This window comes from Streptomyces sp. NPDC002490, from assembly GCF_040296045.1.
Taxonomy (GTDB): Bacteria; Actinomycetota; Actinomycetes; order Streptomycetales; family Streptomycetaceae; genus Streptomyces.
On the sequence record NZ_JBEOWM010000001.1, the window covers coordinates 225,420 to 270,585 of the forward strand.

At 74.2% G+C, this 45,166-nt stretch carries 39 protein-coding genes and 1 pseudogene (1 of these 40 running past the window's edge); 26 read left to right on the forward strand and 14 right to left on the reverse strand.

From position 1 onward, the window contains the following. From ABT092_RS01050 to ABT092_RS01095, 10 genes are all read left to right on the forward strand, one after another. A protein-coding gene (locus tag ABT092_RS01050) for a Rossmann-like and DUF2520 domain-containing protein (protein ID WP_351238328.1) crosses the window boundary here: on the forward strand, nucleotides 1-99 show its 3' portion. The gene continues 822 nt to the left of window position 1, outside the view; only the last 99 of its 921 coding nucleotides appear in the window; its start codon lies beyond the left edge, outside the window; it ends in the stop codon at nucleotides 97-99. Continuing rightward, nucleotides 96-1,151 (forward strand): pantoate--beta-alanine ligase, encoded by a 1,056-nt coding sequence (gene panC, locus ABT092_RS01055; protein ID WP_351238330.1) that lies wholly within the window; start codon nucleotides 96-98, stop codon nucleotides 1,149-1,151. The genes ABT092_RS01050 and panC overlap by 4 nt, the downstream gene beginning before the upstream one ends. After that, entirely contained in the window at nucleotides 1,148-3,022 is a 1,875-nt protein-coding gene (locus tag ABT092_RS01060; protein ID WP_502968365.1) for an L-aspartate oxidase, read from the forward strand. Before panC ends, ABT092_RS01060 begins: the two co-directional genes overlap by 4 nt. A gap of 3 nt (nucleotides 3,023-3,025) precedes the next feature. Beyond that, entirely contained in the window at nucleotides 3,026-4,039 is a 1,014-nt protein-coding gene (gene nadC, locus ABT092_RS01065) for a carboxylating nicotinate-nucleotide diphosphorylase (RefSeq protein ID WP_351238332.1), read from the forward strand. A 34-nt stretch (nucleotides 4,040-4,073) separates the two neighbouring features. Next, nucleotides 4,074-4,871 (forward strand): type III pantothenate kinase, encoded by a 798-nt coding sequence (locus tag ABT092_RS01070; protein WP_351238334.1) that lies wholly within the window; start codon nucleotides 4,074-4,076, stop codon nucleotides 4,869-4,871. Nucleotides 4,872-4,961: 90 nt separating this feature from the next. Continuing rightward, nucleotides 4,962-5,657 carry a hypothetical protein gene (locus ABT092_RS01075; protein WP_351238336.1) on the forward strand — a complete coding sequence of 232 codons (696 nt, stop codon included), beginning with the start codon at nucleotides 4,962-4,964 and terminating at the stop codon, nucleotides 5,655-5,657. A gap of 19 nt (nucleotides 5,658-5,676) precedes the next feature. Beyond that, nucleotides 5,677-5,877: a hypothetical protein gene (locus ABT092_RS01080; protein ID WP_351238338.1), complete on the forward strand. Its 201-nt coding sequence runs from the start codon at nucleotides 5,677-5,679 to the stop codon at nucleotides 5,875-5,877. Nucleotides 5,878-6,004: 127 nt separating this feature from the next. Further along, complete coding sequence (locus tag ABT092_RS01085; RefSeq protein ID WP_451363254.1) at nucleotides 6,005-6,598, forward strand: BlaI/MecI/CopY family transcriptional regulator; 594 nt, start codon at nucleotides 6,005-6,007, stop codon at nucleotides 6,596-6,598. A 9-nt stretch (nucleotides 6,599-6,607) separates the two neighbouring features. Continuing rightward, nucleotides 6,608-7,207: an amino-acid N-acetyltransferase gene (locus ABT092_RS01090; protein WP_351238340.1), complete on the forward strand. Its 600-nt coding sequence runs from the start codon at nucleotides 6,608-6,610 to the stop codon at nucleotides 7,205-7,207. A 229-nt stretch (nucleotides 7,208-7,436) separates the two neighbouring features. Next, nucleotides 7,437-7,775, forward strand: coding sequence for a histone-like nucleoid-structuring protein Lsr2 (locus ABT092_RS01095; protein ID WP_351238342.1), 339 nt, complete (start codon nucleotides 7,437-7,439; stop codon nucleotides 7,773-7,775). Here the strand turns inward: ABT092_RS01095 and ABT092_RS01100 are convergent. Next, nucleotides 7,748-8,446, reverse strand: a complete 699-nt coding sequence (locus ABT092_RS01100) for an SCO3374 family protein (RefSeq protein ID WP_502968366.1) — start codon at nucleotides 8,444-8,446, stop codon at nucleotides 7,748-7,750. The genes ABT092_RS01095 and ABT092_RS01100 overlap by 28 nt on opposite strands. 441 nt (nucleotides 8,447-8,887) lie before the next feature. On the opposite strand from ABT092_RS01100, the gene ABT092_RS01105 reads away from it, so the two are divergent. After that, nucleotides 8,888-11,416: an ATP-dependent Clp protease ATP-binding subunit gene (locus ABT092_RS01105; RefSeq protein ID WP_351238346.1), complete on the forward strand. Its 2,529-nt coding sequence runs from the start codon at nucleotides 8,888-8,890 to the stop codon at nucleotides 11,414-11,416. 65 nt (nucleotides 11,417-11,481) lie between these two features. On the opposite strand, the gene ABT092_RS01110 is transcribed toward ABT092_RS01105, so the two are convergent. Further along, on the reverse strand, nucleotides 11,482-14,367 hold the full coding sequence (locus ABT092_RS01110; RefSeq protein ID WP_351238348.1) for an NACHT domain-containing protein: 2,886 nt from the start codon (nucleotides 14,365-14,367) through the stop codon (nucleotides 11,482-11,484). Nucleotides 14,368-15,050: 683 nt separating this feature from the next. On the opposite strand from ABT092_RS01110, the gene ABT092_RS01115 reads away from it, so the two are divergent. Then, a complete protein-coding gene (locus ABT092_RS01115; protein ID WP_445402053.1) occupies nucleotides 15,051-15,773 on the forward strand; it encodes a M23 family metallopeptidase in 723 nt (240 codons plus the stop codon). Between the two features lie 77 nt (nucleotides 15,774-15,850). Here the strand turns inward: ABT092_RS01115 and cseC are convergent, their stop codons facing one another. The 5 genes from cseC to ABT092_RS01140 form a co-directional block, all read right to left on the reverse strand. Beyond that, entirely contained in the window at nucleotides 15,851-17,182 is a 1,332-nt protein-coding gene (gene cseC, locus ABT092_RS01120) for a two-component system sensor histidine kinase CseC (protein WP_351238431.1), read from the reverse strand. Next, entirely contained in the window at nucleotides 17,179-17,880 is a 702-nt protein-coding gene (gene cseB / locus ABT092_RS01125; protein ID WP_351238350.1) for a two-component system response regulator CseB, read from the reverse strand. Before cseB ends, cseC begins: the two co-directional genes overlap by 4 nt. 20 nt (nucleotides 17,881-17,900) lie before the next feature. Further along, on the reverse strand, nucleotides 17,901-18,542 hold the full coding sequence (locus ABT092_RS01130) for a hypothetical protein (RefSeq protein ID WP_351238352.1): 642 nt from the start codon (nucleotides 18,540-18,542) through the stop codon (nucleotides 17,901-17,903). A gap of 143 nt (nucleotides 18,543-18,685) precedes the next feature. After that, nucleotides 18,686-19,225, reverse strand: coding sequence for a SigE family RNA polymerase sigma factor (locus ABT092_RS01135; RefSeq protein ID WP_351238354.1), 540 nt, complete (start codon nucleotides 19,223-19,225; stop codon nucleotides 18,686-18,688). 366 nt (nucleotides 19,226-19,591) lie between these two features. Continuing rightward, nucleotides 19,592-20,539: an iron-sulfur binding domain-containing protein gene (locus tag ABT092_RS01140; protein ID WP_351238356.1), complete on the reverse strand. Its 948-nt coding sequence runs from the start codon at nucleotides 20,537-20,539 to the stop codon at nucleotides 19,592-19,594. 225 nt (nucleotides 20,540-20,764) lie between these two features. Between ABT092_RS01140 and ABT092_RS01145 the strand changes: the two genes are divergently transcribed. Continuing rightward, nucleotides 20,765-22,549 (forward strand): sensor histidine kinase, encoded by a 1,785-nt coding sequence (locus ABT092_RS01145; protein WP_351238358.1) that lies wholly within the window; start codon nucleotides 20,765-20,767, stop codon nucleotides 22,547-22,549. Further along, the gene (locus ABT092_RS01150; RefSeq protein WP_351238360.1) at nucleotides 22,546-23,211 is read left to right on the forward strand and encodes a response regulator; all 666 of its coding nucleotides are present in this window, start codon (nucleotides 22,546-22,548) and stop codon (nucleotides 23,209-23,211) included. The genes ABT092_RS01145 and ABT092_RS01150 overlap by 4 nt, the downstream gene beginning before the upstream one ends. Nucleotides 23,212-23,218: 7 nt before the next feature. On the opposite strand, the gene ABT092_RS01155 is transcribed toward ABT092_RS01150, so the two are convergent. Continuing rightward, complete coding sequence (locus ABT092_RS01155) at nucleotides 23,219-23,800, reverse strand: phosphatase PAP2 family protein (protein ID WP_351238362.1); 582 nt, start codon at nucleotides 23,798-23,800, stop codon at nucleotides 23,219-23,221. Nucleotides 23,801-23,986: 186 nt separating this feature from the next. On the opposite strand from ABT092_RS01155, the gene ABT092_RS01160 reads away from it, so the two are divergent. Beyond that, nucleotides 23,987-24,856, forward strand: a complete 870-nt coding sequence (locus ABT092_RS01160; protein WP_351238364.1) for a hypothetical protein — start codon at nucleotides 23,987-23,989, stop codon at nucleotides 24,854-24,856. Nucleotides 24,857-25,032: 176 nt separating this feature from the next. Here the strand turns inward: ABT092_RS01160 and disA are convergent, their stop codons facing one another. Further along, nucleotides 25,033-26,157: a DNA integrity scanning diadenylate cyclase DisA gene (disA, locus tag ABT092_RS01165; RefSeq protein WP_351238366.1), complete on the reverse strand. Its 1,125-nt coding sequence runs from the start codon at nucleotides 26,155-26,157 to the stop codon at nucleotides 25,033-25,035. A 68-nt stretch (nucleotides 26,158-26,225) separates the two neighbouring features. Next, complete coding sequence (radA, locus tag ABT092_RS01170; RefSeq protein WP_351238368.1) at nucleotides 26,226-27,635, reverse strand: DNA repair protein RadA; 1,410 nt, start codon at nucleotides 27,633-27,635, stop codon at nucleotides 26,226-26,228. Between the two features lie 156 nt (nucleotides 27,636-27,791). Between radA and ABT092_RS01175 the strand changes: the two genes are divergently transcribed. Continuing rightward, nucleotides 27,792-29,666 (forward strand): hypothetical protein, encoded by a 1,875-nt coding sequence (locus tag ABT092_RS01175; protein WP_351238370.1) that lies wholly within the window; start codon nucleotides 27,792-27,794, stop codon nucleotides 29,664-29,666. A 65-nt stretch (nucleotides 29,667-29,731) separates the two neighbouring features. Here ABT092_RS01175 and ABT092_RS01180 read toward each other — a convergent pair whose 3' ends face one another. After that, nucleotides 29,732-30,664 carry a DUF3109 family protein gene (locus tag ABT092_RS01180; RefSeq protein WP_351238372.1) on the reverse strand — a complete coding sequence of 311 codons (933 nt, stop codon included), beginning with the start codon at nucleotides 30,662-30,664 and terminating at the stop codon, nucleotides 29,732-29,734. Nucleotides 30,665-30,737: 73 nt separating this feature from the next. Between ABT092_RS01180 and ABT092_RS01185 the strand changes: the two genes are divergently transcribed. From ABT092_RS01185 to ABT092_RS01205, 5 genes are all read left to right on the forward strand, one after another. After that, nucleotides 30,738-31,703, forward strand: coding sequence for a Ppx/GppA family phosphatase (locus ABT092_RS01185; protein WP_351238374.1), 966 nt, complete (start codon nucleotides 30,738-30,740; stop codon nucleotides 31,701-31,703). A 223-nt stretch (nucleotides 31,704-31,926) separates the two neighbouring features. Then, nucleotides 31,927-32,763, forward strand: a complete 837-nt coding sequence (locus tag ABT092_RS01190) for a sugar phosphate isomerase/epimerase family protein (RefSeq protein WP_351238376.1) — start codon at nucleotides 31,927-31,929, stop codon at nucleotides 32,761-32,763. Beyond that, nucleotides 32,760-33,395: a TetR/AcrR family transcriptional regulator gene (locus tag ABT092_RS01195; RefSeq protein WP_351238378.1), complete on the forward strand. Its 636-nt coding sequence runs from the start codon at nucleotides 32,760-32,762 to the stop codon at nucleotides 33,393-33,395. The genes ABT092_RS01190 and ABT092_RS01195 overlap by 4 nt, the downstream gene beginning before the upstream one ends. Before the next feature lie 285 nt (nucleotides 33,396-33,680). Then, nucleotides 33,681-35,531: a dihydroxy-acid dehydratase gene (gene ilvD, locus ABT092_RS01200; RefSeq protein ID WP_351238380.1), complete on the forward strand. Its 1,851-nt coding sequence runs from the start codon at nucleotides 33,681-33,683 to the stop codon at nucleotides 35,529-35,531. A gap of 239 nt (nucleotides 35,532-35,770) precedes the next feature. Further along, a complete protein-coding gene (locus tag ABT092_RS01205; protein ID WP_351238382.1) occupies nucleotides 35,771-36,088 on the forward strand; it encodes an SH3 domain-containing protein in 318 nt (105 codons plus the stop codon). Between the two features lie 76 nt (nucleotides 36,089-36,164). Here the strand turns inward: ABT092_RS01205 and ABT092_RS01210 are convergent, their stop codons facing one another. Further along, nucleotides 36,165-38,453 (reverse strand): serine/threonine-protein kinase, encoded by a 2,289-nt coding sequence (locus ABT092_RS01210; protein WP_351238433.1) that lies wholly within the window; start codon nucleotides 38,451-38,453, stop codon nucleotides 36,165-36,167. A gap of 220 nt (nucleotides 38,454-38,673) precedes the next feature. On the opposite strand from ABT092_RS01210, the gene ABT092_RS01215 reads away from it, so the two are divergent. From ABT092_RS01215 to proC, 4 genes are all read left to right on the forward strand, one after another. Then, on the forward strand, nucleotides 38,674-39,183 hold the full coding sequence (locus ABT092_RS01215) for a hypothetical protein (RefSeq protein ID WP_351238384.1): 510 nt from the start codon (nucleotides 38,674-38,676) through the stop codon (nucleotides 39,181-39,183). A gap of 65 nt (nucleotides 39,184-39,248) precedes the next feature. Next, the gene (locus ABT092_RS01220) at nucleotides 39,249-40,031 is read left to right on the forward strand and encodes an ABC transporter ATP-binding protein (RefSeq protein WP_351238386.1); all 783 of its coding nucleotides are present in this window, start codon (nucleotides 39,249-39,251) and stop codon (nucleotides 40,029-40,031) included. Further along, entirely contained in the window at nucleotides 40,028-40,765 is a 738-nt protein-coding gene (locus tag ABT092_RS01225; RefSeq protein WP_351238388.1) for an ABC transporter permease, read from the forward strand. Before ABT092_RS01220 ends, ABT092_RS01225 begins: the two co-directional genes overlap by 4 nt. A 95-nt stretch (nucleotides 40,766-40,860) precedes the next feature. Then, entirely contained in the window at nucleotides 40,861-41,670 is an 810-nt protein-coding gene (gene proC / locus ABT092_RS01230) for a pyrroline-5-carboxylate reductase (protein ID WP_351238390.1), read from the forward strand. 51 nt (nucleotides 41,671-41,721) lie between these two features. Here the strand turns inward: proC and ABT092_RS01235 are convergent, their stop codons facing one another. After that, complete coding sequence (locus ABT092_RS01235) at nucleotides 41,722-42,318, reverse strand: cysteine hydrolase family protein (RefSeq protein WP_351238392.1); 597 nt, start codon at nucleotides 42,316-42,318, stop codon at nucleotides 41,722-41,724. Between the two features lie 73 nt (nucleotides 42,319-42,391). Between ABT092_RS01235 and ABT092_RS01240 the strand changes: the two genes are divergently transcribed. Further along, the gene (locus ABT092_RS01240; protein WP_351238394.1) at nucleotides 42,392-43,396 is read left to right on the forward strand and encodes a GlxA family transcriptional regulator; all 1,005 of its coding nucleotides are present in this window, start codon (nucleotides 42,392-42,394) and stop codon (nucleotides 43,394-43,396) included. Here ABT092_RS01240 and trpS read toward each other — a convergent pair. Beyond that, nucleotides 43,347-44,353, reverse strand: a pseudogene (trpS, locus tag ABT092_RS01245) (tryptophan--tRNA ligase). The gene ABT092_RS01240 and the pseudogene trpS sit on opposite strands and share 50 nt — an antisense overlap. Between the last annotated feature and the right edge of the window lie 813 nt (nucleotides 44,354-45,166).

Consider the following 45,166-nt stretch of genomic DNA (forward strand, 5'->3'; position numbering starts at 1 on the left):
ACCGCCGACCGGGCCCTGGACCACGGGCTGCTCCGTCCCGAACTCGCCGAAGACCTGCTCGACGTCCTCGCGGGCGACACGGAGGGCACCACCCCATGACCGCGCACGGCACCACCCCCGCGGGCGTCCGGCTGCTGCACACCGCCGACGCCCTGCGCACCGCCGGCCCCGGCACCACCCGCCGCGCCGTCGTGATGACCATGGGCGCCCTGCACGAGGGCCACGCCACCCTGGTCCGCGCCGCCCGCGAACGGGTCGGCGCCGGCGGCGAGGTGGTCGTCACCGTCTTCGTGAACCCGCTCCAGTTCGGCGCCGGCGAGGACCTCGACCGCTACCCGCGCACCCTGGACGCCGACGTCGAACTCGCCGCCGCGGCCGGCGCCGACACGGTGTTCGCGCCCGGCGCCGACGAGGTGTACCCGGGCGGCGAACCCCAGGTGCGCGTCACCGCCGGCCCGATGGGCGACCGCCTGGAGGGCGCCACCCGGCCCGGCCACTTCGACGGGATGCTCACCGTCGTCGCCAAACTCCTCCACCTCACCCGCCCCGACCTGGCGTTCTTCGGGCAGAAGGACGCCCAGCAACTCGCCCTGGTGCGGCGCATGGCGCGGGACCTCGACTTCGGCGTGGAGGTCGTGGCGGTGCCCACCGTCCGCGAGCCGGACGGCCTCGCCCTCTCCAGCCGCAACCGCTACCTCTCCGCCGTCGAACGCCGCACCGCGCTCGCCCTGTCCCGGGCCCTGTTCGCCGGCCGCGACCGGCACGCCGCCCAACAGGCGCTGCACGCCCGCGCCGCCCTCGCCCCCGGCAACGACACCCGGGCCAGGGCCCTGGACGCGCTCGGCGAGTCCCGGGCCGCGGCCGACGCGCACGCCGTCGCCCACGCGGCGCCCGGCGGCCCGGCCGCCGTCCGGGCCGCCGCCCGCGCCGTGCTCGACGCCGCCGCCCGGCTCACCCCGCCCCTCGACCTCGACTACCTCGCCCTGGTGGACCCGTCCGACTTCACCGAGGTCCCCGACGGCCACACCGGCGAGGCCGTCCTCGCGGTGGCCGCCCGGGTCGGCACCACCCGCCTCATCGACAACCTGCCCCTCACCTTCGGGACCCCCGCGGCCCCCGGTGACCCCCACCACCCGGGAGCCGTCTCGTGACCCGCGCAGCACCGTCCCCGCACACCGGCATCCGCCTGCACGCGCCCGCCCCCGGCTGGGCGCTCGGCGCGGACGTGGTCGTCGTCGGCTCCGGCGTGGCCGGGCTCACCGCCGCCCTGCGCTGCGCCGCCGCCGGCCTGGAGACCGTGGTGGTCACCAAGGCGCGCCTGGACGACGGCTCCACCCGCTGGGCCCAGGGCGGCATCGCCGCCGCCCTCGGCGAGGGCGACACCCCCGGACAACACCTCGACGACACCCTCGTCGCCGGCGCCGGGCTCTGCGCCGAGGACGCGGTGCGGCTGCTGGTCACCGAGGGCCCGGACGCGGTCCGCCGGCTCATCGACAGCGGCGCCCGCTTCGACGAGTCCGCCACCGGCGGGCTGGCCCTGACCCGCGAGGGCGGCCACCACCGCAGCCGGATCGCGCACGCCGGCGGCGACGCCACCGGCGCCGAGATATCCCGCGCCCTGGTCGACGCGGTGCGCGCCCGGGGCATACCCACCGTCGAGAACGCCCTCGTCCTCGACCTGCTCACCGACGACGAGGGGCGCGCCGCCGGCGTCACCCTGCACGTGATGGGGGAGGGCCAGCACGACGGCGTGGGCGCCGTGCACGCCCCGCACGTGGTGCTCGCCACCGGCGGCATGGGCCAGGTGTACGCCGCCACCACCAACCCGGCGGTCTCCACCGGGGACGGGGTCGCCCTGGCGCTGCGCGCCGGCGCCGAGGTCAGCGACCTGGAGTTCGTCCAGTTCCACCCCACCGTGCTCTTCCTCGGCCCGGACGCCGAGGGGCAGCAGCCGCTGGTCTCCGAGGCGGTCCGCGGCGAGGGCGCCCACCTGGTCGACGCCGAGGGGGTGCGGTTCATGGTCGGCCAGCACGAACTCGCCGAACTCGCGCCCCGGGACGTCGTCGCCAAGGGCATCACCCGCCGCATGCGCGAGCGGGGCGCCCTGCACATGTACGTGGACGCCCGGCACTTCGGCGCCGAGATGTGGGAACGCCGTTTCCCCACGATCCTCGCCGCCTGCCGCGCCCACGGCCTGGACCCGGTGACCGAGCCGCTGCCGGTGTCGCCCGCCGCGCACTACGCCTCGGGCGGGGTGCGCACCGACGCGGACGGCCGCACCACCGTGCCCGGCCTGTACGCCTGCGGGGAGGTCGCCTGCACCGGCGTGCACGGCGCCAACCGACTGGCCTCCAACTCGCTGCTGGAAGGGCTCGTCTACGCGGAGCGGATCGCCGCCGCCGTGGTGCGCGCCGGGAGCGGGACCCGCCGCCCGCCGCAGCCGGTGGCCCGGCCCGCGGCCCCCGCGCACCCGCTGCTGGCCCCGGAGGACCGTTTCCGCGTCCAGCGGATCATGACCGAGGGCGCCGGGGTGCTCCGCTCCGCCGACTCCCTGGAGCGCGCCGCCCGGCAACTCCAGGACCTGCACGCGGCCGCCCGGGACGCCCTGGCCGAGCACGGCAAGACCGCCGAACCCGGGGTGGACAGCTGGGAGACCACCAACCTGCTGTGCGTGGCCCGGGCCCTGGTCGCCGCCGCCCTGCGCCGCGAGGAGACCCGCGGCTGCCACTGGCGCGAGGACCACCCCGCGGCCGACGACGCGCACGGCCGCCGGCACCTGGTGGTGCGGCTCGCCCCCGACCGTTCGCTGACCGTCACCCCCACCGACGGACCCGGCTTCCCGCCCACCGTCGCCGAGCCCCCCGCACCCGCCGCAGGTCCCGGGCCCGGGGCGGTGCGCACCGCCCCGAACGCGTACGCTGGCGCCGCGCCCGCACCGGCAGACGGCTCCCCGCGGGCGCCCCGCGCCGCCGGCGCCGCCGACCCCGCAGCACCCTCGACAGCCGATCCCCAGGAGCCCTGAGCCGTGACCGACACGCCGCCTCCCCCCGTCCCCCTGCTCGCCGACGACCCCGCCGCGGGGTGCGGCGAGGGCTGCGGCTGCGGCGGGGGAGATCCGCACGCGGTCGAGTGCGGTCTCGATCCGGCGCTCGCCGAGCTGCTGGCCGCCGCCGGCCTCGACCCCGTCGAGGTCGAGGACGTCGCGCAGTGGGCCCTCGCGGAGGACCTGGCCGGCGGGGTGGACGTCACCACCGTGGCCACCATCCCCGAGGACGCCGTCGCCACCGCCGACTTCACCGCCCGCGAAGCGGGCACCGTGGCCGGGCTGCGGATCGCCGAAGCGGTGCTCTCCCTGGTGTGCACCGAGGCGTTCGAGGTCGAGCGGCACGTCGAGGACGGCGACCGGGTGGCCGCCGGCCGGCCCCTGCTCAGCGTCACCGCCCGCACCCGGGACCTGCTGACCGGCGAGCGCAGCGCCCTGAACCTGCTGTGCCGGCTCTCCGGCATCGCCACCGCCACCCGCGCCTGGGCGGACGCCCTGGAGGGCACCGGGGCGAAGGTCCGCGACACCCGCAAGACCACCCCCGGGCTGCGGTCGTTGGAGAAGTTCGCGGTCCGCTGCGGCGGCGGCCTCAACCACCGGATGTCCCTCTCCGACGCGGCGCTGGTCAAGGACAACCACGTACTGGCCGCGGGCGGGGTCGCCGAGGCGTTCGCCCGGGTCCGCGAGGCGTTCCCGGACGTGCCGGTGGAGGTCGAGGTGGACACCCTGCACCAGCTGCGCGAGGTGGTCGAGGCGGGCGCCGACCTGATCCTGCTGGACAACTTCACGCCCGTGGAGACCGCCGAGGCCGTCGCCCTGGTCGCGGGCCGGGCGCGGCTGGAGTCCTCCGGCCGGCTCACCCTCGCCAACGCCCGCGCCTACGCGGAGACCGGCGTGGACTACCTCGCCGTGGGCGCGCTCACCCACTCCGCGCCGATCCTCGACATCGGCCTGGACCTACGGGACGCCGCGCCCGGCCCCGACGCCGCCCCCTGACCCCGCGCGGACGCCGCCGGAACGGAGTAGACGCATGCTGCTGACGATCGACGTGGGCAACACCCACACCGTGCTCGGGCTGTTCGACGGGGAGGAGATCGTCGAGCACTGGCGCATCTCCACCGACGCCCGGCGCACCGCCGACGAACTCGCCGTGCTGCTCCAGGGCCTGATGGGCATGCACCCGCTGCTGGGGATGGAGTTGGGCGAGGGCATCGACGGCATCGCCATCTGCTCCACGGTGCCCTCGGTGCTGCACGAGCTGCGCGAGGTCACCCGCCGCTACTACGGCGACGTGCCGGCGGTGCTGGTGGAGCCGGGCATCAAGACCGGGGTGCCGATCCTGATGGACAACCCCAAGGAGGTCGGCGCCGACCGCATCATCAACGCGGTGGCCGCCGTCGACCTGTACGGGGGCCCCGCGATCGTGGTGGACTTCGGCACGGCGACGACCTTCGACGCGGTCTCCGCGCGCGGCGAGTACGCGGGCGGGGTGATCGCCCCGGGCATCGAGATCTCCGTGGAGGCGCTGGGCGTGCGCGGGGCGCAGTTGCGCAAGATCGAGTTGGCCCGGCCGCGCAGCGTGATCGGCAAGAACACCGTGGAGGCCATGCAGTCGGGCATCCTCTACGGCTTCGCCGGGCAGGTCGACGGGGTGGTCACCCGGATGGCGCGGGAGCTGGCCGCCGACCCGGACGAGGTGACGGTGATCGCGACCGGCGGCCTGGCCCCGATGGTGCTGGGCGAGGCGACCGTCATCGACGAGCACGAGCCCTGGCTGACCCTGATCGGGTTGCGCCTGGTCTACGAGCGCAACGTCGCCCGGATGTGAGGGCCGGGCCGTCGACGGCCCGGCCCCACGGGCCACGCCACAGGGACGGCATTCGGTGGGTTTTGTCCGATTAGCGCGTATCGTCACCCCATGCCCACGCCCAACGGAACTTGCGGCGGCATGGCGTTCGGCGCCGAGGAGCTGCGTGTGCTCCGCCGTGCTCTCGCCCTCGTCGTCCACCCCCGTCCCCTCACCGCCGCGGACGTCCGGGACTGCCTCCGGCTCGCCGAATCGGTGGACGAGGCACTGCACGAGGGCGCCCGGCGGCGCGCCTTCCTCGTCGCCGACCTGGACCGCTACCGCAGCGCCCTGCCCGGGACCGCCCGTGGCTACCTGGCCCTCCTGGAGGAGGCGCTGGCGGCCGGGCACCGGCCCGGCCCCGACGACCTCGCCGCGCTGCGCGCCCTGCGCGGCAATCCGACCGCCGCGGCGCTCCTGGACCGCTGCCGGCCCCCCGTCGACCGGGTGGTGCGGGCCCGTCCCGCCGAGCGCGTCCCGGTGCCCGCCGGGTCCGGCGCCCGCGCCGTGGCGGCGTCGCCCCGGCTCCGTCTGACGGCGCTGCCCGGCGGCCTGGTCGCCCCGCGCTCGGGGGGCGAACAGCCGCCCCCCGAGCGCCCCGAACCCGCGCCCCGGGAGCGCCCCGCCGCCCCGCACCGTCCCGTGCCGACCCCCGCCGAGGTGTTCCCGCCCCGCCGGCGGCCCGCCCCGCCCGCCGAGCCCCGGCAGCCGGACGCGCCGGCCCCCGCCCCGCCGGCGGACCCGCCCCAGCAACGGGCGGCCGGATAGCGCTGGATACCCTGGCCCCATGGACTACGTCTCCGCGCTGCTGCCCCCCACGGTGATGGCCGTGTTCTTCACCGCGATCATCGTGACGATCGTGAAGACCCAGGGGGGCGACAAGAAGGCCAAGGAGGACGCCGCGGTCGACTACGCCCTCCGGCAGGCCGAGCAGGCCCGTCAGACCCAGACCCAGAGCCAGTCCCAGCCGCGCGACGCCGGCGCCTGACGCCGCCGCCCGTCCCCCGTGACCCTCCGGGCCGCGGGGGGCGGATGCGCGCCGCCCCTCGGGAAAGCGCCGTTCCGTAGAGCGGTTCGCCACTCTTGGGGCGATTTCTCCATATATGGTGAGATTTGTGCCTCGCCCCTTGGGAGAACTCGAAGACGCGGTCATGACGCGGGTCTGGCAGTGGAACCGCCCGGTGACCGTTCGGGAAGTCCTGGAAGACCTCCAGCAGGAACGCTCGATCGCCTATACGACGGTGATGACCGTTCTGGACAATCTCCATCAGAAGGGCTGGGTGCGCCGCGAAGCGGAAGGCCGGGCCTATCGCTACGAAGCCGTCTCCACCCGCGCCGCGTACGCCGCCGCCCTGATGAACGACGCGTGGTCGCAAAGCGACAACCCGGCCGCCGCCCTCGTCGCCTTCTTCGGCATGATGTCGCCCGAACAACGCGAAGCGCTCAACGACGCCGTGCGCATGGTGCAGGGCCCCGAGAACGCACCACCGCGAAACGAACCCCCGCCCGACACGGGGAACCCGCCGAACGCCGCGCGACCGTCGGATGACGCGAACGGTATCGGGGGCGGGGACGATCCGGGCCGCCCGGCGGCCACCCCGAACGGTCCACCTGCGGGGAATGCCCCGACGAACACCGGGATGTCGCGGGTTCCGGAGGCGAGTCCGCGCAACGAGCCCTCCGAGCACAAGGCGGAGGACGGACGATAGCGTCCGTTCATGCCAGCAGAGCAACCCCACCGGGTACCCGAAGAGCCGGTCGCACCGGCGAATGTTCCGGAAACCGAGTCCTCCGCGCCGGCCGGCCCCACCAGGAAAGCGGTCACCGTCCGCAGGGCCCGCACCAGTGACGTTCCCCAGGTCCGCGCGCTCCTCGACGTCTACGTCAACAAGGGCATCCTGCTGGACAAAGCCACGGTCACGCTTTACGAGGACATCCAGGAGTTCTGGGTCGCGGAACGCGACGACAACGCACAGGTCGTCGCATGCGGAGCACTGCACGTGATGTGGGAAGACCTGGCGGAAGTCCGTACGCTCGCCGTGAACCCCGCCCTCAAGGGCGCCGGCGTCGGCCATCAACTCCTGGAGAAGCTGCTCCAGACCGCGCGTTGGCTCGGTGTTCGACGTGTTTTCTGCCTCACCTTCGAAGTCGACTTCTTCGCGAAGCACGGCTTCGTCGAGATCGGGGAGACTCCCGTGGACTCCGATGTGTACGGCGAGCTGCTGCGTTCCTATGACGAGGGCGTCGCCGAGTTCCTCGGACTCGAACGAGTGAAACCGAACACCCTGGGCAACAGCCGGATGCTTCTGCATCTGTGATCGGCTTGGCCGGCGCATTCCGTTCCCCCGGTGTCCTGGTGCCCTATGTCCGAAACGCGCATGTTTCCGGGCGGTCCGGGGCGGGGTGACGGCAACCAAGGGTTTGTGTTTTGCGGGGAAAGACGGTTTGCTTTCCAACGTACTGCTGTACTGCATATAACAAGGGGCGGCGAAACGGCGGCGGGTGCCGTGGGGCCGACCCGTACGTTATCGATGAAAGGAAAATGCGGTGGCACAGAAGGTTCAGGTCCTTCTTGTCGACGACCTCGACGGTGTCGAGGCCGACGAGACCGTGACGTTCGCGCTGGACGGCAAGACCTACGAGATCGACCTCACGACCGACAACGCCGACAAGCTGCGCGGTCTGCTGGAGCCGTACGTGAAGGGCGGGCGCCGCACCGGCGGCCGTTCCACCGGTGGTCGGGGCAAGGCCCGCGCCACCGCTTCCGGCAGCAGCCAGGACACGGCCCAGATCCGCGCCTGGGCGAAGGAGAACGGCCACAAGGTCAACGACCGGGGCCGCGTCCCGGCCGACGTCCGTCAGGCGTACGAAGACGCCCACCGCTGATCGCGCGCCCGACCCAACCGGACCCGCAGGCACTCCGTGGCCAGCCGGTCCACCAGTCGCACGAGGTCGGGGGCGCCCCCACCGTCCCCGGGCGCACTCCCTCGTGCGCACCGCGCCGCGAGGGGGCGCGGTGCGGGAAGTCCCGTCTCCGCCCCCCGCCCCGGCTCCGGGGGCCGCACCCAGACCGCGGCCCCGGCCGGGTCCGCTCCCGGGCCCGCCCCGTCCGTGCCGACCGGTGACGGGGCCGGCACCGGCGGCCACGGCGCCTCGATCGCGCCGCCCGAGCCGATGACCGCCAGCCCCAGGTCCCCGGCCAGCCCGCCCCACTCCAGCCAGGCCAGCAGTCCCGGCACCTCCTCGGCGGCGCCGGCGGCCACCAGGAACCGGACCCGGTCGCCGCACCGGGTCACCGGACCGGTGCGCTCCGGCCCCGCCAGCACCGCCCGCCCGACGGCGGCCGGCACCTCCAGCACGTCGAAGCGCACCCCGGCCACCAGGAGCACCCCCGTCGTGCCGCCGGCCCCGCGGGCGCCGGGACGGCCCGCGGGAACCGCGGGCCAGCCGAGGACGTTCTCGTACCAATGGCGCACCCCGCCGTCCCCACCGCGTCCGGTGCTCGGACGACCGGGCGGACCGAGGGGACGACGGGGGCGCGGAACGGCGGGGGTCATGACGGAAAGAACACCACGAGCCGGAGAGCGGTTACGCACGGTCGCCGCGGACCGCCCGGAGGGCCCCAGGGCCCGGGCGGGGGATGCACGCCCCCCGCGGCGGCGCGCGCTTGTTCGCCCGTAGCGGAGGCGAGGGGGGTGTCCCGCATGGATCGTCCCAACGCGCGGGTAAGACATCCCTAGTGGGGTGGGGCGACACGCAAGGGCCCGGGAGGCGCACGTTCGCCATCGGCGTAGTGATGGCAAGGGAAACTGCCTGGCCTGCGGGAACATCGTCTCGCACCATCGGGTTGGAGCAGATGTCGGCGTTCGCGGTCAGGAGGCCACGCACGGGTGTCGGCAGTTGGAATGAGCGGTCCCCGCTTGCGGGACTAAGCTGCGGAAGGACAGGGAGGGGACCGACCCCTTTCACTGCCTGACCGCTCTGAGGAGCGATTAACGATGTTCGAGAGGTTCACCGACCGCGCGCGGCGGGTTGTCGTCCTGGCTCAGGAAGAAGCCCGGATGCTCAACCACAACTACATCGGCACTGAGCACATCCTCCTGGGCCTGATCCACGAGGGTGAGGGTGTCGCCGCTAAGGCCCTGGAGAGCCTCGGGATTTCTCTTGAGGCGGTCCGCCAGCAGGTGGAGGAGATCATCGGCCAGGGCCAGCAGGCCCCGTCCGGTCACATCCCGTTCACCCCCCGTGCCAAGAAGGTCCTGGAGCTGTCGCTCCGCGAGGCCCTCCAGCTGGGCCACAACTACATCGGCACCGAGCACATCCTGCTCGGACTGATCCGTGAGGGCGAGGGCGTCGCCGCCCAGGTCCTGGTCAAGCTGGGTGCCGACCTGAACCGGGTGCGGCAGCAGGTCATCCAGCTGCTGTCCGGCTACCAGAACAAGGAGACGGCCACCGCCGGCGGCCCCGCCGAGGGCACCCCGTCCACCTCCCTGGTCCTGGACCAGTTCGGCCGCAACCTGACGCAGGCCGCCCGCGAGTCCAAGCTCGACCCGGTCATCGGGCGCGAGAAGGAGATCGAGCGGGTCATGCAGGTGCTGTCCCGCCGCACCAAGAACAACCCGGTCCTCATCGGCGAGCCCGGCGTCGGCAAGACCGCCGTCGTCGAGGGCCTCGCCCAGGCCATCGTCAAGGGCGAGGTGCCCGAGACCCTCAAGGACAAGCACCTCTACACCCTCGACCTGGGTGCGCTGGTCGCCGGCTCCCGCTACCGCGGTGACTTCGAGGAGCGCCTGAAGAAGGTCCTCAAGGAGATCCGCACCCGCGGCGACATCATCCTCTTCATCGACGAGCTGCACACCCTCGTCGGTGCGGGCGCCGCCGAAGGCGCCATCGACGCGGCCAGCATCCTCAAGCCGATGCTCGCCCGCGGCGAACTCCAGACCATCGGCGCCACCACGCTGGACGAGTACCGCAAGCACCTGGAGAAGGACGCCGCGCTGGAGCGCCGCTTCCAGCCCATCCAGGTCGCCGAGCCCTCGCTCCCGCACACCATCGAGATCCTCAAGGGCCTGCGCGACCGCTACGAGGCGCACCACCGCGTCTCCATCACGGACGAGGCCCTCGTCCAGGCCGCGACGCTGGCCGACCGGTACATCTCGGACCGCTTCCTCCCGGACAAGGCGATCGACCTGATCGACGAGGCCGGCTCCCGGATGCGCATCCGCCGGATGACCGCGCCGCCGGACCTCCGCGAGTTCGACGAGAAGATCGCCGGCGTCCGCCGCGACAAGGAGTCCGCGATCGACTCGCAGGACTTCGAGAAGGCCGCCTCCCTGCGCGACAAGGAGAAGCAGCTCCTCGCCGCCAAGGCCAAGCGGGAGAAGGAGTGGAAGGCCGGCGACATGGACGTCGTCGCCGAGGTCGACGGCGAGCTGATCGCCGAGGTCCTCGCGACCGCCACCGGCATCCCGGTCTTCAAGCTGACCGAGGAGGAGTCCAGCCGTCTGCTGCGGATGGAGGACGAGCTCCACAAGCGCGTCATCGGCCAGAAGGACGCCGTCAAGGCGCTGTCGAAGGCGATCCGCCGCACCCGCGCCGGTCTGAAGGACCCCAAGCGTCCTGGTGGATCGTTCATCTTCGCCGGCCCCTCCGGCGTCGGCAAGACCGAGCTGTCCAAGGCCCTCGCCGAGTTCCTCTTCGGCGACGAGGACGCGCTGATCTCCCTCGACATGTCGGAGTTCAGCGAGAAGCACACGGTGTCGCGGCTCTTCGGTTCGCCCCCCGGATACGTGGGCTACGAGGAGGGCGGCCAGCTGACCGAGAAGGTCCGCCGCAAGCCGTTCTCCGTCGTCCTCTTCGACGAGGTCGAGAAGGCCCACCCGGACATCTTCAACAGCCTGCTCCAGATCCTGGAGGACGGTCGCCTGACCGACTCCCAGGGCCGGGTCGTGGACTTCAAGAACACGGTCATCATCATGACCACCAACCTCGGCACCCGGGACATCTCCAAGGGCTTCAACCTGGGCTTCGCCGCCCAGGGCGACACCAAGACCAACTACGAGCGCATGAAGAACAAGGTCTCGGACGAGCTCAAGCAGCACTTCCGCCCCGAGTTCCTCAACCGCGTCGACGACGTGGTGGTCTTCCCGCAGCTCAGCCAGGACGACATCCTCCAGATCGTCGACCTGATGATCGGCAAGGTGGACGAGCGCCTCAAGGACCGGGACATGGGCATCGAGCTCTCCGCGTCCGCCAAGGAGCTGCTCTCCAAGAAGGGTTACGACCCGGTGCTGGGCGCGCGTCCGCTGCGTCGCACGATCCAGCGCGAGATCGAGGACACGCTCTCCGAGAAGATCCTCTTCGGCGAGCTGCGCCCCGGCCACATCGTGGTCGTCGACACGGAGGGCGAGGGCGACGACATCACCTTCACCTTCCGCGGCGAGGAGAAGACCGCGCTGCCGGACGCCCCGCCGATCGAGCCCGCCACCGGCGGCGGCGCGGGTCCCAACCTCAGCAAGGAGGCGTGAGCGCGCCCCGCTCACACCGTCAAGGGGTCGCCCCCGAGCCGTCCGGCTCGGGGGCGACCCCTTTGTCAGTACTCCACCACTTCCACCGAGTCCGGTAGTGCGTCGCGGCCGTGCAGGACCACCTCGTCCCTGTTGCGGAAGTCGATCTCCAGCCGGGCGAGCCGGGGGAAGTGCACCGGGAGCGCCGACACGTCGACGGAACCGTACGCCTGGCCGTACAGGGTCAGCTCGGTGAGCTCCGGGAGGACGCAGTCCTCGGGCAGGGCGCCGAATTCCAACAGCGTGACCAGGAGTGCCGTCAGCTGCGGTGTCGCGGCGAGCCGATCCCAGTCCGCCGGGGACACCTCGATGCCGAAGGACGACAGGTGCAGCTCCTCCCGACCGCTCAACGCGTCGATGACGTCCCAGGGGATGGCTCCGTCAGCCTGGGTGACGTCCAGGGCCATGCACGTCGGCCGGTGGCGGTCCACGTACGCGGCGACGGCGCGCGGTCCGATGTCCGCGGTCCGCAGCTGAATCCAGGGGCGTCCACCGAGCTCCCCCAGTACGACGAGTTCCGCCTCGCTCTGCGCGGTGAAGAACAGTCCCTCCGGGTCGAGTCGGGCGACGACCTCCTCGGCGTACCGGTGGGTGTCGAAGCGGTGCCAGGACCAGACGAGTTGGGAGCGGAGGTCGAGGGAGGCGGCGTCGGCGTGGCCGGCGAGGTAGGCGATGGCGGCCTCCGAGTCCACGTGGGAGGCGGTGATGATCGCCATCCGTGCGACCTCCTCGTCCGTCTCCCCCGGCGCGGGCAGCAGGTCGAGGACGAGCGGGCCGACCGCGGCGAGTTCCCGGGCCGACACCGAGTCGGGCGGCGGGATCAGGGCGTTGACCCGCTCGGCGATCCGGTCCCGGACCGCGGGGTCGAGCTCGGTGGCCTGCTCCAGGCAGGCGGCGGCCAGCAGGTGGACGCGGGTGCGTTCGCGTCCGGGCGGGGCCGCGTCGCCGGTGGCGAGGAGTCCGTCGAGGATCTCGGCGCGCTCGCGGGGGCGGGCGTGGGCGACGGCCATCCGGATCACGTCCTCCCACTGGTCGTCGGCGGCGTGACCGATCAGCAGGCCGACGTCCCACTCCTCGACGGCCCGTCGGGCGCCCAGGTAGTCCTGGAAGGTGCGGTGCACGAAGGTCACCGCGCCGGGGGAGGGCTCCAGCAACAGCCCGCTGCGGAGCAGCAGGTGGTCGAAGACGGCGCGGGCGTCGCCGAGGGCCGCGGCCTCGGGCACCGCGGGCAGGGCCTCGCCGACGATGGCCTCGGCCCGTTCCCGCACCAGCTCGGTGCGGCCGTTGCGGATGAGCCAGTAGGCGAGGCGCTGGAGCAGTTGGGTCTGGGGCTCCTGCCGTAGCTCCTGGCCCGCGGTGGTCAGGACGTCCCGCTCACGGTCCCGGCGGGACAGCAGCATGGCGAGGGCGGCCTCGTACAACTCCTTGCGGCCGTGCGGGAGGTAGCCGCGGCGGTCCCGGTGCAGGGCGCAGATCAGGGCACACATCAGGGGGTTGGTGGCGAGCCGGCCGAGGTCGGGCTTGCCGGCGACGGCGGTGAGCAACTGCCGTTCGTAGCCGTCGAGGAGGGCGCGGGCGGCGTCGTCGGCGTCGTGGCGGCCCGCCGCGTGCCAGCGCCGGACGAAGGCGGCGACGTCGGCGGGGTTCATGGGGGAGAGGGTGAGTTCGGCGAAGTCGTCGGCGGCGAGCCAGTTCGCCCGGACGGCGGAGGGGCGGGAGGTCACCAGCCAGCGGTTGTCGGGGTAGGCGGTGAGCAGGTCGCCGAGCCAGGCGCGGGTGCGTGCGCGTTCCGCCTCGGGCACCTCGTCGATGCCGTCCACCAGGATCAGCCCGCGGCCGGCGGTGAGTACGTGGTCGGCCCACCCTTCGGGCTGGGCGCCGGAGAGGGGGGAGCCGGCAGCGGTGAGGAAGAGTTCGGGGCCGGGCAGCCGTTCGCCGTGCCGGGTGAGGGTGCGCAGCGGCAGCACGAACGGCACCAGGTCGTGGAGGTGGCCGAGCGGCCCGTCCGGCGCGACCCGGGTGGCGGAGACGGCGAGCCACTGCACCAGCGTGGTCTTGCCGGAGCCGGCGACGCCCCGCAGCAGCACCCGGGAGCGGGTGGCGAGCACTTGGTCCGCGGGGAGCGGGCCGCGGAAGTGCCGGGTGGGGTCGGGGTCCGGTCCGGTCCGGGGCGGCGGGTCGGTCTGCTCGGTGGAGGTGAGGCTGAGGTAGGCCACGTCCAGCGGCCAGGTGCCGGGGGTGGAGGTCAGGTCGATGCCGTAGATGGTGAGCTTGCCGTGCTTGGCGGCGACGTGGTCGCGGTAGCGGCGCTCGAAGGACGCGTGGCGGGCGTCGGGGCGGGGCGCCCGGGTGATCAGCGCGTCCAGTTTGGCGATGATCTCGGCCTGGTCCCGGCTCTGGGTGACCAGGGTGCGGGCCACGAAGGTGGAGCGCTGGGTGAAGAACTGGAGGACGTGCAGGCAGGCCCACTCCAGGGCGGAGGCGAGGAAGAGGGCGGCGTCGGCGGACAGGTGGTGGTCCGGGGCCAGACCGTGTCCTGCCTCGGTGGCCCCGGTGTAGAGGGCGCGGGCCAGTTCGCGGTGGCCGAGCCGCACCGCCTGGACGTCGTCCATGTCGAGGTCGCCGAGGGCGAGCAGGGTGCGGGCGAGGGCGTCGGCCACGGCGGCTTCCTCGTCGGCGGGGAAGGGCCGTTCGCCGGGGGAGTCGACGGCCTCCCGCACCAGGCGGGTGGCGAGCTTGCCCACCTGGGCGTCGGAGAGGGTGCGTCGCTCGCCGCGGAAGGAGACCCAGGCGGAGAGCCGCACCGGGCGTTCGACCAGCCCGGCGCCCGGGGGCGGGGCCGCGAACAGCTTCTTGAGCAGCGGCGCGATCGCGGTGGACGCGAGCCGTGTGCCGAGTACCGACGGGTCCACTCCCGAACTCCCCCTGTGCCGCGCCGGGGCCGGCCGTCCCCGGATCGCTGTGCCGTGGGTCACCTTCCGAGGCCCGAACGGCCGTCGGTGGACCCCCGATCGGCGTTCCCGAAGGTGTCCGGAACGCCCCGACGAGGGTAGCCCGGGTCACATTCCGGGGGTGGTGGATCTTGCTCTCCGGTGACATGGGGCACAGGCGTTCTGCCCGGTACTAGGGGAAATAGTGGAGGGCGTCCGCGGCCGGTCCGCCGGCTCGCCCCCCGCTCGGCCGGCGTGCGCGGGGGCCTCGCCCGGCGGTCGCGTTCCGTGCCCGTGCGGTGACCCAGAGCTGTCTGGGGCGGGGTGCGGCGGGGCGGGAAACCGGTGGGCGGTCGCTTCAAACCCGCCGTTGCGGGCTTTTTCCTCTCCGGGGCGGCTCCGGCGGCGGGGGGTGGGAGGGCGCGTCAAGACCCTTCGGATGTGACGTTTGTGTACGAGTTTGCCTAGTAGTAGGGGGGTTTGAGTCGGTACTGGGTGGTGGGTTACCAATGTGGAGCACCCGGCAGCTACGCCGATGTACTCCGGGTCAGTCGTCGCCCGTCCAGCCGACGCACCCCACGGTCCGTACGCCTCGCTCCCGAGCGCGTCACAGCGGCCCGCGCGGCATCTCGGACGCGGCTCCCCCCAACCCGGAGGTTTCCCGTATGTCTCAGCGCGCCATGTCCCTCAAGTCCGGTTCGTCCCTGCTGCGTGCCCGGACGGTCGCCGTCGTCGCCGGTCTCGGAGTCTCGGCCGCTCTGGGTGCCGGGGTCGCGGCGGCTGCGACCCCCGGCCAGGCCGTCACCGCCGTGCCCAGCACCGTCGCCGAGTCCGTGAAGGTGCAGGCCGCCGCGCAGGCCGCCCAGGCCAAGGCCGCCACCGAGGCCAAGGCCGCGGCTGCCGCCAAGGCGAAGGCCGCCGCCAAGGCGAAGGCGGTCACCGCCAAGCCGGTCGCCGCGCAGAAGTCCACCGGCTGGGTCAAGCCGCTCAGCTCCTACGCGCTCTCCGCGAGCTACGCGCAGGCCGGCGGCATGTGGGCCAGCAAGCACTCCGGCCAGGACTTCGCCGTCCCGACCGGCACCCCGGTCAAGTCGGTCAGCGCCGGCACCGTCGTCAAGGCCGGCCCCAACGGCGGCGGCGACGGCCCCGCCTACGGCAACGCCGTGGTGATCAAGCACGCGGGCGGCAAGTACTCGCAGTACGCGCACTTGTCGAAGGTCAACGTGTCGGTCGGCCAGAAGGTCAACGCCGGCCAGGTGGTCGCGCTGTCCGGCAACACCGGCAACTCCAGCGGCCCGCACCTGCACTTCGAGATCCGCACCACCCCGAACTACGGTTCCGCGATCAACCCGGCCGTGTTCCTCAAGGGCGTCGGCGTCTCCTTCTGACCCGAGCGCCCCGCGCCACCGAGCCCCCGGTCACCGCAGCCCGCGGTCACCGGGGGCTCGGCCGTGCCCGCCCGGCCTCACTCGCCGGGCAACGGCAGCATCGGGAAGCTCCCCGAGCTGGTGGGCGCGTGCTCCGGCAGCCACAGCACCGCCACCGCCCCCTCCACGGGCCCGTCCGGCGAGCCCGGCGGGCGGACGTTGCGGAAGGTCAGCCGGGCACCCAGCACCTGGGCCTGCCCCGCCGCGATGGTCAGCCCGAGGCCGTGTCCGTGCCCCGCGCGATCGCTGCTGCCGGTGCGGAACCGGCTCGGCCCCTCGGCCAGCAGTTCCTCGGGGAAGCCCGGCCCGTGGTCGCGCACCCGCAGCACCCGGCCCTCCACGGTGACCTCCACCGGGGTGCGGCCGTGCTTGGCCGCGTTCGCCAGGAGGTTGCCGAGTATGCGCTCCAGCCGCCGCGGGTCGGTGGTCACCGCCGCCTCGTGGACGACGTCCACCCGGACCTCGCTGTTGCGGGCCGCGACGCGCCGGGACACGAACTCGCCCAGCACGATGTCGTGCAGTTCGGCGCGCTCGGCGGCACTGTCCAGGCGCGCCACCTCCAGCACGTCCTCCACCAGGGTGCGCATCGCCTGCGCCCGGTCCCGGACCAGTTCGCTGGGGCGCCCCGGCGGCAGCAGCTCGGCGGCGGTGAGCAGTCCGGTGACGGGGGTGCGCAGTTCGTGCGCGATGTCCGCGGTCACCCGGCGCTCGGCCTCCAGCCGCTGGCGCAGGGCGTCGGCCATCGCGTCCACCGACCACGCCAGGTCGTCCGTCTCGTCCCGGACCACCCCGCCGATCGCCTCGACCACCCGGACCTCGCTGTTGCCCTGGGCCACCTGGCCCGCCGCCACCGCGGCCTTGCGCAGCCGGCGGGAGAACCGCCCCCCGATCAGCACGCCGAGCGCGCACCCGCCGGACACCACCGCCAGCGAACCGACGAGCAGCGCCCGGTCCAGATCGCCCATGATCGCGGTGCTGCGGTCCTGGAGCGGGGTGTGCATGGACAGCACCCCGCCGTCCTCCAGCGGTACGGCCGCCCAGATGTCGGGCACGCCGTCCGTCTCGGTGACGTAGGTGCCCCGACGCCCTTCGAGCGCCTTGGTCCGCAGCTCGCCCGGCAGGTCCTCGTCGTCGACCGCGGCCCCGAACTGGAGCCGGTCGGTGGCCTCGTAGATCCGCTGCGCGAACTGCACCCGCTCGTCCTGGAGGTCGCGGGCGTTGTCCAACATGGAGACCCGGGCCGCGTTGTGCACGACCAGGCTCAACGCGAGCGCCACGAAGACCCCGACCAGGGTGATCGCCGCGCTCAGCTTCCAGCGCAGCCCGGTGCGGAGGTTCAGGCCGCGCAGCTTTCTCCGCACGGTGCTCAGGCCCGCAGCTTGTAGCCGAAACCGCGCACGGTCTCGATCCGGTCCTGGCCGATCTTGGCCCGCAACCGCTGCACATGGACGTCGACGACCCGGGTGTCACCGCCCCAGCCGTAGTCCCAGACGCGTTCGAGCAGCTTGTCCCTGGACAGCACGGTGCCCGGGGCCGCCGAGAACTCCAGCAGCAGCCGCATCTCGGTCGGGGTCAGCGCCACCGGCCGCCCCCCGCGCAACACATCCATCCCGACCGTGTCGATCTCCAGGTCGCCGAAGGTCAGCACCCCGCCGCCGGCCTGCTGCGCGCCCTCCTGCGCCCCGGCGCCGCCGGCGTGCCCGAAGCGGCGCAGCACCGCCCGGATGCGGGCCACCAGGACCGCCCCGTCGAAGGGTTTGGTGACGTAGTCGTCGGCGCCCGCCTCCAGACCGAGGACGACGTCGATGGAGTCGGCGCGCGCCGACAGCATGATGACCGGGACGGTGGACTCGTCCCGGATGCGCCGGCACAGGCTCACCCCGTCCAGCCCCGGCACCATCACGTCGAGCAGGGCGATGTCGGGGCGGCGCGCCCGGAACGAGTCGAGCCCCGACAGCCCGTCGGGCATCGCGGTCACCACGAAGCCGTTGCGCTCCAGTGCGAGCTGGGTGGCCTCGCGGATGACGTCGTCGTCCTCGACGAAGAGGACGTGGGTCTGCTCTGCCATCCGATCGGTATCCGTCGCTTTCAGTTCCGGGGCGGAGAGGCGGACTCGGTGCCCACCGCCTTGCTGTAGTCGTTGTGGACGCGTCCCTGCTCCACGAAGTCACCGGACTTCCACCGGTACGTGATCACGTCCTCCCCCGAGGGGGCCGCCACCGGATCCTCGTCGGAGTACACCTGCTGGGTGACGACGAGTTCCCTGCGGTCGATCTCCGCGTACACCGGGAAGCCGTCGGACCGGAAGGCGTTCGTGTAGTCATCGCCCTCGGGACGGTACACGTACGTACCGATGCTCACGGCGTCCCCGCACGTCAGGACGTTGACGACGACGTCGTCGCGCCCGCCGTCGGTGAGGTTGCCGTAGATGGCGTCCACCGGGTAGCTGTCCTTGTCCGAGGTGCAGAGCCGCAGCATCTCCTTCACGCCCGCGTCGACGTCGGGGTCGTCCATCAGCAGCCGGACGGCGTCGACCCGCGGCGGGGCGGAGGAGGGGGACGCCGACGGGGTCTCCTCCTCGGTGGAAGCGCTCCCACGGGCGGGCCCCTCGTCGCGGACGCCGGTGCCCTGGGACGTGCAGGAGGCGACGAAGCCGCCGAGCAGACTGAAAACGCCGAGGGCGGCGAGCGCGACCACTGCCGCACCCCCCGCCACCAGCCGACTCGCCACCCGGCCCCCCGCCGCCCCGTCCGCGCGCCCCGGCCCGCCCGGTTCGTCGGGCCCGTCGGGCTCATCGGGCGGAGCGCCACACAGTGCGGCCTCCTCCGGGGGGAACCCCCCGGCGTCCCCGCGCCCCGCCCCGAACCGGCTTCTCAGGCCGCGCAACGCTCCCGCTCCTCACGTTCGAGCGCCCGGGCACCCAGGTCCCGGGCCTCCAACTCCTGACGCAGCCGGGCGAGGGCCCGGTGCAGCGTGCTCTTGACCGTACCGGCCGACATGCCGAGGGCGGCGGCCGTCTCCTCCGTGGACATCTGCTCCCAGTGTCGCAGCACCACGACGCTGCGCTGCTTGGGTGCCAGCACCTTCATCACGTCCATCAACAGGGCCCGGTCCGCGTGCTGTTCGGTATTGTCCTCCACGCTGCACTCGGGGAGCTGCTCGGTGGGCACCTCCTCCAGCTTGCGGGCCCGCCACCACTCCGTCCGAGTGTTGATCATGACGCGACGCAGATAGGCGTCGGCCAGCCGCTTGTCCGCGATCCCGTCCCAGCGGCCGTAGGTGCGCACCAGCGCGGTCTGGAGCAGGTCCTGCGCCTCCACCGGGTCGGGGACCAGTCGGCGGGCGCTGCGCAGCAGGGCGTCCTGCCGGGTACGGACGTACTCCTCGAATTCGAGCACCTCACCGTGCGCCATCCCCGTCGCCTCCGATCCGGCCCCCCGGGCCGCACTGTCTCCCCTGTCGTGCCGTAGCGGCACGAGAAGCAAGTTACGGAGGAGTTGTCACGGCACTGTGCGGGCCAGCACGCGGCGGACGCACGGCTGTCCGTCGGTTGTGTAACAGATGTAGGAAAGCGGTAAGGGTAGCGGCCGGCGAGCGGGGATTCCGCCCCTTTCGGGAGGGTTCGGCGCGCTTCCGCGGGCCGGTTCCGGCGCTCAACACGGGGTCTTCCGTGACGTCCCACCACGGCTTCGACGGCCCTCGTCCCCGGCGGGGACGCCGCCGCCCCCGTCCGAAGGCGCACGGACGGGGGCGGCGGGCGGGGTTCGCGGGCGGGCGGTTCAGACGTGCGGCAGCCGGTACAGGCCGCCCGGCAGCGGCTCCACCAGACCGTCCGCCACCAGTCCGTCGAGCGCGCGGGCCCGCTGCACGGGCTCGTCCCACACCCGGTTCAGCACGGCCTGCGGCACCGGCACGGTGGCCTCCCGCAACACGGCCAGCAGCTTGCCGCGCACCTGCCGGTCGGTGCCCGCGTACGTCTGGCCGCGCCGTGGCGGGCCCTCGTGCTCCGGCTTGCCCGCGAGCTGCCAGGCGCACAAGGAGGCGATCGGACAGCGCTCGCAGCGCTCGTTGCGGGCCGTGCACACCAGCGCACCCAGCTCCATCGACGCCGCCGCCCAACGGGCGGCGGTGCCCTCCTCCTCGGGGAGCAGCGCCCGGGCCAGCTTCCGTTCGGCGGCGGTGGTGGCGTTCGGCGGGTACTGCGAGCCGGTCACCGCCCGGGCCAGCACCCGGCGCACGTTGGTGTCCAGGACGGCGTGCCGCTGCCCGTACGCGAAGGAGGCCACCGCGGCGGCCGTGTACTCGCCGATCCCGGGCAGGGCCAACAACTGGGAGTGCTCGGTCGGCACGTCACCGCCGTGCCGTTCCGCTATGGCCACGGCCGCGCCGTGCAGCCGCAGCGCACGGCGCGGATAGCCGAGCCGCCCCCAGGCGCGGACCGCCTCCCCGGACGGCTCCTTCGCGAGGTCGGCGGGGCGGGGCCAGCGGGCGAGCCACTGCTCGTACACCGGCAGCACCCGGTTGACCGGCGTCTGCTGGAGCATGAACTCGCTGACCATCACGCCCCAGGGGCCCGCCTCGGGGCGGCGCCACGGCAGATCGCGCGCGTGGTCGTCGAACCAGGCGATCACCGGTTCGTGGAGGGCGGGCAGCGCGCGGAGCGGGCCCTCCGGAGAGGTACGGGGGTCGGGGGCGGTACGGGACGTGGACTTCGTCGGCACAGTCATGGCACGTCGATCCTGCCATGCCCACCCGGGCCCGGTGGGGGACGTGCGGCCGAGCGGGGGCGGGTCGGACCGCCCGCCCGGACCGCTCGGCCGCACCGGGGTCTCAGGCGTCCGGGCCGCGGATGCGTCCTCGCAGGGGAGGCGCCGCCCCGGCCGGGGCGGCGGGGAGGCGGACGCGGGTGCGGCCGGGCGGGGCCGGAACCGGCCGGCGCGCGTCTGCGGGAGGTGGACGGGAACGTGCGGGTGGACGGGGTGGACGGGGTGGACGGGCGGGCGCCGGGGCGGTGGCGGACCGGTCCGGGGGAACGGAACGGGGCGGTGGGCCCCTGGGCCGGGCCGCGGGCCGGGGCGGTGCTCTGGACGGGGCTGGCCGTGCCGGTGCTGCTCGCCGCCCCGCTGGGGTTGACCGAGGCGGGCCCCTGGTGGCGGACCGTCCTCTTGCTCGGGGTGCTGGCCGCCGCGACCGCGGCCCGGCGGACCCGACCGGTGACCGCGGTCCTGCTGGTGGCGGGCGGCTGCCTGGCCGTCGCCCCCGCGCTGCTCGCCGTCGAGACCTGCGCCGCGCTGCCCGTGTTCGCCCTGCTCGCCGGGGTGCGGGCGGAACGGGTCGGGCCCGCCCTGGCCGCCTTCGCAGCGGTGCTCGCCGCCGGGCTGGGCAGGAGCGCGGGGTACGGGGCCGACCCGGTCAGCGAGGCGCTGGTGCTGGTCTCCGCGCTGCTGTTGGCCGTGGTGTTCCCCTGGTTGTGCGGACGGCACTGGCGCCAGCGCCGGGCGCTCGCCGAGGCGGGTTGGGCCCGGGCCGCGCACCTGGAGCGGGAACGGCGGATGGTCGCCGAGCGGGCGCGGCTGCGGGAACGGGCGAGGATCGCCCGGGAGGTGCACGATTCGCTGGGGCACGAGTTGAGCCTGATCGCGCTGCGCGCGGGCGCCCTGCAACTCGCCCGCGACCTGCCGGAGCACCACCGGGCGGCCGCCGCGGAGCTGAGGTCCGCCGCCGCCGGGGCCACCGACCGGCTGCGGGCCGTCGTCGGACTGCTGCGCGATCCCGAGGAGCCGGGGGAGGACCCGGCGCCGCTGACCCCGGTGCGGCGGCTCGCCGACCTCCTGGACGAGGCCGGGGCAGTGGCCGTCGACGCACCGGCGGCCGCACCGGAGCCCGCGGCGGACGCGGCGGATTCGGCGGGCTCGGTGGATTCGGTGGAGGAGTTGGTGCGCCGGGCCGCGGCCTCCGGGATGCCGGTGCGCGGGGAGCGCACCGGGCGCGTCGCTCCGGCGCGGGAGGTGGAACGAGCCACCCGGGCCGTGGTGCGGGAAGCACTCACCAATGCGGCCAAGCACGCCCCCGGCGCTCGGGTGACGGTGTGCACGGCGCACGAAGAGTGGGGGAGCACGGTCACCATCACCAATGAAGCGCCCCCCGCGCCCCCGCATCCGGTCGCCGTCCGGCGGATCGCCCGCGGGGCGTCCGCCGCCGGCGGGTGCGGGCTGCCGGGACTGCGCACCCGGGTCGCCGCGCTCGGCGGCACGCTCACCGCGGGTCGCCACGGCGACGGGTTCCGGGTCCGCGCCCACCTCCCGCCGGCTCCCGCTCCGGCCGCCGTCCGCGGACGGCGCCGGCGCGTCCGAGTGCCCGCGGCGCTCGCGGTCGTGGCCGCCGGTGCGCTGTCCGTGGGCGCGGCACTCGGCTGGTACGCGTACACCGGGTCCCGCGCGGTGCTGGAGCCCGCCGCCTACGCCGCCCTGCGGCCCGGCGCCGACCTCGACGCACTCCGTCCGGTCCTGCCGGAACGGACCGTCGCCGACCCCCCGGTGGACCGTGCGCCGCCGCGGCCGGCCGGCGCCGGGGCGTGCCACTACTACCGGGCGGACGGTGAACTCTTCACGATGGTCGCCCACTTCAGGCTCTGCTTCGACCGGAGCGGCACGCTGATCGCCAAGGACCTGGTGCCGGTGGCCCCCACGACGGCGGCCACGGACACCCGACGCACCACCGGAGGGAGCGGTCGATGAGCACACGTCCCAGGGTCCTCCTCGCCGACGACGAGACCATGGTCCGGGCCGGGGTCCGGGCGATCCTGGCCGCCGACGAGGGCATCGAGGTCGTCGCCGAGGCGGCGGACGGCCGGGAAGCGGTGCGGCTGGCGCAGGCACACCGCCCCGACGTGGCGCTGTTGGACGTCCGCATGCCGGTGCTGGACGGGCTGGCCGCCGCCGAGGAGATCGTCCGCACCCTTCCGGGCACCGCCGTGGCCATGCTCACCACCTTCTCCGAGGACGCCTACGTCGCCCGGGCGCTCGGCGGCGGCGCCACCGGCTTCCTGCTGAAGTCCGGCGACCCCTACGAACTGCTGGCCGGGGTGCGGGCGGTGGCGGCCGGGGCGGCGTTCCTGTCGCCGCGGGTCGCCCGGCACGTCATCGACGGCCTCGACGGCGGCCGGCTGGCCCGGGCCACCGAGGCCCGGGCCCGCACCGAACGGCTCACGCCCCGGGAGCGCGAGGTGCTCGCCCTGGTGGGCGCCGGGCTCTCCAACGCCCAGATCGCGGCCCGCCTGCACCTGGTGGAGGGCACCGTGAAGGCGTACGTCAGCTCGGTGCTGGAGCGGCTGTCGGTGCGCAACCGGGTGCAGGCGGCGATCGTGGCCCACGAGGCGGGACTGACGGACCCGGGGTGAGCGGCGCTCAGCGGTGGCGTCCGCCCCGGCCCCGCAGGGACCCCAGCACGCCCGTGGCGGGCCCGGTGCCCAGGCGGAGCACGAGCGGGGCGACGACCGCGCCCAACAGCAGCCCCGCCGCCACGTCGTGCGGGTAGTGCACGCCGACGAAGACCCGGGAGAACGCCAGCAGCAGCGCCAGCGGCACCGTGATCCACACCAGTCCCCGCCGCACCAGGGCCAGGGTCACCGCGGAGGCGCCGGCGATGGTGGCGTGGTTGCTCGGGAACGACCAGTCGCCGCGTTCCGGGCAGGCCACCAGGGACGCCGCGGCACCCGCCACCGTCCGGCACGGCCGGTCCTGGTCGAAGACGGTCTTCAACAACTCGCTGAGCAGGTACGCCACCCCGGTGGCCACCGGGGCCAGCAGGGCCGCGGCCAGCACCCGGTCGGACGCCCGGCGCACCCGCCACGCCGCGGCGGCGAACAGGACCACGAAGACCACGATCCCCGCCTCCGTGCCTATTTCCGCGGTGTGTTGGAGCCAGGAGGGGGAGTCACGGGCGAAGGAGGTGAGGTCGCGGTACCACGCGTCGTCGAAGGAGGTCATGGTCACGGAACGTACGGAGTCGGGGTCCACGGTCACACCCCGCGACCGTCAGGTGGGGCACCTGACGAAAGACGGGGGTCCCGGGACGTTTGACGCCCCGTCTGCTGGAATGATGATCTGGAAAAGTTGCCCCGAGGGCGGCGGGTGGGGCAGGAGAAGCCGCCGATCTCTCGTACAGTTGCCGCCGTGGGATCTCTGCGCAATCCGGTCGGGCCGCTTCCCTCCAGCATCTACTGGCGACGGAGGGCCGTTCTGTTGAGCCTGGCCGCCGTCGCCCTGGTGCTCCTGATCATCTGGTTGGTCAGTTCGAGCGGTGGCGGCGGCGGGGGCACCGGGGACAACGCCAACGGCTCCAGCGACAAGAACCCGGTGGAGGCCATCACCCCCGGGCCCTCCGGCTCAGGTCCCGCGATCAGCGAGAAGCCGGGCGGCCGGGACGAGCCCGGCTCCGGGACCTCCCCGGGCGGATCGGGCGGCCCCGGCAGCACCGACACCGCCTCCACCACGGGCGGCGGCTCCGGCGACGGCTCGGACGGCTCGGGCGGTTCCGACGGGGCGAACGGGGCCGACGGCGAGGGCGCGAACGGGTCCGGCGGCGCCGGCGGTTCGGGCGGCGCGGACTCCGGGCAGCGCGTCCCGGCCGGCTCCGACCTGCCCGACTGCACCGCGTCCGCCGTGCGGCTCTCGCTGAGCAGCGCCGAGAACACCTACGGCCCGGGGAAGAACCCCGAGTTGCGGCTGACCGCGAAGAACACCTCCGACGTCGCCTGCAAGATCGACCTCGGCCCGAAGGCCGCGGTGGTGACGATCACCCAGTCCGAGGGCGACGAGGACGTCTGGGTCTCCGACCACTGCCCCAAGGGCTCGGGCAGCGCCCTGCTGAAGGTGCCCGCGAACGGCTCCGCCACCCACACCCTGGAGTGGAACCGCAAGCGGAGCGCCGCCGACTGCGGCACCCCCCGCGCCGGATCGGCGGCGGCGGACACCTACCTGGTCGAGGCCGAGCTGTCCGGCTTCGCCGTCACCCCGACCTCGTTCGTCCTGCGCCGCGACTGAACCACCCGGCCCGTCGACCGGCGGGCCGGCAAAGGCGCCCGTCCGGCGCGCGCACCCGCCGGACGGCGGGTGCGGAACCGCACCGGAAGCTGGCGGCATCCCGCCAACGGACCCGCCCCGGTCCACGGAGGCGGGGGACCGGCTCCGGGCGGGCCGCGGGGCCCGCCACCGGACGGTCAGACGTAGCGCTCCAGGATCGACGACTCGGCGAGCCGGGACAGGCCCTCCCGCACGCTGCGCGCCCGGGCCTCGCCGACCCCGTCGACGGTCTGGAGGTCGTCCACGCTCGCGGCCAGCAGCTTCTGGAGCCCGCCGAAGTGCTCGACCAACCGGTCGATGATCGCGCCGGGCAGCCGCGGCACCTTCGCCAGCAGCCGGAACCCGCGCGGCGACACCGCCGAATCCAACGCCTCCGGGGAACCGGTGTACCCCAAGGCACGTGCCACCGTGGACAGTTCCAGCAGCTCCGCATGGGTCAGCGCGTCCAGCTCCGACAACGCCTCGTCGACGGTACGGGAGCGCTTCGCGGTCGGCTCGGGCACGTAGTCCCGCACCACCAGCTCCCGCTCCGGCTCCACGCCGGCGATCAACTCGTCCAGTTGCAGGGCGAGGAGGCGTCCGTCGGTGCCCAACTCCACCACGTACTCGGCGATCTCGGTGGCGATCCGGCGGACCATCTCCAGGCGCTGCGCCACCGCACTGACGTCCCGGACCGTCACCAGGTCCTCGATCTCCAACGCGGAGAGGGTGCCGGCGACCTCGTCCAGCCGCAGCTTGTAGCGCTCCAGGGTGGCCAGCGCCTGGTTCGCGCGGGACAGGATCGCCGCCGAGTCCTCCAGGGTGCGGCGCTGACCGTCCACGTACAGCGCGATCAACCGCATCGACTGCGAGACCGACACCACGGGGAAGCCGACCTGCTTGCTCACCCGGTCCGCGGTGCGGTGCCGGGTGCCGGTCTCCTCGGTCGGGATCGTCGGGTCCGGCACCAGCTGGACGCCCGCCCGCAGGATCTTGGTGATGTCCTTGTCGATGACGATGCCGCCGTCCAGCTTGCACAGCTCCCGCAGTCGGGTCGCCGTGAACTCGACGTCCAGCACGAAGCCGCCGGTGCACATCATCTCGACGGTCTTGTCCGAGCCGAGGACGATCAGTCCGCCGGTGTTGCCGCGGAGGATGCGCTCCAGTCCGTCGCGCAGGGCCGTTCCCGGCGCGACCGCACTGAGCGCGGCGCGCATCAGTCCGTCGCCACCGGAGCTCCCGCCGGACTTTCCGGGAGCCGCTGCCCGGTCGTTGGCTGCCACTGCTCTCCTCCGGTCGCGGTTCTGGGGGTGCCCGGTGTTCGTACGGACGGGCGAGACCGGGGCAAAGTCTACCGGCGGTCCTCCGCCTCCTGCGGGGCCTCTCGTCGACGGCCGCGGGGCAGCACCCGCAGGGCGTCCCCTATGTCCGAGACCTCGGTGACCTTCATGCCCGCCGGGACCCTCCCCGGATCGGTTGGTACGAGGGCCTGGGTGAAGCCCAGCCGGTGCGCCTCCGCCAACCGGCGCTGCACCCCCGTCACCCGCCGGACCTCGCCGGCGAGACCCACCTCGCCGATCGCCACCAGGTTCTTCGGCAGCGGGGTGTCACTGGCCGCGCTGGCCAGTGCCAGCGCCACCGCCAGGTCCGCCGCGGGCTCCGACAACCGCACCCCGCCGACCGTCGCCGAGTAGATGTCCCGCTTGCCCAGCGCGCTGATCCGGCCCCGCTGCTCCAGCACGGCCAGCATCATGGACACCCGCGAGGTCTCCAGGCCCGAGGTGGTGCGCCGGGGGGAGGGGATCTGCGAGTCGACGGTGAGCGCCTGCACCTCCGCCACCAGCGGACGCCGCCCCTCCAGGGTGACCGTCAGACAGGTGCCCGGCACCGGCTCGTCGCGCCGGGTCAGGAACAGGCCCGAGGGGTCGGCGAGACCCGTGATGCCCTCGTCGTGCAGCTCGAAGCAACCCACCTCGTCGGTCGTTCCGTACCGGTTCTTCACTCCGCGCACCAGGCGCAGCCGGGCGTGCCGGTCGCCCTCGAAGTGCAGCACCACGTCCACCAGGTGCTCCAGCAGCCGCGGACCCGCGATGGCGCCGTCCTTGGTGACGTGCCCCACCAGCAGGGTGGCCATGCCGCGCTCCTTGGAGGCCCGGATCAGCGCCCCCGCCACCTCCCTGACCTGGGCCATTCCGCCCGGGGCGCCGTCGATCTCCGGGGACGCCACGGTCTGCACCGAGTCCATGATCAGCAGCGACGGCTTCACCGCGTCCAGGTGGCCGAGGACCGCCGAGAGGTCCGTCTCCGCGGCGAGGTAGAGGTGGTCGTCGATCGCCTTGATCCGGTCGGCCCGCAGCCGCACCTGGCTCGCGGACTCCTCGCCGGTGACGTACAGGGTGCGGTGCGCCTCGCTCGCCGACTTGGCCGCCACGTCCAGCAGCAGCGTGGACTTGCCGACGCCCGGTTCCCCGGCCAGCAGCACCACGGCGCCCGGCACCAGACCGCCGCCGAGCACCCGGTCCAGCTCCGGCACGCCGGTGCTGCGGGCGGTCGCCTGCCGGCCGTCGACCTGGCCGATGGGCACCGCGGCGTTGGTGACGCGGCCGGGGGCCGTGGTGCGGACGGCGGGGGCACCGTGCTCCTCGACCGTCCCCCACGCCTGGCACTCCGGGCAGCGGCCGAGCCACTTGGCCGTCTGCCAGCCGCACTCGGTGCAGCGGTAGGAGGGCCGGTCCTTCGCGGTTTTGGTACGGGCAGCCATGCAGGGAACCGTACCGGCGCGCACCGACACCCCCGGACCGCACCGGGCCCGGGCGCGGAACGGCGGGTGTCCCCCTTCGGGGGATCTGTTCACCCGTACGGGTTAAATGCCCCCGAGTCGGCGGTCGGGGTGTGGACCGCCGCCTACGGTCGCACGGTGACGAGTAGCAGGACGGGCCACCCGGCCCGCACCACCGGAACGCCCGGGGCACCCGGATCCGCCCACCGGCGGCCCGCCCCCCGCCCCCCGGTGTGCCACGAGCCGCACCTCGACGGGCTGTTCACCTACTGCCTGTCCCTCCTGTGCGACCACGAGGCGGCGACCGCCGTCCTCGGGGACGTCCTCCACTGGGCCGAACGCCGGAGGGAACGCGCGCCCGTCGCCGCGGCCGAGCACCGGGCCTGGCTGTACGCCCTGGCCCGCTGGGCCTGCTTGCGGCGCCTCGCCGAACTCGACCGGGACGGGGGCGCCGGGACGGGGCTCGCGGTCCGGGTCCTGCGCGGGGTGCGCGCCGGTCGGGCGGCCCGGGCCGGGGCGCGGACGGAGCGCGTGGCGGTGCGGCTCCGCCACGAGCCGGCGCAGAAACGTCAATCCACGGCGGAGGCCCCGCCCGCGCCGGGAGCCCGGGGCGCCCCCGCGCCGGCCCGTGCCCACGGCCGCGAGCTGGCCCTGCTCGCCTGGCCCGAAGCCGCCGGCATCGTCCCCGAACAGCGCGAAGCGCTCGAACTCTCCCTCCGCCACCGGTTGACCGACCCCGAGGTGGCCGCCGTCCTCGGACTGGACCCCGACCGCGCCCGCGACCTGCTGGTCTCCGCCGCCTGCGCGGTGGAACGCAGCCGGGCCGCCCTCGCCGTCGCCCGGTCGGGCGGCTGTGCCGAAGCGGTCCGGATCGCCGGGGGCGAGGCACCGCCCTCCGCCCCGGTGCGCCACGGCGACCTGGTCCGACACGTGGACCACTGTCCGCGCTGCCGTCCCGTCGCGGAGTGCGCCGGCGCGGGGGACTGGCCGGGCACCACCGCGGCGCCGGCGCTGTTGCCCGTGGTGACCGCGCCCCGTGCCGCCCTGGCACACGCCCCCCGCGCGCGGGGCGCCACCCCGCGCTTCGACCGCCGCGGCTTCCCCCGCGGACCCACCGACCCCACCGCCCGCCGGCACCGGCTGCGCGCCCGGGCCGTCACCACCACCGTCGTGGTGACGGTGGTCGCCGCACCCGTCCTCGCCCTGTGGACCGCCTACGGCGAGGACCCGGGCACCACGGACGGCACCCCGGTCAGCGCCAGCCGGGCCCGCCCGGTGGACGGGCTCGTCGAGGACGGGCGGTCCCGGGCCTCCCGCGGGGCCGGAGCCGGGACGCTCGGCGGGACCACCGGGACGTCCGTCGAGGTGATCGCCGCCCCCGGGCGGACCGGCGCGGACCCGGCGGGCCGGCTCCTCGTCGATGCCCGCCCGAGCGGCGACGACGGCCTGGTCTCCCTCACCGCCGCCGAAGGCGCCCCGGTGCGCTGGTCCGCCACCTCGCACGCCCCCTGGCTGCGCCTCTCCTGCACCACCGGCACCCTCACCCCCGCCGGCACGTTCGTACTGCGCGCCCGCTTCACCCCGGGGGCGGCACCCCGGGGTGCCTGGCGGGCCCGGATCTCGGTGGGCGTCCTCGGCGCCACCGGAGTCGACCGGAGCGCCGTGGTGGTGGTGCGGGGACGGGAGCGCCCGCCCGGCCCGCGCCCCGAGGGCTCCGGCGCGCCGGCCGCACCGTCGCACGCCGGCGGCGCCCCGACGCCCGACGTACCGGGCGGACGCGGGGAGGTCCCCGCCGGCCCCGCCGCCACGGACCCCGGCCTGTCCACGGGTCCGGGAGCCCCCGGCCCCCTTCCGTCCGCCGGCCCGGGCGAGGAGCCGGACGGGAGGGACGGCGCCCCCGCCCCGGGCACCCCCCACGAGGACGGCCCGGAGCGCATCGGGGGCGCGCCCGCGCCGGGGCGCGCAGCCGGTTCCGGCGCGCCGAGCACCGCGGACGGTGCGCCGGAGCGCTGACGGGAGCGGGTGCGCCGCACGGGGGACGGCGCACCCGCTCCCCGGACGTCCCCGTACGCCGGGGACTACGCCCGCGGCGGGTCGGCCGGGTGCGGGGCCACCAGGGGCAACTGCGCGGCGAGCCGCGCCTCGCAGAGCTCGACGAGCCGGTCGTACCCGCCCTTGCCCATCAGCTCGGTCAGCTCCGGCCGGTACGTGACGTACACGGGCTCGCCGGCGCCGTGCGCGGAGGTCGCCGAGGTGCACCACCAGTGCAGGTCGTGACCGCCCGGGCCCCAGCCCCGCCGGTCGTACTCGCCGATCGACACCTGGAGGACGCGGGTGTCGTCCGGGCGGTCGATCCACTCGTACGTCCGGCGCACCGGGAGCTGCCAGCAGACGTCCGGCTTGGTCTCCAGGGGCTCCCGGCCCTCCTTGAGGGCGAGGATGTGCAGCGAACAGCCCGCGCCCCCGGCGAACCCGGGACGGTTCTGGAAGATGCACGAGCCCTTCCACCGCCGGGTCTGCCGGGCCGGCCCCTCGCCGTCCTCGTCCTCGTCCCCGTCTTCGGCGTCTTCGGACTCCTGCACCCAACCGCCGCCCTCGGCGACCGGGCGGGTGCCCACGTCGTGGAACTGCCAGATGTCGGGTGTGAGCCTGGCCACGTGCCCGGCGACCCGGGCCTCGTCGTCCTCGTCGGAGAAGTGGGCGCCCAGGGTGCAGCAGCCGTCGGCCGCACGGCCCGCCTCGATGCCCTGGCAGCCGCTGCCGAAGATGCAGCTCCAGCGGGAGGTGAGCCAGGTCAGGTCACAGCGGAAGACCTGTTCCTCGTCGGCCGGGTCGGGGAACTCGACCCAGGCCCGGGCGAAGTCCAGGCCCTTCTCGTCCGGCTCGGCCGTCGTGTTCGACGCAGCCGGAGCCGCGCCCCGCCCGGCCTTCTTGCCCTTGGCGGCGCCCGCGCGGTCCGGGGCGAGCGGACCGGCCGGTTCCGCGCGCTTCGCCTTTTTCGTCTTTGGCACGTCACCAGGGTATGCGGGCGGTCCCGCCCCAGGTGGCCGGCCCGGGGCTCGGGGCGCAGTAGCGTTGGCGTTCATGAGACTTGGTGTCCTGGATGTGGGCTCGAACACGGTTCATCTGCTGGTGATGGACGCGCACCCCGGTGCGCGCCCGCGGCCCGCGCACTCCCACAAGGCGGAGCTGCGGCTCGCCCAGCTCCTGGACGCCCGCGGCGCGATCGACGCGGACGGGGTCGGACGACTGGTCTCCACGGTGCACGACGCCCTCCAGGCGGCCGAGGACAAGGGCGTCGAGGAACTGCTGCCGTTCGCCACCTCGGCGGTGCGGGAGGCGAGCAACGCCGACGAGGTGATCCGCCGGGTGCGGGACGAGACCGGGGTGGAGCTCCAGGTCCTCACCGGCGACGAGGAGGCCCGGCTGACCTTCCTCGCCGCCCGCCGCTGGTTCGGCTGGTCGGCGGGGAAACTGCTGGTCATCGACATCGGAGGCGGCTCCCTCGAAGTCGCGTTCGGCCTGGACGAGGAGCCCGACGCCGCCACCTCCCTGCCGCTGGGCGCCGGCCGGCTCACCGCCGGGTGGCTGCCGGGCGACCCCGTGGACCCGGCAGACGTGCGGACGCTGCGCCGGCACGTGCGGGCGCAGATCGCCCGGACGGTCGGCGAGTTCACCCGCTTCGGGGGCGCCGACCACGCGGTCGCCACCTCGAAGACCTTCAAGCAGCTCGCCCGCATCGCCGGCGCCGCGCGCGGGGCGGACGGCGAGTACGTGCAGCGGGAGCTGCGGCGGAGCGCGCTGGAGGCGTGGGTGCCGAAGCTGGCCGCGATGACCGCGGGGGAGCGGGCCTCCCTGCCCGGGGTCTCCGAGAACCGGGCCGGCCAACTGCTCGCCGGGGCCCTGGTCGCCGAGGCCGCGCTCGACCTGTTCGGGCTGGAGACGGTCGAGATCTGCCCCTGGGCGCTGCGCGAGGGGGTCATCCTGCGCCACCTCGACCACCTGCCCAGCTCCCAGCCGCCGAGCCACCCCACCGCCGAGCTGCCCTGAGGCCCCCACCCCCGCGGCCCGACCGCGCGGGGGCGGGGACGGGGGCGCCGTCCGTGCCCGGTGTGCACGCCGGGCCCCGACCGCCGGCGCGCACACCGCGTGCACGGTCCCCGCGCGCCCCGCGTACGGCCCCGCAACCGCCACGATCAGCGCCGGCGCGCACGCCGGCGTAGGCGACTTCGGGAGCCCCGACGCCGTGGGCCCGACCCCGTACGCTGTGCTCGTGGCAGAACAGAAGGCGCACGCCCCGGAACCGAAGGTCGCCCTGTCGACGGCCTCGGTCTACCCGGAGTCGACGGCGACGGCCTTCCGGATCGCCGCGCGCCTGGGGTACGACGGGGTCGAGGTGATGGTCTGGAACGACCCGGTCAGCCAGGACGTCGAAGCCCTGCGCCGGCTCTCCGACCACTACCGGGTGCCCGTCCTCGCGGTCCACGCACCGTGCCTGCTGATCACCCAGCGGGTGTGGTCCAGCGACCCGTGGACCAAGCTCCAGCGGGCCCGCTCGGCCGCCGAACGGCTCGGCGCCACCACGGTCGTGGTGCACCCGCCCTTCCGCTGGCAGCGCCAGTACGCCCGCGAGTTCGTCCGCGGCATCGGGCGGATGAGCGAGGAGACGGAGGTCCGGTTCGCCGTGGAGAACATGTACCCCTGGCGCTACCGCGACCGCGAGGCCCTCGCCTACGCCCCGGGCTGGGACGTCACCGAGGAGGACTACCCGCACTTCACGCTGGACCTGAGCCACGCCGCGACCTCCCGCTCCGACCCGCTGGCCATGGCCGGGCGGATGGGCGACCGCCTCGGGCACGTGCACTTCGCCGACAGCCTGGGCTCCGCCAAGGACGAGCACCTGGTGCCCGGCCGGGGCGAGCAGCCGTGCGCCGCCCTCCTGGAGCGCCTGGTGCCCGGCGGCTTCGACGGCCACGTGGTCATCGAGGTCAACACCCGGCGGGCGATGTCCGGCGCCGAACGCGAGGCCGACCTCGCCGAAGCCCTCGCCTTCACCCGCCGCCACCTCGCCCCGAGCCCGTCCGGCGCCCGGGAGGCGTTCCGCCCGTGACCTCCGCCACCCCCCGGCGCCGGGGCCGTCCCGCCCGCGGCGGCGCGGACGGCGGCCCGGACACCCGCGCGCGCATCCTGCACGCCGCGCGCGCCGAGTTCGCCGAGCGCGGCTACGACCGGACCTCCGTGCGCGGCATCGCCAAGGCCGCCGGGGTGGACCCGGCCCTGGTGCACCACTACTTCGGCACCAAGGACGAGGTCTTCGCCGCCGCCATCGAGGTCTCGCTGGAGCCGGCGCTCACCGTCGCCTCGGTGGTGGGGCCGGGCGGCGCGGGCACCGGGGAACGGCTGGCCCGGTCCTTCCTCGCGGTGTGGGAGGACCCGGTGACCCGGGCCCCGCTGCTGGCCGTGGTGCGCTCCGCGCTCAGCCACGAGGCCGCCGCCACCGTGCTGCGGGGCGTGGTGCTGCGGCAGATCCTGGAGCGGATCGCCCGCGAACTGGACGTCCCCGATCCCCGGCTGCGCGCCGAACTCGCGGCCTCCCACCTGATCGGCATCGCGATCCTGCGGTACGCGGTCCGGGTGGAGCCGCTGGCGAGCACCGACCCCGAGGAGATCGTGGCCGTGGTCGCCCCCACCCTCCAGCGCTACCTGGCCGAGCCCGGCCCGTCGCCCGACCCCGTCCCGTAGGACCGGCACCCGACCCGTGGCACGGACGACGGCATCCGCCCGCTCCGTGCCACACTTCCGGTACGGACCACCCACGTCCGGCCGCGTGCCACCCGGCGCGCACCACCACGGCGCGCGCTGCCCGGCGCACCTTCCGAAGCCGCCCGTGAGCCGAGACGCCCGTCCCACATTTCGGAACGACCTGTCCGGATCTTGGAGACGGGGCGTAGGCTCGGCACCGCCACACCTGCCTTGAACCGGTCCCGCGCAGCCGCGTGCGGAACCATCCCGAAGGAGCGAGCGACGATGCCCGAGCTGAGGTCCCGCACTGTCACCCACGGCCGCAACATGGCGGGCGCCCGCGCCCTGATGCGGGCCTCCGGGGTAGCCGGCGAGGACATCGGCAAGCCGATCATCGCGGTCGCCAACTCCTTCACCGAGTTCGTCCCCGGCCACACCCACCTCCAGCCGGTGGGCCGGATCGTCAGCGAGGCGATCAAGGCCGCCGGGGCCGTCCCGCGCGAGTTCAACACCATCGCCGTGGACGACGGCATCGCCATGGGCCACGGCGGCATGCTCTACTCGCTGCCCTCCCGCGACCTGATCGCCGACAGCGTCGAGTACATGGTGGAGGCGCACTGCGCCGACGCCCTGATCTGCATCTCCAACTGCGACAAGATCACCCCCGGCATGCTGATGGCCGCGCTGCGCCTCAACATCCCGACGATCTTCGTCTCCGGCGGCCCGATGGAGGCCGGCCAGGCGACCCTGGTCGACGGCACGGTCCGCAAGCTGGACCTGGTGAACGCCATCGCCGACGCCGTCGACGAGAGCATCTCCGACGAGGACATCCTGCGCATCGAGGAGAACGCCTGCCCCACCTGCGGCTCCTGTTCCGGCATGTTCACCGCCAACTCGATGAACTGCCTCACCGAGGCCATCGGGCTCTCGCTGCCCGGCAACGGCTCCGTCCTCGCCACCCACACCGCCCGGCGCGCCCTCTACGAGCGGGCCGGCGCCACCGTGGTCGAGCTGACCCGCCGCTACTACGAGCAGGACGACGCCTCCGTCCTGCCCCGCAACATCGCCACCCGCGCCGCCTTCGAGAACGCGATGGCGCTGGACATCGCCATGGGCGGCTCCACCAACACCATCCTGCACCTGCTGGCCGCCGCCCAGGAGGCCGAGCTGGAGTACGGCCTCGACGACATGGACGCGGTCTCCCGCCGGGTGCCCTGCCTGGCCAAGGTCGCCCCCAACGTCGCGCCCACCACCACGTACTACATGGAGGACGTGCACCGCGCGGGCGGCATCCCGGCGATCCTCGGCGAGCTGTACCGGGGCGGGCTGCTCAACGAGGACGTGCACAGCGTGCACTCCCCGTCGATCAAGCAGTGGCTCGACACCTGGGACATCCGCGGCGGCAGCGCCACCGAGGAGGCGCTGGAGCTCTGGCACGCGGCCCCCGGCTGCGTGCGTTCGGCCGAGGCGTTCTCGCAGTCCGAGCGGTGGGACACGCTGGACGTCGACGCCGCCCGCGGCTGCATCCGCGACGTGGAGCACGCCTACTCCCAGGACGGCGGCCTCGCCGTGCTGAAGGGCAACCTCGCCGTCGACGGCTGCGTGGTGAAGACCGCCGGCGTGGACGAGTCGATCTGGACCTTCGAGGGCCCGGCCGTGGTCTGCGAGTCGCAGGACGAGGCGGTCGACAAGATCCTGCGCAAGCAGATCGAGCCGGGCGACGTCGTCGTCATCCGCTACGAGGGCCCCAAGGGCGGCCCCGGCATGCAGGAGATGCTGTACCCGACCTCGTTCCTCAAGGGCCGCGGCCTCGGCAAGTCCTGCGCGCTGGTCACCGACGGCCGCTTCTCCGGCGGCACCTCCGGGCTCTCCATCGGCCACGCCTCGCCCGAGGCGGCCTCCGGCGGCACCATCGCCCTGGTCGAGGACGGCGACCGCATCCGCATCGACATCCCGAACCGCTCCATCGAACTGCTGGTGGACGAGGAGACCCTCGCCGCACGGCGCGAAGCGCTCGGCGGCGTGTACCAGCCGCGGGAGCGCGAGCGAAAGGTCTCGGCCGCGCTGCGTGCCTACGCCGCCATGGCCACCAGCGCCGACAAGGGTGCCGTGCGTGACGTGAACAAGCTGGGCTAGCGGCCCGCTCGACGCCCCCGCCGTCCGGCGTGCGCCCGCTGCGCGCGCCGAACGGCGGGCGGTCCCCCGAAAATCAGGCCCGAGATACGCCCCTCACGGTGCAACTTCCTGCCCGTGGGGGGCGTCTTCCGTGGTGTCCGGCACCGCTGGACACCTATCAGGGGGAGGTCTTCCGGTATCCGTGGCAGCACCCTGTCCATGGCCGGAAACCACTCGTACGCTCCTCGGGGGAGGAACACATGAGCGAAAAGATCACGACAGCCGTCGACGACGCCGACGCACCGTCGGTCGACACCGTCACCCGGGCCGCGAGCGCCACCACCTACCCGGTCGTGGCCACGGTGAACGTGCGCAGCGGCCCCGGACTGTCCTATCCGGTGGTGCTCCAGATCTCCGGCGGCAGCCGGGTCTCGATCGTCTGCCAGAAGCGGGGCACCACGATCACCGGGCCGCTGGGCACCACCAACATCTGGGACAAGATCGGCAGCGGACGCTACGTCTCCGACGCCTACGTGCAGACGGGCAGCGACGGCTTCGTGAGCCCCCAGTGCGCCTGATCCCGACCGCCTGACCCGGGCCCTCCCCGCCCCGCCGCCGAGTGCGGCCGGGCGGGGACCGGCCCGGACCGCCGGGTCAGCCGGTGCGCGGCGGCGCGGCCAGGTCGAAGGCCGACAGCGTGTTGTCGCCGGCCGCCACCACCAGGGCCCGGCCCACCGCGGTCAGCCGCGGCCCGGCCCCGGTGAACCCGCCGGGGTTCCCGGTGTACGGGGCCGTCGCCCACTTCTCGGCCCCGGTCGCGGGATCGAGCGCGATCACCCGCCCGGTCGCCGAACCGACGTACAGCATCCCGTTCACCGCGAGCGGCGTCGACGCCCACTCCGCCGTGGTCTGCACCCGCCACTTCCGCCGGCCCGTGCGCGGGTCCACCGCACTCACCTCCCCGGTGGAGGAGGTGAAGTAGAGGGTGCCCCGGAGGTAGCCGGGCAGCGTCCCCTCGTAGCCGTCGAGCCGGTCGACCTCACGGCGCCCGGTGGCCATGTCCAACCGGACCACCTGCGAGAACCCGGTGCCCGACGCCCCGGCCGACTCGTGGACCAGCAACAGCGAGCCGTCCAGCGCGCCCACCGGCCACAGCCGGCCGTCCGCCGGGACCGCCCGCCCGAGGGCACCGCCGCGCGGGTCGAGGGTGTGGAACGTCAGGTCGTCGGAGCGCCCCGCGACCAACTGCGTCGAGGGGGCGCACATCGCGTACGGGCGCCCCGCGGCGGGGAACGGCGCGCACCACGCGCCGGTGGGCAGCGGGGTGGACCACAGGGGGCGACCGTCCCGCGCCGAGCGCGCCTGGAACCGGGTGGAGCCGGGGTCCACGGTCAGCACCGTGGACCCCACCAGCACCGCCTGCTGCGGCTCCCGCAACAGGTACGTCGCCTTGGTGCCGATCCTGGCCCGCCACAGCTCCCGGCCGCTCCCCGCGTCGAACGCCACCACCTCGGTGCGGTCCGGGCCCGTCTCGGGCAGGTGGTAGCCGAGGACGGTGCGGCCCGCGAGCCCCTTCCCCGCCCCGCCGGTCACCCCGACCAGGTGCAGCCCCTGCATCGGCACCCCGGGGTAGGTGCGGCGCCACAACACCTTGCCGTCGGAGCCCCGCAGCCGGGCCGCCGCCACCCCGCCGCCCCCGCAGAACAGGTCCTCGCCCAGGGCCACGCAGCGCAGTTCGTCGTCGAGTTGCTGCCCGCCGCGCACCGAGGTGTGCCAGGGCGCGAAACCGGCCGGCAGCCGTGCCTCTCCGGCGCCTGCCGGGGCCGGCGTCCCCCGGGCGCCCGGCGCGGGATCCTCCCCGTCCGGCCCGAACAGGGCCGTGCCGACGGCGACCAGCGCGGCGGCCACTGCGGTGACGGCGGCCACGAGCAGGGTCCGGCGCCGGCGCGCACGGCGCACCCGCCGGTCGGAACGGGAACGGGTGCTCCCCGGCGCGCGGTCCGCGCCGGTGGGGTCCGCACCCGTGGTGCCGGTGTCCACGGGGGTCGGGTCCGCGGAACCGGACCCCGCGGGGTCCGAACGCCGGGTCCCCGGGAGGGTCTTCTGCTCGGCGGTCGGCGGCGAGGCCGAGGCCAGGTCCTCCGGCAGCCCGCGCAGGGCGACCAGCAGGTCGTGGGCGGACGGCCGGCCCTGCGGCTCCTTGTCCAGGCAGGGCTCCACCACCTCGCGCAGCAACGCGGGCACCGCGACCAACCGGGGTTCCTCGTGCACCACCTGGTAGGCGGTCATGTAGGGGCTGTCGGCGTCGAAGGGCCCCTGCCCGGTCGCCGCGTACACCAACAGGGTGGCCAGCGAGAACACGTCGGAGCCCGGGCCGACCGCGCGCGGGGTCTGCAACTGCTCCGGGGACATGAACGGAGGGGTCCCGATGACCCGGCCGGTCATGGTGAGGGTCTGGTTGTCGGCGGCCCGGGAGATGCCGAAGTCGATGACCCGGGGCCCGTCCGGGGAGAGCACCACGTTCGACGGCTTGAGGTCCCGGTGGACGACGCCCGCGCGGTGGATCTCGCGCAGCGCCTCGGCCAACCCGATGGCGAGGGTGCGCAGTTCGGCACCGTGCACGGCCCCGCCGTCGGTGACCCGCTGGGCGAGGGTCGGACCCGCGATGTAGGCGGTGGCCATCCACGGCCGGGACGCCTCCGGGTCGGCGTCCACCACGGCGGCCGTGAACACGCCGCTCACCCGCCGGGCCGCGGACACCTCCTGACGGAACCGGATGCGGAACTCCTCGTCGCCCGCGAAGTGCTGGTGGATCAGCTTGATCGCGACGGGCCGTCCCGACCCGGTGCGGGCCAGGAACACGGTGCCCATGCCCCCGGAGCCGAGACGGGCCTCCACCGGGTAGCCACCGATCTGCTCAGGGTCCCCGCCCCGGAGTTGCACGAGCGTCCACCTCATCCGTCCATGCCGAGAGATCCCACCACCGGTGAACAAACTAGCGGGTCACCGGGTGGTGACGGGCGGTCGCGGGTGGCCGGAACGTGCCGACCCGCGGGGTACCGGCCAGTAGGGGCGGTGGGGTGCGTCACTCCAGCGCGCGACACGCGCCCCCGCCCCACGGCGCGCACCCGGCGCCCGTGGATCGCGGAGCGATAATCGGCCGGTGAGCGAGCGCCCCGCAAGGACCCCGGGGCCCCCGGGCCCCCGCCCCGCCCCCCTCCGTTTCTTCGGCACCCGCTGGGTACGGCACGACCGGCGCTACGCCGCCCGCCGGATCGGGGTGGCGGTCGGTTCGCTCGCCGCGCTGACCACCGGTTGCCTGCTGCTGCGCCTCGGCTACCAGGGGCTGGCCGCGGCCCGGGTGGGCGCCCCGGTGAACCTCCTGGTGGGAGCGGCGCTCGCGCTCTGCACGGCGTTCGCGTTCCGGTACGTCTGGCAGGGCTTCGCCCGCCGCCCCGAATCCTGCGGCGGACCGGTGCGCGAGCCGGGGCGGAAGCCGGCGCCCGGCACGCTGGCGATCGGCTTCCTCGGCGCCCTGGGCGCCTACTTCCTGCGCTCCCTCGTCGAGGCACCCGGTGAGGGCCGACTGCGCGCGGAGCACGAGCGGGCGTGCGAACAGCACGCGCGCCGTACCGCGCGCCGGACCGGCGATCCGGCCCGACGCCGGGGTTGACCGGGCCCGCCGACGTACCCGTGCGCCCCTTGACCGCCGGCGGCACCAGGAGGATTATTCATCGTATGGTGAATAAGAGTCGCGAGGCACCCGCCGACGCCACCGACGCCATCAGGGCGCACGACCTCCGGGTCGTCCGGGGCTCCCGCACCGTCCTGCACGACCTCGCCTTCACCGTCCCCCGCGGCCGCATCACCGGACTCCTCGGCCCCTCCGGCTGCGGCAAGTCCACCCTCATGCGCGCGGTCGTCGGCACCCAGGCCCGGGTCACCGGCACCCTCGACGTCCTCGGCCACCCCGCCGGCGCCCCCGTCCTGCGCTCCCGCATCGGCTACGTCACCCAGGCGCCCTCCGTCTACGACGACCTGACCGTCCGGCAGAACCTCGACCACTTCGCCACCGTCCTCGACCCCGGCCGCGCCACCACCGCCCACCGCCGCGAACGGGTCGACCGGGCCCTCGCCGACGTCGCCCTCACCTCCCGCGCCGACGACCTCGTCCGCGCCCTGTCCGGCGGCCAACGCAGCCGCGTCTCCCTCGCGGTCGCCCTCCTCGGCACCCCGGACCTCCTCGTCCTCGACGAACCCACCGTCGGCCTCGACCCCGTGCTCCGCCGCGACCTGTGGGACCTCTTCCACCACCTCGCCGACACCCGCCGCACCACCCTGCTCGTCTCCTCGCACGTCATGGACGAGGCCGAACGCTGCCACCGACTGCTCCTCCTGCGCGACGGCCACCTCCTCGCCGACGACACCCCCGAGGCCCTGCGCACCCGCACCAACACCCCCTCCGTCGAGGACGCCTTCCTCGCCCTGGTCGCCCCCACCCCGCGCAGGAGCGCCCCGTGAACCTCCGCCGCACCACCGTCACCGCCGCCCGGGTGCTCCGCCAACTCCGCCACGACCCGCGCTCCGTCGCCCTGATGCTGCTGGTCCCCTGCCTGATGCTCCTGCTGCTGCGCTACGTCTTCTACGGCAGCCCGCGCACCTTCGACTCCATCGGCGCGTCCCTGCTCGGCATCTTCCCGTTGATCACCATGTTCCTGGTCACCTCCATCGCCACCCTGCGCGAACGCACCTCCGGCACCCTCGAACGACTGCTGGCCATGCCCCTCGCCAAGGCCGACCTCATCGCCGGCTACGCCCTCGCCTTCGGCACCGTCGCCGTCGTCCAGTCCGCCCTCGCCACCGCCCTCGCCCTGTGGGTGCTCGGCCTGGACGTGGTCGGCTCCGCCTGGCTGCTGCTGCTCGTCGCCCTGCTGGACGCCCTCCTCGGCACCGCGCTCGGCCTGTTCGTCTCGGCCTTCGCCGCCTCCGAGTTCCAGGCCGTCCAGTTCATGCCCGCCGTGATCTTCCCCCAACTCCTGCTGTGCGGACTCTTCACCGCCCGCTCGAACATGCACCCCGCCCTGGAGGCCGTCTCCGACGTGCTCCCCATGTCGTACGCCGTGGACGGCATGGACCAGGTCCTCCACCACCCCGACGTCACCGCCGACTTCGTCCGCGACATCGGCGTCGTGGCCGGCTGCGCCCTGCTCGTCCTCGCCGTCGGCGCCGCCACCCTCCGCCGCCGCACCCCCTGAACGCCCCCGGCGCACGCCCCGTGGACGCCCGCCTCCGGCTCCCCGGCCCTCTGCGAGGATGACCGGCAACGAACGACCTGTCGGAAGGCCCCGTCATGCCCCAGAAAGTCGCAGTCCTCGGCACCGGAAAGATCGGCGAGGCCCTGCTGAGCGGCGTCATCCGGTCCGGCTGGCCCCCGGCCGACCTGCTGGTCACCGCCCGCCGCCCGGAACGCGCCGAGGAACTCCGCACCCGCTACGGCGTCACCGCGGTCAGCAACCAGGAGGCGGCCAAGCACGCCGACACCCTGATCCTCACGGTCAAGCCCCAGGACATGGGCGCCCTCCTCGACGAACTCGCCCCCCACCTGCCCGCCGGCCGCCTGGTCATCAGCGGCGCCGCCGGCGTGCCCACCACCTACTTCGAGGAACAGCTCCCCGAGGGCACCCCCGTGGTGCGGGTCATGACCAACACCCCCGCCCTGGTCGACGAGGCCATGTCGGTCATCTCCGCCGGCACCCACGCCACCGCCACCCACCTGCGGCACGCCGAGGAGATCTTCGGCGCGGTCGGCAAGACCCTCCGGGTCCCCGAGACCCAACAGGACGCGGCCACCGCACTCTCCGGCTCCGGCCCGGCCTACTTCTACTACCTGGTCGAGGCCATGACCGACGCCGGCATCCTCCTCGGGCTGCCCCGCGACAAGGCGCACGACCTGATCGTCCAGGCCGCCATCGGCGCCGCCGTGATGCTCCGCGACAGCGGCGAACACCCCGTCAAACTCCGCGAGAACGTCACCTCGCCTGCCGGCACCACCATCAGCGCCATCCGCGAACTGGAGAACCACGGGGTGCGCGCCGCCCTGATCGCCGCCCTGGAGGCCGCCCGCGACCGCAGCCGCGAACTCGCCTCCGGCACCCACTGACAGCGAGCAACGGCCACGGCATCGCCCGATGCCGTGGCCCGCACGCGACCGTCAGCCCCCACCGCCGGCGCCCAGCGCCCCGAGCACCTCCTCCGTGCGCACCACCCGGGCGAACCCGCCGCCGTGCAGGGACACCGCCGTCGCCCGCGCCAAGGCGTCCGCCCCCAGCCGCCACCCGAACGGCCCCACCAGGTCGAAGGTGTACGTGGCGTCCAGCACGAACAGCACGTCGTACCCCAGGTTCCCGCCCATCCGGGCCGTCGTCTCCACGCACATGTTCGTCTGCACCCCGACCACCGCCAGCTGCCCGATCCCGGCCGCCCGCAGCCACCCGTCCAGGTCGGGCGTCCCGTAGAACGCCGAGTTCACCGTCTTCGTCACCAGCAACCCGCCACCCCCCTGCCCCCGCCGCTCCTCGACGTAGTCCTGGAAGTCGTTGCCCGGGTACCCCGGCCGCAGCGGCGAACCGGGCTCCGCGGAATCGTGCCGCACGAACACCACCGGCCGCCCGCTCGCCCGCCACCCGTCGATCAACGCCGCGATCCGCGCATCCGCGTCCGGCTCGTTCCGCGCACCCCAACGTTCCGTCTCCAGGAACCCCTTCTGCACGTCCACCACCAACAACGCCGCATTTCCCGTGATCTCCATGATCCGATGCTCGCCCGCCCGGCCCCCGCGTCCCAGCCGGCAGGAAGACACCGATCGATGGTTTACTGCCAGGATGGACGAGGCCCCGCCGCCCCACCGCATCGCCCTCCTCGCCTTCCCCGGCATCCGTGCCTTCGACGTCAGCGTCGCCACCGAGGTCTGGGGCACCGACCGCACCGATCTCGGCGTCCCCGCCTTCGAACTGCGCCGCGTCGCGCCCGACCCCACCCCCGTCCCCCTCCGCGGCGGCCTCACCCTCACCCCCGACCGCACCCTCGACTGGCTCGCCACCGCCGACCTGGTGGTCGTCCCCGGCCTGGACGACCTCGCCCCCGCACCCGCCCCGGTCCGCACCGCACTGTGCGAGGCGCACGCCCGCGGCACCACCCTCGCCGCCCTCTGCGGCGGCGCCTTCACCCTCGCCCAGGCCGGGCTCCTCGACGGCCGCCGTGCGGTCACCCACTGGCGCCTCGCCGACCGCTTCCGCACCCGGCACCCCGCCGTCACCCTCACCCCGGACGCCCTCTTCACCGAGGACGACGGCATCTGGACCTCCGCCGGCACCGCCGCCGGCATCGACCTCTGCCTCCACCTGGTCCGGCTGCGGCACGGCGCCGAAACCGCCGCCACCATCGCCCGCTCCATGGTCACCGCGCCCTTCCGCACCGGCACCCAGGCCCAGTTCATCGCACACCCCACGCCCTCCGCCGACCGCGACGCCGACGCCCTCGCCGAGGTCCGCGAACACGCCCTGCGCCACCTGCACCAGCCCCTCACCGTCCACGACCTCGCCCACCGCGCCGGCATGTCCCCCCGCAGCTTCGCCCGCCACTTCACCGCCGCCACCGGCACCACCCCGCTGCGCTGGCTCCTCGCCCACCGCGTCGCCGCGGCCCAGAAGCTCCTCGAACGCACCGACCTGCCGATGCCGGAGGTCGCCCGGCGCGCGGGGTTCGGCAGCGAGGTCACCATGCGCCAGCACTTCCACACCCGCCTCGCCACCAGCCCCCGCGCCTACCGGGCCTCCTTCAGACCGCCGGCAGCAGACCCACCGCCCGGTACGCGGCATCGACCGTAGGCCGCGCCACCGCCCGGGCCCGCTCCGCACCCCGCCGCAGCACCTCGTCCACCCCACCCGGGTCGGCCGCCCACTCCCGGTGCCGCTCCCGCACCGGCCGCAACGCCTCCACCACGGCGTCCGCGGTGTCCCGCTTCAACGCCCCGTACGACCCGTACGCCCCGGCCAGCGCCACCGGATCCGCCGGCTCCGCCGTCCCGCACGCCGCCAGGATCTCCAACAGGTTCGACACCCCGGGCCGCCCCTCCGGGTCGTGGACGACCTCCGCACCGCTGTCGGTGACCGCCCGCATCACCTTCCGCCGCACCACCTCCGGCTCGTCCAGCAGGTGCACCACGCCCGCCCCGGCCCCGCCGGACTTCCCCATCTTCGACCGCGGGTCCTGGAGGTCCATGACCCGCGCCGCCACCCCGGGCCGGGTGGCCACCGGCACCGTGAGCACGTGCCCGTACCGTTGGTTGAACCGCGTCGCGAGGGCCCGGGTGATTCCACGTGCTGCTGCTGGTCCTCGCCCACCGGAACCTCGTCCGCGCCGTACGCCAGGATGTCCGCGGCCATCAGCACCGGATACGTCAGCAGGGACAGCCGCACGCTCCGGCCGCCCTCCCGTTCCCGGGCGGCCTTCTCCTTGTACTGGATCATCCGCCGCGCCTCCCCGTCGGTCGCCACGCACTCCAGCAGGTACGACAACCGGGCGTGCTCGTCGACGTGGCTCTGCACGAAGAGGGTGCAGCGCTCGGGCTCCAGCCCGGCCGCCAGCAGCAGCGACGCGGCCTGCCGGGTGAGTCGCCGCACCCGCGCCGGGTCGTGCTCGACGGTCAGCGCGTGCAGGTCCACCACGCAGAAGAGGGCGTCCCGCGCGTACTGGTCGACGGCGGCCCAGCGCCGCACGGCCCCCAGGTAGTTGCCCAGGGTGAGGTGCCCGGTCGGCTTGATCCCGCTGAATACCCGTGTCATCTCGTCCGTCCCTGCTCGGGGCCGCCGCGCCGGCCGGCCGCGTTCCGGTCGTGCCCCGGGGGGAAACGAGAACGGCCGCCGGAAGGGCGGCCGTGGGGTGCGTGCGTCAGCTGGCCGCCGTCAGGCGGGCCACCACTGTCGTCCGTACGCACGCGTCGTCATGGCCGGCACCCTACGTTCTGTCAGAGCCCCGCACCCCGGATTTGACACTCCTCGGCCCGGTCCGTAGTGTTCTCCGAGCTGTTCGACGTGAGCTCCGACTCCGGTCGGTCCCCGAGCAGTCATTCCGTACCAACACATCACGTAGCGATGATTCGGTCATCGACTCCTTTGCATGCGTTTTTACGTAATGAGGATTTCCGTCCGTGAGGACAGCAGCCCGATTCGCGGGACGGCAGGGAAGTCCGCTAAAGTCTCACTCGTCGGAACGGCCCAACAGCCGTGAAGACGAACCCCGCTGACTGGGGGTCAGGCACTGAAAAGGGTCTGGTAGAGTCGGAACCGCCGGAAAGGAAAGCGAGCGAATCGCTCTCCTGGAAAGCACCGAGGAAATCGGATCGGGAAACGGTCTGATAGAGTCGGAAACACCGAAGGGAAGCGCCCGGAGGAAAGCCTGCACCCAATGGTGGGGGTGAGTACGAAGGAAGCGTCCGTTCCTTGAGAACTCAACAGCGTGCCAAAAGTCAACGCCAGATATGTTGATACCCCGTCACTGTGACCGTCATGGTCTGGTGATGAGGTTCCTTTGAAATACACACAGCGAGGACGCTGTGAACGCACTCGGGACTATTCCTCCTGGGTGTTGTTCCGCTC

Excerpts from the sequence above, each read along its gene's own strand:
- ABT092_RS01205 (WP_351238382.1), top strand. The coding sequence starts at position 35,771 with ATGAGCGAAAAGATCACGACAGCCGTCGACGACGCCGACGCACCGTCG.
- ilvD (WP_351238380.1), top strand. The coding sequence starts at position 33,681 with ATGCCCGAGCTGAGGTCCCGCACTGTCACCCACGGCCGCAACATGGCG.
- ABT092_RS01105 (WP_351238346.1), top strand. The coding sequence starts at position 8,888 with ATGTTCGAGAGGTTCACCGACCGCGCGCGGCGGGTTGTCGTCCTGGCT.
- ABT092_RS01070 (WP_351238334.1), top strand. The coding sequence starts at position 4,074 with ATGCTGCTGACGATCGACGTGGGCAACACCCACACCGTGCTCGGGCTG.
- ABT092_RS01140 (WP_351238356.1), bottom strand. The coding sequence starts at position 20,539 with ATGACTGTGCCGACGAAGTCCACGTCCCGTACCGCCCCCGACCCCCGT.
- cseB (WP_351238350.1), bottom strand. The coding sequence starts at position 17,880 with ATGGCAGAGCAGACCCACGTCCTCTTCGTCGAGGACGACGACGTCATC.
- ABT092_RS01135 (WP_351238354.1), bottom strand. The coding sequence starts at position 19,225 with ATGGCGCACGGTGAGGTGCTCGAATTCGAGGAGTACGTCCGTACCCGG.
- ABT092_RS01075 (WP_351238336.1), top strand. The coding sequence starts at position 4,962 with ATGCCCACGCCCAACGGAACTTGCGGCGGCATGGCGTTCGGCGCCGAG.
- ABT092_RS01155 (WP_351238362.1), bottom strand. The coding sequence starts at position 23,800 with ATGACCTCCTTCGACGACGCGTGGTACCGCGACCTCACCTCCTTCGCC.
- ABT092_RS01100 (WP_502968366.1), bottom strand. The coding sequence starts at position 8,446 with ATGACCCCCGCCGTTCCGCGCCCCCGTCGTCCCCTCGGTCCGCCCGGT.
- ABT092_RS01185 (WP_351238374.1), top strand. The coding sequence starts at position 30,738 with ATGAGACTTGGTGTCCTGGATGTGGGCTCGAACACGGTTCATCTGCTG.
- ABT092_RS01080 (WP_351238338.1), top strand. The coding sequence starts at position 5,677 with ATGGACTACGTCTCCGCGCTGCTGCCCCCCACGGTGATGGCCGTGTTC.
- proC (WP_351238390.1), top strand. The coding sequence starts at position 40,861 with ATGCCCCAGAAAGTCGCAGTCCTCGGCACCGGAAAGATCGGCGAGGCC.
- ABT092_RS01235 (WP_351238392.1), bottom strand. The coding sequence starts at position 42,318 with ATGGAGATCACGGGAAATGCGGCGTTGTTGGTGGTGGACGTGCAGAAG.
- ABT092_RS01115 (WP_445402053.1), top strand. The coding sequence starts at position 15,051 with ATGTCTCAGCGCGCCATGTCCCTCAAGTCCGGTTCGTCCCTGCTGCGT.
- panC (WP_351238330.1), top strand. The coding sequence starts at position 96 with ATGACCGCGCACGGCACCACCCCCGCGGGCGTCCGGCTGCTGCACACC.
- ABT092_RS01240 (WP_351238394.1), top strand. The coding sequence starts at position 42,392 with ATGGACGAGGCCCCGCCGCCCCACCGCATCGCCCTCCTCGCCTTCCCC.
- ABT092_RS01090 (WP_351238340.1), top strand. The coding sequence starts at position 6,608 with ATGCCAGCAGAGCAACCCCACCGGGTACCCGAAGAGCCGGTCGCACCG.
- ABT092_RS01220 (WP_351238386.1), top strand. The coding sequence starts at position 39,249 with ATGGTGAATAAGAGTCGCGAGGCACCCGCCGACGCCACCGACGCCATC.
- radA (WP_351238368.1), bottom strand. The coding sequence starts at position 27,635 with ATGGCTGCCCGTACCAAAACCGCGAAGGACCGGCCCTCCTACCGCTGC.
- ABT092_RS01150 (WP_351238360.1), top strand. The coding sequence starts at position 22,546 with ATGAGCACACGTCCCAGGGTCCTCCTCGCCGACGACGAGACCATGGTC.